The following is a 57,671-nucleotide window of genomic DNA, read 5'->3' on the forward strand; positions in this document are numbered from 1 at the left end:
ATTCCCATCAGTCGCCCCATTCTAAAAATTACTTTCTTCTTAATAACATTGGGGTATAGCCAAGCGGTAAGGCAGCGGATTTTGATTCCGTCATGCCCAGGTTCGAATCCTGGTACCCCAGCCATTTTGCGGAAGTAGTTCAGTGGTAGAACACCACCTTGCCAAGGTGGGGGTCGCGGGTTCGAACCCCGTCTTCCGCTCCACTTATATTGAATGGCGGCATAGCCAAGTGGTAAGGCACAGGTCTGCAACACCTTTATCACCGGTTCAAATCCGGTTGCCGCCTCCATATCTAATAATCGGATTTCCGATTAACTAATTATTAATTTGCCGGTGTGGCGGAATTGGCAGACGCGCACGACTCAAAATCGTGTTCCTTCTGGAGTGCCGGTTCGACCCCGGCCACCGGTATCAAAAGTTAACAAAAACGGTTTCCCAACAATGGGAAGCCGTTTTTTGTGCTTAATTACAATTAAAATTGACGAAACGATACTTTGATTGCTTAAGATAGTTACTTCAAAAGAAGCTACAAATTATTCGCCACTCTTATTAATTATTTCTTATTAAGAACCCTTCTGCCAATCTCAATGTAGAGCACCGCTTTTTAGAACGGCGGAAGAAGAAAAGCAGTTTGTTCAAGAAGACTTTACGAGGTATATTGAATAGCATGAAGGTGATAAACAATATAAAATCCTTTACGGAATCGGAGAATAGAAGGAACGCGAAGAAGAAAGAAGTGTATAGTAATAATTCAAAAATAAATCACGACCACTAAGCTTGCAGAGCAACAAAAAATAATGTGGCTCTTTTTTAATTCGTCCATTACATAATATCCATCGTATAAAAATGATATATCACTAAAAGACTTAAAGGTGAAATTTCAAAAAGCCGCCAGGTGGCAGTTTTGGTTTTCAGATACACACCCAATGAGTTCAACAAACAATTTCAATTACATGAATTATGGTAAAACGAGAAGATATGTTACAGTTTTTACAGAAAAATTAATTTAATGTTTTTGGAAAAAGTTATTGAAAAATTCACAATATTAAGTTAAACTACAATAAATTACACCATTTTACATTTAAAGACATTGCGTTTATCTTGTGTTTTAAATTATATTAAGAAAAACAATTGAATAGTTACGGTTGACTGTAATGGGAGAGAGTGATGAAGTTCGCCGCCGAAGGAGCAAATTCCATAAAAGCCTTGGAATAAATCTCTCAGGTAAAAGGAACCATTGCATGACGTAGCTCTGGAGAGCGCATATTGAATATGCCACCGAAGGGGATCCGCTTTTTTGCGGGACAAGCTTTCAGGTAAAAGGACAGAGAAGGTAGATACATTGCCTTCTTCTGTCCTTTTTTTGTTGCAGAGCCTTCAACCCTACTATACTAGGTCTTACTAAATTGTTTAACTCTATTTCTGTGTTTAATGTTTAAGGTAATTGTTTGTGAGAATTATAGAAACATCAGAATTGTCCCTTGAGTTACAACGGAAAAAGCAGTTACTCAAAGAATCTGCTTGATGGAAGAAACCGATGGGACTGGCCTGTTTCATATATATTATGGGGAGTGAGGGGATTTGTATGGCGGAACAAACATTGGCAAGGGGACTAAAAAATAGGCACGTACAATTAATTGCGATTGGTGGGGCAATCGGAACAGGATTATTTCTCGGAGCGGGGAAATCTATACATTTGGCAGGGCCTTCAATTTTAATAGCCTATATGATTACAGGTGTTATTTGCTTCTTGATCATGCGAGCACTTGGGGAATTACTCTTAAGCAATTTGAATTACCATTCTTTTGTTGATTTTGTAAAAGACTATTTAGGGGATATGGCAGCATTTATCACTGGATGGACCTATTGGTTTTGCTGGGTTTCTATTGCAATGGCCGATTTAACGGCAATTGGCCTTTATACTCAATATTGGTTTCCTTCAGTCCCTCAGTGGATGCCGGGATTGATCGCGCTTGTTGTTTTGCTGATCATGAACCTTACTACTGTTAAGCTTTTTGGAGAGATGGAATTCTGGTTTGCCTTGATTAAAGTTATTGCAATTTTAGCGCTCATCGTTGTTGGTATTTTCATGATTATTAAAGGATTCTCGACTGACGCTGGTGCATCCAGTTTCACGAATCTGTGGAGTCATGGTGGACTATTCCCAAATGGCATGAACGGTTTTATTCTTTCATTCCAGATGGTCGTGTTTGCGTTTGTTGGGATTGAGCTAGTAGGGCTTACTGCAGGTGAAACGGAAAACCCGGAAACAGTTATTCCGAAAGCAATCAATAGTATCCCGATTCGAGTATTGATTTTCTACATTGGGGCACTGATTGTTATTATGAGTATTTATCCATGGAATAGCATCATTCCAACGGAAAGCCCATTTGTTCAAGTGTTCATGGTGGTTGGCATCGGTGCAGCTGCTGCTATTGTCAACTTTGTTGTTTTAACATCCGCTGCTTCAGCATGCAACAGCGCTATTTTCAGTACAAGCCGGATGATGTACTCACTTGCAAAAAATAACAATGCACCGGGTTCATTTACGAAGCTTACTTCCCGTCAAGTACCTTCCAATGCATTGTATTTTTCAAGTATTGTTGTTTTGATTGCAGTTGTATTGAATTATATAATGCCAGAAGGAGTATTTACGCTGATTACAAGTATTTCTACAGTGTGCTTTATCTTTATTTGGGGCATTATGGTCATCAGTCATTTGAAATACCGCAAAACAAGACCGGATCTGGCAAAGGTGAACAAGTTTAAATTGCCGCTTTATCCATTTTCGAATTATGTCATTCTTGCATTTTTAGCATTCGTACTTGTCGTGCTTGCTCTTGCGGAAGATACTCGCATTGCTTTATTTGTGACTCCAGTTTGGTTTATTATGTTGATTGCCATTTATAAGGTGAAGAAAACGGAAGAACCTCAAGCTGCTGAAATGCAAAGTCAAAATGTATCTGATTTGTAAGGTTAATTTTCTCAAAATTTAAAATTATTTTAAAATAAGATGTAAACGCTTTAAAAAAGTATTGACATATCCATTTTATATCAATATTGTTAATGTATAGAAAATTCAATTAAATATTGCGGATGATGGTTGTGGGAGAGTGCAAGATAGCGAGCCACCGAAGGAGCAAGTTCCAAAAAGACCCTTGGAACAAATCTCTCAGGTAGATGGAACCACAACTGGACGCACCTCTGGAGAGCGCGTATCATGCATACGCCACCAACGGGGAAAGCTCCAAAATGGAGTTAAACTCTCAGGTACAAGGACAGAGAAGGGTAGAGAAAACATTGCTACCTTTTTCTGTTCTTTTTTTGTGTTTAAAAAAGGTAGTGTTTGAGACTTTGGACAAATTCGAAAAACATTCAAGGAGGAGTTTAATATGAGTTTACAACAAAATGATTCAACGATTTTTGAAGCGATTAAAAAGGAGCAAGACCGCCAGCATCAAACATTGGAATTAATCGCATCAGAAAACTTTGTGAGTGAAGATGTGTTGGAAGCAATGGGAAGTGTAATGACCAATAAATATGCGGAAGGGTATCCAGGAAAGCGTTATTATGGCGGCTGTGAATTTGTGGATGTAGCAGAACAAGCAGCGATTGATCGCTTAACGGAGTTGTTTGGCGCTAAATATGCAAACGTTCAACCCCATTCGGGTGCACAAGCGAACTTTGCCGTGTTTTTTGCTTTGCTTCAGCCGGGCGATAAAATCATGGGAATGAACCTGTCGCAAGGTGGACATTTAACGCATGGAAGCCCTGTTAGTGTTTCAGGGAAGTGGTTCGAGGTTGTGTCATATGGCGTAAAAGAAGATACGCATTTGATTGATTATGATGAGGTGGAAGAACTTGCGATAAAAGAACAGCCAAAATTGATTATTGCAGGTGCAAGTGCATATCCAAGAACAATCGATTTTGCACGCTTCAGACAAATTGCCGATCGAGTTGGCGCAAAATTCATGGTGGATATGGCGCATATTGCAGGTCTTGTTGCAGCTGGTGTTCATCCATCGCCGGTTCCATATGCTGATGTTGTAACAAGCACTACGCATAAAACGTTGAGAGGGCCTCGCGGCGGCATCATTTTATCAAACGATGAAGAGATTATTAAAGCGATTAATAAGTCGGTGTTTCCAGGAATTCAAGGCGGTCCCCTTATGCACATCATTGCTGCTAAAGCGGTTGCGTTTAATGAAGCTTTACAACCAAGCTTTAAAGATTATGCAAAACAAGTCATCGAAAATGCTAAAACACTAAGTGAAACATTATTGAACGAAGGTGCAGCGCTTGTTTCTGGGGGCACTGACAACCATATTGTTTTGTTGGATGTTCGCCCGTGGAGCTTAACAGGAAAAGAAGCCGAGAAGTTGCTGGAAGAGGCAGGAATTACGACGAACAAAAACACGATTCCATATGACCCTGAAAAGCCATTTGTAACAAGTGGTGTCCGCATGGGAACAGCAGCTTTGACAACTCGTGGCATGAAGCAGGAAGAAATGGTTGAAATCGGGCAAGTGATTGCTGCTGTTCTGAAGAGTAAAGGGGACAAAGCAGTTCTTGAGCAAGCACAAGAAAGAATCAAAGCAATTTGCGAGGCCTTTCCCTTATTCCAACAGTCGGTTACTGTGTGATAAAAAATCTTAATAGATTTAGCATTTCAAAGCGGAAGAATTGCAAATTCGCAAAAAATATAGGCAGGGGGTAGTTCAGTGAGTACGGAAGCAGCATTAAAGCAAACACCTCTTTTTGAAGTATATGAGAAGTACGGTGGGAAAGTAATTGATTTTGGTGGTTGGGCACTGCCGGTACAGTTTTCCGGCATTTTGGAAGAACATGCGGCGGTTCGAACAGAAGCGGGACTTTTTGATGTCTCTCATATGGGAGAAGTGCTCGTGGTAGGCAAAGATGCAGAGAGTTACATCAACTACCTTGTCACAAACGATGTCACAACTCTCGAAGTTAATCAGGCGCAGTATACAGCAATGTGCTATCCGGATGGCGGTACGGTTGATGATTTACTGGTGTACAAATTAGCGAATCAAAAATATTTGCTTGTCATTAATGCAGCGAATATAGAGAAAGATTACGACTGGATGAGGCAGCATGTAAAAGGAGAAGTAACACTCCAAAATATTTCAGATGACACTGCTCAGCTTGCCATTCAAGGTCCAAAGGCAGAGACTATTTTACAAAAGCTAACGGAAACCGACTTATCCGAAATTCGCCCGTTTGAATTCGCTCAACAGGTCACTGTTTCCGGCATTGCAAATATCCTTGTATCGCGTACGGGTTATACGGGAGAAGATGGCTTTGAACTATACTTGGCAGCCGATCAGGTAGCTGCACTTTGGGAAAAGCTGCTGGAAGCTGGCAGTGAAGAAGGTTTAAAACCATGCGGATTAGGTGCACGTGATACACTTCGCCTGGAAGCGCGACTTGCCCTTTATGGCCAAGATATTAGCAGCGAAATAAGTCCGCTCGAAGCAGGAATCGGCTTTGTCGTCAAAACGAAAAAGGAAAGTGATTTTATCGCGAAAGATGTTCTTGCAGCACAGAGAAAAGAAGGGGTAAAGCGAAAATTGGTTGGCATCGAAGTAATAGGACGTGGAATTCCACGCCATGGGTACAAAGTGGTTTCGGAAGGTGGAGATGAAATTGGCTTCGTCACATCCGGCACACAATCACCCACGTTGAAGAAAAGTATAGGGCTTGCTTTAATCTCAACGGAATACGCCGTAGTGGGGACACCGCTAAAAGTGGAAATCCGGAACAAACCAATTGAAGCCATCGTTGTAAAAGCCCCTTTCTATAAAAGAGGCTAATAAAAGAATTTGCATACAGGCGACTGTAAGGGATCACTGTATGCAAACTCTCTTTAAAATTATCTGAATTGTACGACTTTTAAATTTGCAAGGGGAAGGAAGAATGGACAATGACAAAAGCGACAGCGAATTTATTATATAGCAAGGAACATGAGTGGGTATTGCAATTAGACGGAAATCGAGTACGTATTGGCATTTCTGATTTTGCGCAAGAGGCATTGGGGGATATCGTTTTTGTTGAAAACCCCGAAATCGATGCTGAAATTTCAGCTAATGAAGCAGTGGGAACGATTGAATCCGTTAAAGCGGTTTCGGAAATCTTTACACCTTTATCGGGTACGGTTGTCTCCGTCAATGATGTGTTGGAAGATGCTCCGGAGACAATCAATGAAGAGCCATTTGAAGCAGGCTGGTTATTCGAATTGGAAATGTCCAATCCAGAAGAGTTGGAAACATTGATGAACGAAGATCAGTACCAAGCATTTACGAATGAAGGAGAGAATTGATATGTCAAACACTTATAGATATCTTCCTGATACGACACAAGATCAAGAAGAAATGTTGGCTGCTCTGAATATCTCCTCCATCGATGTGCTATTTGAAGATATCCCGGCTGAAATTCGACTTCAAGGCGAATTGGCTATTCCCGATGCTGTTTCAGAACCGCTTTTAATGAAAAAAATGATTCAGCTCTCAGCCAAAAACAAAAATGCCAATCATTATCCGACTTTCTTGGGTGCGGGTACATATGACCACTACATACCTAATGTTGTTGACCATATGCTGCTGCGTTCCGAATTTTATACGGCGTATACTCCCTACCAGCCTGAGATTAGCCAAGGTGAGCTGCAAGCCATTTTTGAATTTCAAACGATGGTCTGCGAATTGACAGGAATGGATGTAGCCAACTCTTCCATGTATGACGGCTTTACATCGCTCGCAGAAGCGGCTTCTCTTGCCGTAGCATCGACAAGACGTTCAAAAGTACTCGTATCGAAAGCGGTCCATCCTGAATCACGCGCTATTTTACAGACAGTAGCAGCCGGTCCGGGATATGCAGTGGAAGAAGTAAATCTCGTCAATGAGGTTACCGATTTAAATCAATTAGGCCAACAAATTGATAAAAACACGGCAGCTGTCATTGTTCAATATCCAAATTTCTTTGGTTCAATTGAAGATTTAGCGGAAGTGAAGAAAATCGCTGCAGAAAATGGCGCTTTATTCATTGTAAGTGCCAACCCGTTGGCATTGGCGCTTTTGCAAACACCTGGCCACTTTGGAGCAGATATTGTGGTAGGCGATATGCAGCCGTTGGGAATCCCGATGTCCTTTGGCGGCCCGCATTGCGGTTATTTTGCAGTTAGCAAAAAATATATGCGCAAAATTCCTGGCCGTATCGTAGGGCAAACAGAAGATGAAAGCGGAAAACGAGGGTTTGTATTAACGCTTCAAGCACGCGAGCAGCATATTCGCCGTGATAAAGCAACGTCCAATATCTGCTCGAATCAGGCATTAAATGCTCTTGCTTCTTCCATTTGTATGTCGGCGCTTGGTAAACAGGGGATTCGCCGTATGGCACAGCTAAACTTCGAGAAAGCAGATTACGCTGCAAAAGCTCTTGAGAAAAAAGGCTTTACCATTATCAACAAAGCACCATTCTTTAACGAATTTGTTGTCGAGCTTCCTTGTCCGGTAAAAGAAGTCAATGCAAAGCTTATCAAAGCGGGTATTATTGGGGGCTTTGATTTAGGAAAGGATTATGGTTTGGAAAATCAAATGCTGCTGGCAGTAACGGAACAGCGCACAAAAGAAGAAATTGACAAATTGATCGAAGTATTGGAGGCAGTTGTAAATGGTTGAATATAATGATCTGATTTTTGAAATTAGTCGTCAGGGCCGTGTTGGTTCGAATCTGCCTGAAAGCGATGTTGGCCATGTTGATTTACAGGATAAACTGCCAAAGCATTTAATTCGCGACGTACCGGCGGAGCTGCCGGAAGTATCGGAGCTGCAGATCGCGCGCCACTACACAGCGCTTTCTAATAAAAACCACGGGATTGATAATGGATTCTATCCGCTTGGTTCTTGTACGATGAAGTACAATCCGAAAATCAATGAAACGGTTGCGCGGCTGGAAGGCTTTAGCCGTATCCATCCCTATCAGCCAGTGGAAACGGTTCAAGGCGCCTTGGAAGTTTTGTATGAATTGCAAGAAGAGCTGGCTGTCATCACAGGAATGGATGCGGTAACGCTTCAACCTTCAGCGGGAGCCCAAGGTGAATGGACAGGATTAATGATGGTGAAGGCGTATCATGCCCAAAAAGGGGAAACAAGAACAAAAGTGCTTGTTCCGGATTCTGCTCATGGAACAAATCCTGCAAGTGCAACAGTTGCCGGCTTTGAAACGATCACCATTCCTTCCAATAAAAACGGGTTGGTTGACCTGGAAGAATTAAAGAAGCACGTCGGAAGCGATACAGCCGCTCTTATGCTGACAAATCCAAATACACTTGGATTGTTTGAAACAGAAATTCTGGAAATCGCAGAAGTTGTTCATGAGGCAGGCGGGTTATTATACTATGATGGAGCTAATGCCAATGCGATTTTAGGAAAAACAACGCCGGGAAGCATGGGCTTTGACATCGTGCATTTGAATCTTCATAAGACGTTTACAGGGCCGCATGGCGGTGGCGGACCGGGAGCTGGTCCGGTTGGAGTGAAAGCAAAACTTATTCCTTACTTGCCGGTGCCGCGCGTTGAAAAAGAGAACGATCAATATGTATTGAATTATAATGAGCCGCTTTCCATTGGTCGCGTGAAAGGATATTATGGCAACTTCGGCATTCTATTGCGTGCATATACTTATATTCGCACGATGGGGAATGTTGGATTGCGTGAAGTATCGGAAAGTGCCGTGCTGCATGCCAATTACCTTCGTAAAAGACTGGAGCCTTACTTTGATGCACCATATTCGCAAGTTTGCAAGCATGAATTTGTATTATCCGGCTCCAGACAGAAAAAGCTGGGTGTAAGAACGTTGGATATGGCAAAACGCCTGCTTGACTTTGGATACCATCCGCCAACAATCTACTTCCCTTTAAATGTAGAGGAATGTTTAATGATTGAGCCGACTGAAACAGAGTCCAAAGAAACATTGGATGCCTTTGCGGATGTCATGATTCAAATCGCCAAAGAAGTAGAGGAAAATCCATCTGTTGTATTGGAGGCCCCACATACTACCGTAATTGGCCGATTGGATGAAGTAAAGGCCGCAAGACAGCCAATCTTGCGTTATGTAAAAGAGGAAGCGGCAGAGAGAGAAAAAGAGTTTGCAAGATCATAAAGTAGAATCTCCTTCGGTGGAGGGGAACTTTCACTATAAACATGGAGGGGTTCGATGATGATTACAATAACAGAGGCAGCGATGAACAAACTAAAAGAAATCATGTTAAGGGAAGGACAATCTCCTCGACTTGATGCAGATGTAGCCGGCGGATGTGGGATGTCTGTGAAGTTATCGCTTGTATTTGATGAGCCACGACTCAACGATACGAATATTGAGTATGAAGGTATTCAATTTAAGATGGATCATTTTACAAAACGCTATTTAAATGAAGAAACGTTAATTGATTATACAAATGCAACCGGCTTTCTCGTTGGAGATAGTTTTGAAGCAAGTGCATGTTCAATTGATCTAGATATCTTGTAATGCATCTTTAGCATCTATTTATATAATAGTGCTATCCCGCCCAATATCTAATTACCGATATTTTCCGAATATCTAAACATGAATAATCCCGTCAGATCAACCGTTTCCCGAAGTATTGGGGAACGGTTTTTTGCTTTTATTTCAGTTGATTTAAGAGAGATGCTCAGCCTTAGGTCCTATGATATTAGTATGTTTTTCTTTTACGCAATATAAATACCAAATTAATAGTATATTAATACAATTCTATTATTCTAATATAGAATCTATTATTTCATCAGGAGGATTACTAAATGATTAAGCGCACACTAATTGGAATCATTTCCACGATTTCGATCGCTGCCCTGTTCATGTTTATTCAAGTTCAGGACAACACGGTTCAAGGAAAGACGAAAGAAAATGAAAAACTTCAGTTTAACGAGAATGGAAAGTATAAGATTGTTCAATTTAATGACACGCAAGACGACGAAGAAATTGACCCAAGAACCATTGAACTAATGAATGCGGTGCTGGATGAGCAGCAACCCGATTTGGTAATTGTCAATGGAGATGTAATTAATGGGGATATGGAAACAGCGGAAGAAGTAAAACAGGCAATGGACAACGTCATTCAACCAATGGAAGAGAGAGGAATTCATTGGGCCGTGACATTCGGAAACCACGATGAAGACCATACAGAAAAAACAGGAATTGACGAAGAGGATATGCTTAATTACTACATGTCTTTCGAGCATAATGTCAATAAGGCGGATTCAAAAGATATTACGGGAACTGGGAATGCCAATGTGGCCATAAAAAATTCCAAGGGCAATGCACCAGCCTTTAATGTTTGGCTCTTTGACAGCGGACGATATGCACCAGAGGAGATTGCCGGCCAGGATTTCGAAGGCTATCATACATGGGACTGGATTAAACAAGATCAGATTCAATGGTACACTGAAACTTCCGAGAAGCTGGAACAAACAGCAGGTTACAAGGTCCCTTCTCTAGCATTTATGCACATCCCGCTTCCAGAGTTTGAGTACATGTGGTATGGAAGCCCTTATGGCGGGACAGAAGAGAGCCATCAACTAGCAGTAGAACGACATAACATTACAGGAGAAAGAAATGAGTGCATCTGTACTGGACCATTCAACAGTGGGCTATTTTCAGCAATGCTTGATCGCGGCGATGTAAAAGGCGTCTTCTCCGGCCACGACCATATTAATACGTTTGTTGGAAATTATTATGGCATCATGCTTGGTTACGCAGGAAGTACCGGATTTGGCACGTATGGATTGGGCGGCGAAGAAGACCACAAACTTCGCGGTGCACGCGTGTTCCATCTGGATGAAAATGCAGAAGGCGTTGTAGTAGATACAGAAATGGTATTTGCGAAAGATTACGGAATACAGTAACATTGGAATCTAATCTACTGCATAACTGATGATCAACCGTTTCCCGCAATAGTGGGGAACGGTTTTTTGCGTTCATTTAAGTTGATAGCTCTATAGGCTGAAGTCCACAAACGCTTGGTTAGCCAGTCTTTCTGATACTCCTCATCCTATTTGACCATTTCTTGCTATAGGTATAAGGGCCAGTTATTATTTACAAATAGTTTATTTAGCTATAACTAAATTTTAATATCCAAAAGTTATCGTTGTATTATTAACCAATTAAGGAGATTGATAGAATGGTAAAGATGAAGAAATTTATTCCTGGAGTGCTGTTGTCCTTTTCACTTTTGGGTACAACGGTTTCGGCTGCTCCGCCCGAGCATGCCAATTACAAGGAAAGATATATCCCGGTTCAATTATTGGGGATGAATGATTTTCACGGGCAGATTGATGTATACGGGAAAGTAGCAGGAAAGCCAGTTGGCGGAGCTGAATATTTGGCCGCTTATTTAGAAAAATATGAAGAAGAAGCGAAACAAAATAAAACGGAAACATTAATGGTTCACGTTGGCGATGCAATTGGGGCAAGTGCACCGACTTCGGCCTTATTGCAGGATGAACCGACCATTCAACTGTTTAATGAGCTGGGCGTGGATGTAGCAACAGTGGGAAATCATGAATTCGATGAAGGCGTTGAAGAATTGATGCGTTTAATTGATGGTGGTGTACACGAAGCTACAGGTTATTTCGAGGGAGCCAATTTCCCATTTGTTGCAGCGAACGTGATGGATGAAAAGACTGGAGAGCCGATTCTTCCTCCATATATGATCAAAAAAGTGAACGGAATGCCGATTGGGTTTATTGGCGTGGTAACTAAGGAAACTCCAAATATTGTTGTACCTAGTGCCGTTGAAGGCCTTGAGTTTACAGATGAGGTGGAAGCAATTGATAAAGCGGTTGCAGAGCTAAAAGGTCAAGGTGTTGAATCAATCGTTGTCTTGGCTCATAATCCGGTTGTATCCAATCAAGATGGTTCAAATGCATCGGGGGATGTGGTTGAATTTGCAAACAAGGTAAATGATGAAGTGGACGTTATTTATGGCGCCCATAATCATAGTTTTGCCAATGCGGTTGTCGATGATAAGTTAATCGTGCAATCCTACTCCAATGGTACTGCTTTTTCTGATGTTGATTTGCTGATTGATCCAAAAACAAAAGACATCGTCCAAAAAGAGGCTAAGATCGTGACAACATATCATGAAGGCATCGAACCTGATGCAAAAGTGAAAGAAATGGTCGAATCCTATAAGGAAACAGTAGCTCCTTTAGTGAACGAAGTTATTGGACAAACAACTTCTCCTTTAACAAGAAATCAGGACGACAGCGGTGAATCTACGCTTGGCAATTTCACGGCTGATTCTCATCGCGCGGTAATGGGTACGGATTTTGCTTTTATGAATCCAGGCGGAATTCGTGCCGATATCGATGCTGGTGATATCACTTGGGGAGAAGTATACACGACATCACCATTTGGAAATAGTCTTGTTTCGATGGAACTGACAGGGGAACAAATCAAGGAAATTTTGGAACAACAGTGGAAAGGCAGTTATCCTCGCATGCTGCAAATTTCCGGTCTGCAATACACATGGGATCAAAACGCCCCGGTTGGTGAGCGAATTGTGGAAGTGACTGATGAAGAAGGAGCTCCGCTAAATCCTGATCAAACCTATACAGTGGCGGCAAACAATTATTTGGCAACGGGCGGAGACGGCTTCACGGTCTTTAAAGAAGGCGGAAATCCAGTGAATGGTCCACTTGATTATGAAGCGATGGTTTCATATATTAAAACTTTCAAAGAACCAATCCAGGCATCTGCTTTGGATCGAATTAATGTGCAATAACACACTTTTATGATTGGCTAATAAAAAAGCAAGTGGGGAAAAGAGCTCTTTTCCCTCCTTGCTTTTTGTTGTATTTGGAATGTTAGCGATACCCATTCACAAAGTAACCGATAATCTCCAAATCATCTTCCGTTAAGTCACGTTGGAAATACGAGGACATCCCTGATTTGATTTTCTCGAAATCCCCATTATATTTCTCCGTAATTTGTGCACTTGTCTTCAGCAATGAAACAAATTCTGCAAATTCATCCTTTTTCAATGGTGCTGGATGGTGGGACAGGAAATAGATATCCGCATCGTATTGTTCGATTTTCTCCAAAAGTTTACCCATCTTTTCAATGGTATAGTGCCATTTTTCTGCGTACATATTTGCATACAGGCAATCGCCGAGAAACAGCGCTTTTTCCTCGGGAATATAGAGAAGATTGGAATCGGAGGAATGGTCTCCGCCAGCATGTTCAATGATGCAAGTAACCCCACCAAGGTTCAGTTCGATTTTGTTTTCAAAAATGATGGTGGGATCAGCTATAATCACCTCTCGCTTATCGCCAAGCTCCAGCTTGATGGCGTCTGCACAGAATGGAATTTCAATCCCTGCTTCGACACGTTCATCCAATGCTTTGTCTTCCCATGAAAACTGTTGTATTTCCCTAACTCTTTCATAGGTCATGGAATTGGCAATTGAAGGCATATTCATTTCTTCAAGGCCAAATACATGATCCCAATGCCAATGGGTAAGAGCCAGAATATCTCCACTAATACCATGGGAGGCCAATTGCTCTTTAAATAGTTTGGCATGGCTGGAGGAATTCCCGGCATCAATCAGCAGTGTCTGATTTTCTCCTGCGACGGCAGCCAATATGGGGCGGTCGGTCTTTTGTACGGGAGAGAGGTAGAAGAGGCGGTTGGAAAGTTTGTGTAATGTTTGCATGAATTCGTTCCTTTCAATTGTTTGTAGCGTTCATTATAGCCTACTTTACAGAGATGGCAAAATAATTCGGAGAGGATTATTAAGTTCAGATTCACATTTTCATATCGATCTGCTCACTAAGCAACTTATTGAACCGTTTGTATATCAAGATACTTCCATGTGTATGCAACAAAAACAATATATGATGTAAAAAGTTAAATAAACTTTCAATTTTTAGAATATATTGACAATAGTAGAAAATTACATATTATATATAGTATAGAGAATCAAAGATGAACAAACTTAAAGGTTACTCCCTGCCCTTGTCCCCTGAAGGCAAAGCAAATATTTTATCAGTTCTACCATGGTATTATTCGGGTTCTCTGTTGACAATCGAATTTATCCTATGTAAATGGAAAACAAGTACAGGAAGGCAATTCAGGAGAATTAACATTCCCATTCGACTATCTCATTGCAGATATATCCCGGCTAATCACCCTTGATCCTGGAGATATCATCATCATCTTAACAGGGGCACCTGCAAATTCACGCCCGGTACAGCCTGGTGATGTGGTGGCAGTAGAAATGGAAGGATATTGTAGACTCGAAAATAATATAGTTGAAAGTGATGTTGATTTTCAGGATTTTGATGCGCAACCCGAAAATTCGGAATACGGACGTAATACTGCCAATGAAATTATGACAGCAGGCATCAAAATGTAGCAAAAACCAAGATTCCTAATTTTAGTCAGATTATTCATTTAGTCTGACTGAAGCAATTGATAGGAGGTTAATAAAGTGATGATTCCTTCGATTTCTCTTTACGAAATGCTCGAAAGAACGACAAATAAATTTTCAAACCATCCTGCTGTTTCGTTTAATGGAGCTAAAATGACCTATAGTGGTTTATTGGACAATGTGAAACGATGTGCAGCGTCGCTTCAACAAATCGGAATAAAAAAGGGGGACCGCGTTGCACTGATGCTGTCAAATTGCCCGGAGTATGTCATTGCCTACTACGGAATTTTGCGTGCGGGCGGAATTGTTGTTCAAATTAACCCCCGTCTTACATCAAGAGAGCTGGGAATCATTTTGAAAGATTCAGGCAGTAAATTGATTTTTGTCCTTGATTCTGTGGCAGATATTGTTTTCTCGGTATATGACCAATGTCCGCTCGAAACGATTATTAAAGTGAATCCAATTAACCAGACAAGCAGTGAATTTCAACATTACTTACAAACTGATTCCAGCAATCTACAACCTGTACACATAAATCCGGACGATGATCTTGCCATTTTGCAATATACAGGTGGTACAACGGGTGTTTCAAAGGGCGTTATGTTGACACATAGCAATTTAGTAGCAAATGTAAGGCAGCAAGATGAAATGTTCAAGGATTCGCTGGTACACGGTAAAGAAGTAGTGTTGGGAGTATTGCCGCTATTTCACGTATATGCAATGACAGTGGTTATGAATTTAAGCCTATTTCAGGGATCCTGTATTGTATTACTGGAAAACTTCCAGACTGATCAGGTTTTAAATGCCATAAAGGAAGAGAAAGTTACTCGGTTTGCGGGAGTTCCAACCATGTATATTGCGCTCAATAGTCATCCTGAAATTGAAAATTATGGGCTTGACCAAATAAAAGTTTTTCAATCCGGAGGGGCATCTTTGCCTGCGGAAGTGATTCGAAGTTTTGATAACCGGGCTTCTGCATATGTTTTGGAGGCCTATGGTTTGACAGAATCTTCTCCTGCAGCAATCGCATTCCCGCCTAAGCCAAACCGGAAAATTGGTTCCGTTGGGCTGCCATTGCCTTGGACAGAAGTTAAAATCATGGACATTGAAACCGGTACAACAGAATTGCCGGTCGGACATGAAGGCGAACTTATTTTGAAAGGTCCGCAAATCATGAAAGGTTATTGGGGAATGCGGGAGGAAACAGAATATGCTTTGAGAGATGGCTGGCTCTATACCGGGGACATAGCAAAAATGGACCACGATGGTTATATCTATATTGTAGATCGGAAAAAAGACTTGATATTGGCCAGCGGTTTCAATGTTTACCCCCGGGAAATAGAAGAGGTGCTGTTTGAGCATCCAGCCATCCTGGAAGCAGCGGTTGTGGGCGTTAAAGATGACTATCGAGGTGAAAACGTAAAGGCCTATATTTTGCTGAAGGATGGCTTTGATGTCACGGAAAAGGATATCATCGATTTTTGCAAAACAAGCCTGGTTAACTATAAAGTTCCAAGAATTATTGAATTTGTGGATGAATTGCCGAAAACGCAAGTCGGAAAAATTAGCCGTGTTGCTCTGCGAAACCGATAGTGAATCACATGAGAAGATTAATTTAATAAACTAAGAGGCGGATAATGAGGGTTGTGACGAATACAGGCAACCAAATTGGAATGCTGATTAACAATGTTGAAATTAAAAAAAGAGCAAATCTATTAAATTAAAGATCCAGGCCGTTTTCAAGAAGAAGGGGAACCGCTTTTTATATCATAGGAGACATTTTGGGGCAATCCCTCATCAGTATTACACTAATAAATGGCCAATCATTTGTATAAATCTATAGATTAGTAGAAAAAGGGTGAAGTTTGATGAGAGTACAAGGGATAGCCAATGAGGCTGGTGGAAGTTTTATATTGGAAAATGCAGACGATGCCATTTTTACACCTGAAGATATAACGGTAGATCAGCAAATGATTGTTGATATAGCCAGAAACTTCGTTTTGAGAGAATTGATTCCGGCAGAAGAGAAGCTTGAGAAATTGGATTATAATCTAACGAAAAGTCTAATTCAAAAAGCCGGAGAACTTGGATTGCTTGGTGTGGATTTTCCGGAACAATACGGAGGGCTTAATCTAGATAAAGTAACTAGTACTTTTGTGAATGAACAGTTTGGCAGAACCTCTTCGTTTCTTTATTCCATTGGAACACAAACCGGGATTGGTTCGCTGCCAATTGTTTATTTCGGAACACATGAACAAAAAGAAAAGTATTTACCGGATATTGTGGCCGGCGATAAACTCTGTGCTTACTGCCTGACAGAGCCTTCTTCCGGCTCCGATGCACTAGGCGCAAAAACAACTGCTTTCCTGTCCGATGACGGGACGCATTATATTTTAAATGGTTCTAAAGTGTTTATTACAAATGGCGGGATAGCGGATATCTTTATCGTTTATGCCAAAATAGAGGGAAAGCATTTTAGCGCTTTCATTGTGGAACGGAACACGCCGGGCTTTACAGTTGGTCAGGAGGAGAAAAAAATGGGGCTAAAGGCTTCCTCCACTTGTTCGCTTTTCTTTGATAACGTTCGAGTGCCGGCAGAAAATTTGCTTGGGGAAATCGGAAAAGGCCATCAAATAGCGTTCAATATCTTAAACCTCGGACGCCATAAACTACCAACCAACTGTCTGGGAAGCGCCAAGGAAATACTTGCTTTAAGTGCCAAGTATGCAAATGAGCGTCACCAATTTGGTACTGCTATCGCCAGTTTCCCTCTGATTGGCAAAAAGCTGGCGGAAATGAACATTTTGATTTACGCACTGGAAACGATGGTATACCGGTTGGCGGGCCAATTTGATCAAGCGATGAATGACACTGACCATTCAGATAGCCAGCCAACTACTGGATCTGTAGCTGCTTCTATTGCGGAATATGCCATTGAATGTTCCATCGTTAAAGTATTTGGTACAGAAGTCTTGGATCAAATTGTCGATGAAGGTGTGCAAATTCACGGCGGCTATGGATACACACAAGACTATAAAATAGAACGGATGTATCGTGATGCGAGAATCACCCGTATCTTTGAGGGCACAAATGAAATCAATCGTTTGTTGCTGGCGGGAACGCTGATCAAAAAGGGGAATAAGGGACAACTTCCATTGTTTGAAAATATGGAAGTATTTAAAGAGGAAATTGAGCATCAAGCGTTTACTCAGGCTTTGGAACAAGAAACTTATTTGGAAACCATGGCAAAGAGAATCTTCTCGCTGATTGGTGGATTGGCAATCGACCAATACGGTAAGAGCATCGAAAAAGAACAAGAGGTTTTGGCCAATTTAGCGGACTTATTAATTCAAATTTATGCAATCAATGGTGTATTGCTTCGTACAAAGAAACTGGTAAATAATATCGGGGAAGAAAAAGCGATAAATGCAATTAGAATGACTCAGGTATTCGTTCAGGAAAGTTTCGAAAAAATAGAAAGTACCGCCAAGGAAGCGCTAGCCTCTATGGACTTGGAAGAAGAAATCCAACAGCTAATGAAATTGACAGCTCAAATTCCTGTCAATGTTAAAACACTGAAGCGGCAGATTGCTGAACGAGTTTCGCATGCTGAAAAGTATATTGTTTAAATCTAATATGAATTACTTGAATTTTTAAAAATGTTTGATGCCAATCGTGCCCAAGAATTAGGGATTGTAAATAAAATAGTTCCTATTGAAAAGTTGCTTGAGACAGCAAAAGAATGGGCAAGGAAACTTGCAGAAAAACCACCGATTGCCCTGCAAATGTTGAAGCTTGCCGTAAATGCGGGAAGAAATACAGACATCGAGTCGGGGTTGGTAATCGAAGCAACCTGCTTTAACACTGCTTTTTCAACTGAAGATCGGAAAGAGGGATTACAGGCATTCCTGGAAAAGAGGAAACCGGTATTTGAAGGGAAGTAAGTAATTGCTGTTTTAATGGGTATTTCATTTTCCTAATTCATGAAAATCTCCCTCAATAAAAGTGTTGAGGGAGATAAACGTTTTAGGGAATATGAAACTTATGAATGTTTTAAAAAATCAATTTCAATTTCATTTTTTCGCATTTCCCGCTTGAAGAGGTATTCGCCGTTGCGAATGGAGGCAAGGACCTCTGCACGCTCGCGGATGGCTTCATAGGCATCTTGGGCATCCAACACGATAAAGTTGGCTGGTTTACCGGCTTCAATGCCGTACTCGTCGTTCACTCTCATAATGTGGGCACCGTGGTATGTGATGAGATCGAAGGCCTTATTGATTTCATCAATGTGCGTATAATGCGCTAAGTGGATTCCGTTGTCCAAAATGTTCATCATATTTCCGTTACCTAATGGATACCAGTAGTCTGCAATGGAATCTTGTGCAAATGCTACATGGTTTCCGTTGTTCAATAGCTCTTTTACACGCGTTAGACCACGGCGTTTTGGGTAACTGTCGCCGCGTCCCTGTAAATGGGCATTTTCGGTTGGGCACGAAATAAAGTTGATTCTAGATTCTCTAAATAACCCCATCATTTTGTTGGCATAACTGTTTTCTACGGATCCAAAGCTGCAGGTATGGCTTGCAGTGGTATATTGGCCATAGTTTTTTTCCATAACAAGCGCATTTAATACTTCAAGGAAGCGACTATTGGGATCATCGTTTTCGTCGCAGTGAATATCAATCATCACGTTGTATTCGATCGCCATATCCACGATGCGTTTTAATGATTCAACGCCATGTTCGTAGGAAATTTCAAAGTGCGGAATCCCGCCTGCTACGTCAGCACCCATTTCAAGTGCTTGTTTCATCAAATCTTCCGCTCCTTTATATCTGAAGAAGCCTTCTTGAGGAAACGCGACAAGCTGTAATGTTACCATATCTTTCAATTCTTCCCGCAGTTTCAGTAATGCCTTCATCCCGGTTAAATTCGGATCCGTAATGTCTACATGAGAACGAATGAACTGAACCCCTTTACTCACTTCTTTTTGAATTCCTTTTATGGCGCGCTCACGCACCATTTCTTCCGTCAATGATTTCTTATTGTCACTCCAGCGCTGTATTCCTTCAAATAACGTACCTGATACGTTGGCATTTCCTTCGCCCAGCCCTGAAAAAATATAATCCAAATGTAAATGAGGGTCGACATAAGGAGGCAGCACCAAGCGGCCTTGTAAATCAATCACCTCTTCTGCATTTCCTAAATCATTTCCTATTGCTTTAAATTGACCGTTTTCTATCAGCATTTCATGAGAAGCTGGGTCTCCATATATTGTGGCATTTACAAATTTTTTCATCATACATGACTCCCTTGCAACATTTTAACTGAAATCAGTTCTATATCAATCATAAACCTATCTAATGAGAAGATGTACATTTTAAGCTCGGAATTAAAAGAGAATTCAGTCGCTTGGCCGATTGAGTGTACAGATTATCATTTTTATCTTTACGGGTAGAATGTTTATTTTTGTTCGTTCCTTGGGAATATATACAATGTAATGATAAAAAGGAGGCAGGAAAAATGGCTTTAGTTCCAAATGATCCATTTAGACAACTTTCCAATATGAGAAGGGATTTTGAAAACTTTTTCTCTAATTTACCTGCAGCATTTGAAAATGAATATCGAAACTTGGGCGGCGTTCGTGTAGATGTACACGAAACCGAAAATGAAGTCGTTGCCACTTGCGATATCCCTGGCCTTGAAAAAAAGGAAGACATCAACATAACTATTGAAAACAATATGTTGCGAGTAAGCGGAACGATCAATCGAACAAACGAGGCGAAAGAAGAAAACATGCATAGAAAAGAACGTTTTGTCGGCAGCTTCAATCGTTCTGTTTCGCTTCCGACTTCTGTATCCGAGGAAGGCGTTAAAGCTTCCTATAAAAATGGAGTACTGGAAGTAAGAATGCCAAAATTAACCGTTGGCAACAATACGAAAAAGATTGATGTTGATTTTCAATAATTGAATGAAGGGATATTCCGAAAGAAAACATTTTATAGATGAGCTCTAGAGGAATGAACAAGTGGTCTAATGAAAAATTTGAAGGAATGGGAGCTCTAGCACAATCGCAATCGGATTGGATAGGGCTCCCTAATTTGTTGTCTTGAACATCTGATTTTTTAGTTTTTAATTAAATGGAAATTTTTTATAAATAACTTATTGCACACAAAAACGTTGATTTACCAATGTTTTGTGTGTTTTTTTAATATTTAATCGATCGATTTTTAAGCTGTTGAGTTTTTACTTTTGAACATGTCAAAGGAGAATGACGCGTAAACTATTCAAGAAAAATGAGGAAGGAAATTGGCTTATTTTCCTAATTTCGTTTAACAATAACACCGCTTTATAATTTAGGGTGTAAGGATTAAATTTACAGCAGGATGCTTTTGGGATGACAAGAAGAACTTAAATAACTTTTTGGAGGAAAACCATGCAATCCCTTTTATCAAGTGAGGCAAATCGTCAGTCAGTTAAAAAAAGCGATATTTATTTTTCGTTAGTAATGAGGTCGCTATTCTTTTTAGGCTTTGGGTTGATATTTGTCGGTATTTTTACATTGAAGGGGAGCGACCATCCTTTTCAGGAAGCGGAAAAGTGGTGGCCGTTTCAAGTGATTTTTGCTAATCTATTCACTTTTATTATCCTTCGATTCTTTCTTAAAAAAGAAGGGCGACAATACGGGAGTCTCTTCCAATCGGGGGTTGATATAAGTAGAAAAAAGGTCCGCGAATATGGTGTTCTTTTCCTATTGGCGGTCATTGGGGGCGCTGTACCCCTGTATCTCTTTTCATATTTGTTTTTAGGCTCCATCATTCCGCCTGATACACACTTTCAAGCACTTCCAATTGGATTTGCAGCTATCGCTTTAATTCTGTTTCCGTTATCAAATGCTTTAGTTGAGACTCCTACTTATATTGGCTATGCGCTGCCGAGATTACAAGCATCAATTGGGAAAATATACGTACCTATCTTATTGGCAGGATTGGCCTTGGCTCTTCAGCATGTATTCCTTCCCATCGTACTTCAGGCAGATTATATGTTATGGCGACTTTTTTCGTTTATCCCTTTGGCCATTATTTTAGGGCTCTTCTTTACGAAGACAAAGAGACTGCTGCCGATCGTCATCATTCATTTTCTCATGGACCTGCAGCTCATTTTGCAGATGTTTTTGAATTCTTTAAGATAAATAGTGTAGAGTGATGCCTGCTTCAAATAAGAAGCAGGTTTTTTATATCCTTTACATTAAGAGAAGTAAACCCCGAGTTCGATGGTGAATATGGGATTACTTCACCATATCTATAGTGAGGGGAACTGGCAGCGTTTAAAAATGGGTATCACTGAAAGGTGTATCTTGTTTAAAAAATCAGCGGTGTTGGTCTATCAGAATAGGATTGCCATCTGGGTCTTCAATCGTGATGTAACCTGGTCCTTCACTTGCTTCATCAACACCATGGAGTATGTTGATTCCATTTTCTTTAAGAGTTTGTTGAAGCTCTCTTACATCCGTAAAGGAATCAAGATTTTGAGCGTTTTGATCCCATCCCGGATTGAAAGTAAGCATGTTTTTCTCGAACATTCCTTGGAACAACCCAATAACACATTGGCCATTCTTCATAATCAGCCAGTTTTGAGTAATGTCTCCGCCTAAATCTTCAAAGCCTAATTTGGAGTAGAATTCTTTGGATTTGTGAATGTCTTTTACCTTTAAGCTAATAGAAAATGCACCTAGTTTCATTTCTCTTGTCCCCTTTATACAATGGAATGCTTGCCTAACGTCAAGTATATGTGAGCTCGCTGAACTGCACAATAAAAAAGAGGAAAAAAACAACTCCCACATAAATTAAAAAAGGGAGCTGTTTTATATGATTGGAACTTACAAGAAATCTCTTCTCAATTCCTCGGCAGAACGTGGTGAAATATAGCCGGGCGCTACATCAAACACAGTCTTTGCACCAAATTGGTTTTCGTTGTTTAGACGATAAGCTGCTCTTGCGTAGGCAACTAATACGCTTGCTGTAAATTCAGGGTTGCTGTCTAGTTTAAGAGAGAATTCATAGATTTGTTTGTGCCCTGAACCTGTATTGCCGCCACGAATGACAAAACCGCCGTGTGGAGCTTTTGAGTGGTCGCGTTTTAGTTCTTCTTCTGAGATAAAGTTCACTTCTGTATTGTAATCTGCAAAATAGTTTGGCATTGTTTTGATTTCTTGTTCAATTGCTGCTTTGTCGGCCCCTTCTTCTGCTACAATATAGCACACGCGGTTGTGTTTTTCTGCAGTTTCAAGAGTAGGGTTTTCACCGCTGCGTACTTTTTCGATTGCAGATTCAGACGGGATTGTATATTGAACACCATTTTTTACCCCATTGACGCGTCTAACTGCATCTGAGTGACCTTGGCTAAGCCCTTTCCCCCAGAATGTGTAGTTCTCGCCGCTCGGTAAAATGGCATCTGCCATTAAACGATTGATTGAGAATAAGCCTGGATCCCAGCCGACTGAGATAATCGCTGTTTTGTTATTTTTTGTTGCGGCTTCATTGACGGATTCATAAAACTCAGGAATCTTTGCATGTGTGTCAAAACTATCAACCGTGTTGAACATACTAGCGAAGTAAGGTGTTTGTTCAGGTAAATCGGTTGCAGAGCCGCCGCAAAGCAACATAACATCAATTTCATTTTTATAGTCGCTTGCATTTGAAATATGTACTTTTTTTACAGTTGGATCATCGATTGTTAAATCTTCCGGATCTCTTCTTGTGAAAACGGCTACCAATTCCAGGTCATCCGTTTGTTTAATTGCTTCTACTGCTCCTTTACCCAAATTACCATATCCAACAATACCTAGTTTAATTTTAGACATATACCTATCTCCATTTTCATAGTTAAAATTTAGTTAGTTAAGAAATGGCTTAAATCTAAAGCCGATGCTAAAAATTCTGGCATAGCCATTTCTAATTAATAACACTTTTTTATATTATAAGTGTTTTAAATATTTTCTGTAAATAATAAACCATTGAAAATAAAAATAGAAGGCTGATTCCTTTGCCTTTATAAACAAGTGCTGATTCTGTTGTTATAACTTCTAAAAATTTATTTTCAATTGTGAGGTTATTTCTGTTCAAAAGAGCAACTTAAAAGTGAATCTTAACAAACCGTGTCAATTAATGGTCGCCCCTTCCTCGAATAATCCAACAGCCAACGGTTAAGATAATAGTGGCGAATAAATATTTGCTCAATGCCGAAATGGTGAAATTTTGGGTTGAGTAATGTTTATGCTGGCCGAACTTTATTTTTTTATACGAAAGTGGGAGGGATTTTCATGGTAAAAGACTCACATGCGCCGAAGAAGAAAATAAAAAATCAGCCAAAAATGCCGGATGAACAAAGACGATCGAAAGGTTCATCAACGGCACGCCATCAAAATTAAATAGCGGGATTCTTTTCGGGCAGGGTTTCGTACCCTGTCTGTTTTTAGTATCCAAAATCGATTTTTGGCCATAATTCGTTTATAGTTTACTTATAATTTATTTGTTCTTAAGGGACATATACATAAAGGTTGGGATCGCGATGATATTAAGATTCGGCTATGTGTCGACTGCACTTGCTTTGTGGGAGGCTTCTCCATCCAGAACGATGACCTATACAAATTGGCGGAAGCAGGATGAAGCTTCCCGAATGGAGAAACTGCTTTATCTTACAGAGCAAAATTTAAAGAACACCATGCGCATTCTTCATTATAATATTGCGCATGGAATCGAACTATACAGAATGTCTTCATCCCTTGTTCCGCTTGCCACACATCCAGATGTGAAGTGGGACTTTGTTGCGCCTTTTCAAGAACATTTTCAGCAGATGGGGACGTTGGTGCAGCGCAATCATTTACGTGTCAGCTTCCATCCGAGCCAATTTACGTTGTTTACAAGTCCTAAAGACGAGGTTACGGCGAATGCCATTATTGATATGGCCTATCATTATAAAATGCTGGAAGCGATGGGACTGCATCATGACGCTACCATTAATATTCATGTAGGCGGTACATATGGGAATAAGGTGGATGCCGTTTCACGGTTTCATCAAAATTTCACAAAACTGCCGGAACCGATTCGCATGCAAACGACACTTGAAAATGATGATAAAACATATACAGCGGAAGAGACGCTGCAAATTTGCGAGCGGCAGGGTGTGCCATTTGTCTTTGATTACCACCATCACTGGGCGAATCGCGGAAATGATAATTGGCAAGGGCTGTTGCCCCGCATCTTTGCGACTTGGGAGAATACCGGCAAGGTCCCGAAATTTCATTTATCTTCTCCGAAATCCGATCAATTGATCCGTGCTCATGCAGATTATGTGGACATGGAATTTGCACTCCCTTTTATAAAAGCGCTAAAAGAGTTTGGAAAGTCTGCAGATATTATGATTGAGGCTAAAGCAAAGGATCAGGCGGCACTGCAGCTTGTGGAAAGCTTAAGCAAATTGCGCGGGTTCAAACGAGTTAATGGCGCTGCGATTGAACTTTAGAATGAGGATTGCACGTCCTTCTTCACTATAAACCCTTCGAATCCATGGTAAAATAAACGAAAAGCAATACTTAAAAAAATTCAACCTGTCAACTCTAGAGAAAGGAGCCGCCTGCATGGACGTTAAGTTAAATAGCAAAACTATCAAAGAAATGTGCGGTACAGTCTCCTTCAAAAGAGGGGACTCTTTTTATCGTGCAGGGAAAGTGAAGGTGATTGAGGAAAGCCGGGACAGATGTGTTGCAATTGTGAAGGGGGTAGAAGACTTCCATGTCACAATTGAGAAGCATAAGAATGGCAGTATCCTGTCTACATGCAGCTGTCCCACGTTGCCGAATGTGAAACTTCGCTGCCAGCATACAGCTGCTGTATTAATTGCCCTCCTTGAATTGAAAAAACAAAAAATCACTATGGAACCAGCAGCCATTCAGCCGTATGAAGGCCTAATGGCGAATCAATTTATATCCCTGTTTACAGAGAAGGAGCCTGTCAGGAAAAGCGGCCGCGCTAGGCATTTTGAAAAGCGCAAAGTTTTGGAAGCACGCGTTATATTGAAGCCGATTGCCCTTGGAGATGATATTTTATTTGGAATTAAAGCCGAGGTTGCAGAAACTAAGGTACAGAACATTCGAGAGTTCCTGCTAAATCTAGGACTGGGCCTGCCGAGTCAACTAACGCCGACCGTTCAATTTGACCCGGATATTCATTGCTTTGCGAATGAAGTTGATTCTTTATTGCATCATTTAGGCAATATCGTCAAGGATGAAGTAGTTTATTTGGATGCTTTAACTGCACAGAAGGATGTTTTCAACGAATACTTAATCATACCGCCTTCTGCATGGAGAGGGCTTCATCCCCTTATTTCCGAAGCAGCGTTTGTTATGGTGGAACAGGATGATTATTCATATGAAAAATTAGACTTTGGGAACGGACCGACACCGCTCAAAGTTTTTATAGAAGAAGACGAGTCCAATAGTCACTATCAGTTAACGATGCAGGGCTTTGAACAATTTGTCGTGATGGAAGCCTACCACCTTGTGTTAAGCAAAGGGACAATCTACCAACTTGATGGGCAGGATTGCGACCGATTGATCCAGCTTCGGCAAATGCTGGAGTCATCAGGAAAGAATGCGATTCCGATACATACAGATCAATTAGCGTTTTTCCTGGAAAAAGTAGTACCGGGAGTAAAACGGATCGGAGATGTGAAGCTTTCCCGAAGGGTTACTCAGATACTAATAAAAACTTCTCTGGAAGCAAAAATTTACTTGGATCGTTTGAAAAATCGGTTGCTGGCGGGGCTGGAATTCCATTATGAAAATATTATTATTCAACCACTGGAAAATCGCGATTTGCCTATAGGCCAAATGATTACGAGAGATCTGGATAAGGAAGAGGAAATTCTCGCTCTTATGGAGGAAAGCGGCTTTACCATTACCGAAGGCGGCTATTTTATGCAAAATGAAGAGTTGGAGTATGAATTTCTTTATCATGCACTTCCAAAACTTCAAAAGCTTGCCCACATTTACGCAACAACGGCTGTCAGAAACAGAATTGCACGAACAAGCAGCTTCCCGAGAATCAAGGTTAAGGTTCCTGAAGATCGAATGGATTGGCTGGAATTTAAGTTTGAAATGGATGGAATCAATGACAAGCAGATAAAAGAGCTGCTGCAAGCACTTGAAATCAAGCAAAAATACTATCGTTTGCCCAATGGGTCCCTGCTTTCGCTGGAAACAAAGGAAATGGAAGAAATACGGCGATTCTTAAATGCCGTGCCATTCCAGGAGAATGATTTTGAATCTACGTTAAATATGCCGATTATGGATGGTCTGAAATTCCTTGATTTTATGGATGAGAGTGAAGTGTTTCGCCCAGAGGAATCATTCCGTCGGTTTGTTGATGATTTGCTGCACCCTAGGAATCTGGAATATGAAGTTCCTCCAAATTTAAATCACATCCTCAGGGATTATCAAAAGCAAGGTTTTAAATGGATGAAGGCTTTGGCAAACTACGGTTTTGGCGGAATTTTGGCGGATGATATGGGGCTGGGAAAAACATTGCAGAGTATTGCGTTTATCGTTTCCGAGCTAGAGCAGATTGGAGAACACAAACTTCCCGTATTGATCGTTTGCCCATCTTCATTAACTTACAATTGGCTTTATGAACTTGCTGAATTTGCTCCAGAGCTGCAAGTGATTGTAATCGATGGGAAAAAGGCTGATAGAGTGAAATGCCTCCACTCCGTAAACGAGATGGATGTGATCATTACGTCTTATCCGTTATTAAGGAAAGATTTAAATTGGTACGAAAAGCAATCTTTCCACACGGTGTTCTTTGATGAAGCACAATATTTCAAAAATCCATACACTCAGACTGCTCGCGCGGTCAAAAAAATCAAGGCCCAACATCGCTTCGGGCTGACGGGAACGCCCATTGAAAATTCGCTGGAAGAGCTATGGTCCCTTTATCACGTGGTGTTTCCCCAACTATTCCAAGGGCTGGAGGAGTATAGCCATCTTCCAAGAAAAGCCATTGCACGGCGGGTAAAACCGTTCTTGCTTCGTCGCATGAAAGAAGATGTACTGCCTGAATTGCCGCAAAAGCATGAGACATTGGAATTCTCGGAGTTGCTTCCTGAGCAAAAGAAACTTTATACCGCATTTTTGGCGAAGCTGCGGCATGAAACCTTAAAGCACTTGGATAAAGAAACGTTCCAAAAAAATAGGATTCGCATTTTGGCAGGATTGACAAGATTGCGCCAAATTTGCTGTCATCCCGCTCTTTTTGTGGAAGGGTACGAAGGAAGCTCGGCCAAATTCAGTCAGTTGTTGCAATTGCTCGAAGAGGCCCATTTATCAGGGCGTCGAGTGCTGATCTTTTCTCAATTTACCAAAATGCTGGAACTGATTGGCAAGGAACTGACAAGGCAAGGTAAATCCTATTTTTATTTAGATGGACAAACGCCACCTGAAGATCGTGTGTCGTTATGCAGCCGATTTAATGAAGGGGAAAGGGATCTATTTTTAATCTCCTTAAAAGCGGGAGGTACCGGACTGAATTTAACAGGAGCGGATACCGTAATTTTATATGATTTATGGTGGAATCCAGCAGTGGAAGACCAGGCAGCCGACCGGGCGTATCGCATGGGGCAGAAAAATGAGGTTGATGTAATCAAACTTGTTTCAAAAGGCACCATTGAAGAGAAAATGAACCAACTGCAAGAGAAAAAGAAAAATCTCATATCAGAGGTAATTGAATGGGAAGGAAAAGATGCATCAAGTTTAACGGAAGAAGATATAAGGGAGATTTTGATGATTTAAGCAGTCTTCCTTGCAAAGCAGCCGCTGAGGTGGCTGCTTTTTTCGTAAAATTTATTTCTGAAAAAGGGTTTAAGTCTCTAAAAGTAGGGAATAAGTGAGAAGTGGACCTTTTTTAAAGTGAAATACATAATTTACATGCTTGTAATGGCTTATAAATAACGAGAAATTAAACATTCCGTTATAATAGAGAGAGAAAACCAAGGGCACCAGATTAGTGATAATCTGTTATTTACTACCTCATAAGATGAGGCTTGAATAATAAATAGATTAGGGGAAATGAAAATGACAATTCTTCTAGTAGACGATAATCAGGTTAATTTGTTTGTAATTGAAAAAATTCTAAATAACGCAGGTTATAATGATTGCGTCTCCTTAACTTCGGCTCAAGAACTTTTTGACTATCTTCAACTTGATGGACCGAGCAATGTGTTTCACCATGTGGATTTAATTTTGCTTGATATTATGATGCCCCAGATTGATGGACTGGAGGCATGCCGGAGAATCAAGGCGAATGAACGCTTTAAGGACATTCCCATCATTTTTGTTACGGCATTGGACGACAAAAACAAACTGGCGCAAGCGCTCGATTTGGGTGGCACGGATTATATCACAAAGCCAATCGATAAAGTGGAGCTTTTAGCGCGTATTCGGGTTGCGCTGCGTCTGAAAGCGGAGTTGGACTGGCATACACAACATGAAAAGAAGATTCAGTACGAGCTGGATCTTGCTACCCATGTACAAAGAAGCTTATTAAGCTCCCCTTTAAAAGAAAACAATATACAAGTAGAAGTATCTTACCTGCCTTCCTTTAATTTAGCAGGGGATATGTATTATTGGCATAAAATCAATGATCATCGCTATGCCGTCATATTGCTGGATATGATGGGGCATGGAATTTCCGCTTCGTTGCTTTGCATGTTTATTTCATCGGTCTTGCGCGAAGCAATCAAACAGATTGTCGACCCGGTGGAAGTGGTCAAAGAACTGAATCGATACATGGCCCAATTGCATCATGAAAAAGAATCCATGCCTTATTATTTTACGGCGATTTATCTAGTAGTGGATACGGAAGAGAAAACCATCGAATATGTAAACTCCGGACATCCACACGGCTACGCGCTGATTGATGAGGAAAATCTTGTGCCATTGGATCAAGGAAGCACGGCGATTGGATTTTTTGAAGAAATCAAAGTGGAAAAGCAAATCCTTCATTATGAAAAAGATGTTCAAATCATCTTGTTTACAGACGGTTTGCTGGAGGCCATTGCCCCGGATGAATTCGAAGGGGAAGAAATAATGAAAAAGATGGCACAGCAAAAATGGAAAGGTTCCCAAATCATCATTGATGAACTGTTGCCAAAAGAACAGCAGATCAATCAATCGGATGATATGTGCCTGGTCCTTTTACAAACACACATTGAATAGAAAAAACGGATACCTTCAAAAGAGGTATCCGTTTTTTGCGGAGAAAACAACAGACTTCAGGGTATTTTCCGCATTTTGACGCGGAGCTGAGCGAGCCGCCTCCGCTTTTCATGACTATTCAACTTTTTGATAGATGCGTTCGGTGCTGTTAATCTCGATATATTTTGGCATGAGTTCAATGAAACGCAGTGTTTCTTTGTCGCCTAAACCCAGGTAGCCGCCAACCGTCAAGCTTTCATAAAATAATTGATGCACTTGGTTTTGCAGCGCTTGTGTAAAGTAAATCAAGACATTGCGGCAAATAATCACATGAAATTCATTGAAGGACTGGTCAGTGACTAAATTATGCTGGGCAAAGATGATGTTTTTCAAAAGGTCATTATGGAAATAAGCAAATTGCTGATCAGTTTTGTAGTACTGGGAAAAAGCTTCTTTCCCTCCAGCAAGCTGGTAGTTTTTCGTATAAGCTTGCATTTTGTGAAGAGAGAATACGCCGTTTTTGGCTTTTTTCAATACTTCTTCGTTCATATCTGTTGCATAGATGACGGCTTTGTCCATTAAACCTTCTTCTTCCAACAAAATGGCCATGGAAAACACTTCTTCACCGGTTGCACAGCCAGCATGCCAAATCCGAATCTCCGGATAGTCCTTGATTCTTGGAATGATATCAGTTCGGAATGCTTTAAAGAACGAAGGGTTCCGAAACATCTCCGTTACGTTAATCGAAAAATCATTCAAAATTTGTTCCAAGAAACTGCTGTCATGAATAATTAAATTGGTTAATTGCGTAATTGTTGAAATGTTGCTTACTCGCATACGATTATAAATTCTTCGGGTAATGGAAGATCGATTATAGAGCCTGAAGTCATATCCCGATAAACGAAAAACGGCGTTTAGCAATATATCGATCTCCAATTCCGCATGTTCAATGTTCGGTACGATTCTATGTTCTGAATGAGGCATCTTTAACTCATACTCCCCTGCGTAACTAGCCACACACGTAAAACCGAGAATAATTGTTCTAAATCAATAGGTTTGCTTATATAATCGGATGCCCCGGCCTGGATGCATTTCTCGCGGTCCGTTTTCATCGCTTTTGCTGTAATGGCGATAATTGGAAGGTCGGTCATTTTCAAGTCATGGCGGATTCGGGTCATTGCCTCGTATCCGTCCATCACGGGCATCATAATGTCCATCAATACCAAGTCGACGTCTTTATTGGATTGCAGAATATCCAGGCATTCTTGGCCTTGTTTTGCAACCAGTACATTGATGCCGTTATGTTCCAAAATAGTTTTGAGCGAGAAGATATTTCGATTATCATCATCGACAATTAAAATATTTTTCCCTTCAAAAATATCGCATTCTTCAAGCATAGGAATTTTTTCCAACGTTTCGTTAAGTTCGCTATCATTTAAATCTTTTGAAACCGGTTCTTCAGCAGGTGCCGGCAGCTCATCAATTTCTTGAGTGGCAGCAATCTCTTCGTGAAGAGCCCTTGTTAATTCTTGGTTCAATGATTGCAGGCATTCTTCTGACAGGCCATTTGGCAAGCTTGGAAGAACGAGGGTAAATGTACTTCCTTTTCCTTCTTCACTTTCCAAAGTAATCCATCCGCCTAGTAGTTTGGAGAATTCTTTACTGATGGATAAGCCAAGACCTGTACCTCCATATTTCCGAACGGTTGCACCATCGGCTTGCTGGAAGGATTCGAAGATTAGTTGGTGCTTTTCTTTCGGAATGCCGATTCCTGTATCGATTACGGAAACTTGAATCCAATCATTGCTTGATTCTTGCATATCGTTTGTTAATTGTTGTGCTGGCAATTTTGTTATATCCAGCGTAACCGAGCCTTGCTCCGTAAACTTGAATGCATTGGATAAAAGATTTTTCAAAATTTGATTAAAACGTTTCTCATCCGTATAGAAAAGATCATCGACATTATCGGATTTTTTAATATTAAATTCTAATCCCTTATTGTTGGCGATTGGCAAGAATGTTTGCTCCATCAGATGCGGAAGCTCATTCATATTCACCTCGCCAAATAGAATTTCCAACTTTCCGGCTTCAACTTTCGATAAATCCAATATGTCATTAATCAATGACAATAAATCCTGTCCGGAAGAATTAATCACTTTTGCAAACTCGACTTGTTCTTCATTTAAGTTGCTGCTGCCATTTTCGCTAAGCATTTCCGATAAAATTAGAATGCTGTTTAAAGGAGTCCGCAATTCATGGGACATATTGGCAAGAAATTCAGATTTATAATTAGAATTGATCAGCAGCTGCTCAGCAGTTGCTTCAAGCTCTTTCTTGGCCTTTTCCAGTTCTGCTGATTTGGCTTCTGCATCTTTTGTTCGTTCTTCAAGCTGTTCATTGATGATGGTTAATTCTTCTGTTTGCATTTGCAATTCTTCAGATTGGGATTGCAGCTCTTCGGACTGTGTTTGCAGTTCTTCCGATTGAGCTTGAAGTTCTTCCGTCATGGCTCTTGATTCGTTTAATAGACGAACAATTTCCATTCGATCTAAAATACTGTTGATTGTAAGGCCTAGAGATTCCACAATGTTTTCAACCAATTCAATTTCTAAAGGCGAGAAATCGTCCAGGGAAGCCAATTCAATTACAGCAATAACGCCATTTTCAAACTTAACCGGGACAATCAAAATGCTTTTAGGCTGTGTTACCCCTAGTCCCGTTTGAATAAAGCGGTAATTCTCAGGTACGTTGGTTGTGTGGAAAACTTCTCCATCAAGGGCTGCCTGCCCGATTATCCCCTCACCAAGCTTGAATGATTCGCGTCCAATTTCTTGGCCCGAACCTGAAAAGGAAGCTTTTTTTACGTATTCAGTTGATTCTGTATTTCTGGCGGCCACATAAAAAGCACCATAAGCAGAGCCTGTACTTTTAGTAATTTCGGACAAGAACAATTCAGATAATTTATTAATGGAAGAAACCCCTTGAGCTTTTGTTAAAAGAGAAGCAAGGTTCGTCTGCAGCCATTCCCGGTTTTCCATGTTATCTAATAGATCGTTTGTTGCTACTACTAAATCTTTAATTTCATCATTAGTAGTTACCTTTATTCTTTCGCCATAGTCGCCTTCAGAAGCCCCAATTTTTCTGATTGAGTTTGTTACATTTCGCGTTGTATTAATAATGGAAGAAGAAACGGCTGTAGCCATCGTAATGGCAATCAGCGCAATAACGATAAGAAAAACGGATAACAAAGCGCTAACGGTATTGTTTCGGTTATCCAATTCTTCTGTTTTATTGGAAATCGCTTCATTTTCCAATATCCTGAATTCTTCAAATTGCTGTTCCATCAACGCGATATCCGTACGCCCTGGATCGCGCAGGAAATGTTCTTCCAGCGCTTCTTCATCTCCATTTCTTTTCATTTCGATGACAGGGTCGCCCGAATTCAAAATCCAATTATCAATGGTTTTTTTGATAATAGAGAGTTTCTCTTGTTGCTGGGGATTGTGCCTTAATAGTGGGTATAGTGTATGATAATCACTTTCCCAGCTTTGGGATGCTTGATAATATCGTTCTAAATAACGATCATCCCCGGTTATGATATATCCTCGTTTTCCTGCTTGCATTTCCAATAAATATTTTTCTATATTGTTAGATAGCGTAAGGATTTGAGAGTCATAATTTATAATCTGGTTTCGTTCATCTTGTAAATCACGAATTTCATTATTTAAGTAAAGACCTGATAGAATTAGTGCAATGATGATGAATATATATCCAAAGGTAATTTTCGTACGTATGCCAATTTTTAATTTATCCATATTTTCCCAACCTTATCGCATCCTTTGCCAAATGTATTTTCCCGCTATTACTATATCGTAAACCTATTAACTTTAAAAATTAAATGCTTATTTTACTATTTTTCTAGGTTTATATACCTTAAACTGGAAAATCGCAGAAAAACCCCTTACATATGGATTAAAGTGATGGTTGATTGGTAGTTATATTTCCTCTTATTTCACAAAATTTACTACGCTTAAGCATTTTTTGTTTAGTTAATACCTATAAGAGGCATTGGAGGAAGCGATATAATATACTCCTATATAATAGTAGATAATTCAGAGTTGCACTGAGGAGGAAGAAAAGATGAAAATAAGACCCCCACGATTACACGAAGGTGATACAGTCGGTTTGGTGGCACTGTCCGGACCGGTTGGAAGGGAATCACTCCCCGAGAAAATAGCTTTTCTTGAAAGCCTCGGGTTATCAATTAAGATTGGCGGCACGGTAGGGTTAACCGGAAAGTACCTGGCAGGCACGGATGAAGAGCGACTGAACGACTTACATACCATGATTCAAGATCCGGAGGTAAAAGCAATATTCAATGTACGGGGTGGCTACGGGGCAGCGCGTATAGTGGATCGGATCGATTATCAGTCTCTAACGGAAAACCCCAAGATTTTTTGGGGCTTCTCGGATGCTACCGCTCTCCATACAGCCTTTCAGGAATATGCGGAGATTGTGACTTTTCATGGCCCAATGCTCTCCCCGATTGGTGCGAAGGATTTCTCGGACCTTTCGAAAAAAATGTTTCAGCAGCTGTTTACGCCTTTTGAAATTCAAGTTGACGAATCGCTGTCCTCATTGAGAACCATTGTTTCGGGAAGTGCACAAGGGGAATTAACAGGCGGAAACTTGCGTCGATTAGTGGAGTCGCTGGGAACGAAATTCGAATTCGATACACGCAATAAAATCATTCTGCTTGAAGATACAGGCGAAACGGTTGAAAACATCGATAACATGCTAAATCAGCTGCGGCTATCAAGAAAGTTGGAAACAGCGCAAGGCTTTGCCATCGGAAGCTTTACGGATATTTCAGATGGTACATTAGAGGATGTCTATTCTTTGTTTGAAGAGTATTTGAAACCAATCGGCAAACCTGCCGTTGCCGGTTTTATGATTGGGCATTGCGAACCAAATATAGCTATTCCGCTGGGTGTAGAAGCAATATTGGATGCGGACGAAAAACTGTTGCGAATGTTGCCTGGAGTGGAATAAAGGGAAAAAAGGTTGCTGCGTTTCTTTCGGAACGCAGCAACCTTTTGTTGTGGCAATTCGATGATACTTGCATCTTCTTTGCAGTTTACTCTACTGTCACTTCAAGGTTATTCTCGGTTAATAAAGCTGTTTTAAAGTCGCCGCCATTAACTTGGGTGAACATTTTGCCGGCAGTTGCCAGCAATTGGCGGCACTCCGACTCGTCAAGGGATAGGCGTAAATAAAAGATTTGAAGCGCTTCTTTGGTTTCTTCGGTAATGGCAGTTCGAACAGAGTCTACAAAGGGGCTGCCAAAAGCCCCTTTTTTATCGCCAGAAAACAAAATTTTATTCAATGAGTTATAGCGGCCATTGATTCCTTCATAACCTGTTTCCTCATCGCCTAAAGAGATTTGAATATCTCCTTCAATTTTCTCGGCATCATAAATGCCAATCGGAATTTCGTATTGCAGGGAGAAAAAATTATTAAGGTCTACGCCTGAATTGAAGGGAATTAAATAATTTTGTTTGGCAATACGGCGCATCAAGCTTTCCGCGGAGTGCCGGTAGCGGTTTGGATCGGCGCCAAAGGACTTCCAAACTTTTCGCCATTCCGCAATTCCTGGGCGTTCGGTAACAGGATTTTCACTTAACTCCAGATAAAGGTTTTCCTGATAAAGTTGTGTGCGGCCTTTTATCATTTGAGGAGATTCTGACACGACAATTTTGGTATAATGGATAATGCCGATTTTTAATTGGCTGTTTTGTTGAAGAAGTGCTGAATGAAGTGAAATGTTCAAAATCTAGCCTCCTATAATATAGTTATGGGTGTCATGCTGTTATAATAAATAATTTTATCAAATTAAGGAGTTGAGTGCGAAAATGATGATTGAACAATTGCAGTCTGAACTAATCGAATATGCGAAGTCAATTGGAGTAGATAAAATCGGTTTTACGCATGCCTCTCCTTTTCATGAAATGAAAAACCGGTTAAAACGCCAGCAGGAACTCCGTTTTCAATCAGGTTTTGAAGAATCGGATATTGAAAAAAGAACAGAGCCTTCGCTGCTTTTACATGGCGCAGAAAGCATCATTGCCATTGCCTTGGCCTATCCATCCAAAATGGAGGATGCCCCTGTTGGAAAGAAAGGGGCAAGGCGCGGCATTTTCGCCAGGGCCTCATGGGGAGTTGACTATCATGTGGCAGTGCGTGAACGGCTGACTTTAATAGAAGAGTGGCTAAAGGAGCGAGTTCCCGATGTTCAACTAAAATCGATGGTGGATACCGGAGAACTGGTAGACCGTGCCGTCGCCGAACGGGCGGGAATCGGGTGGAGCGGGAAAAACTGCTCCATCATCACACCTGAATTTGGTTCGTATGTTTATTTAGGTGAGATGATCACGAATATTCCATTCAAGCCGGATACCCCGATTGAGGATGAATGCGGTGACTGCAGACTGTGTTTGGATGTTTGTCCAACGGGAGCGCTTGTTGAGGGAGGAAGGTTGAATGCACAACGCTGCGTCGCCTTCTTAACGCAAACAAAGGACTTTTTGCCGGATGAATTCCGCAAAGAGCTGGGCAATCGAATCTATGGATGCGACACGTGCCAAACGGTTTGCCCTAAAAATAAAGGGAAAGCCAATTGGATTCATGAAGAATTCAAGCCGGATCCCGAATTGGCAAAGCCGTTGCTTGTGCCGCTGCTGAAAGTGTCAAATAAAGAATTCAAGGCAAAATTTGGCTATATGTCGGGCTCATGGAGGGGCAAAAAGCCGATTCAGCGAAACGCGATTATTGCCTTGGCCCATTTTAAGGAACAAGCCGCCATTCCGGATCTAATCGAAGTGATGAACAAGGATGAACGTCCAGTGATGCGCGGCACGGCAGCATGGGCCATTGGTAAAATTGGCGGCCCGAATGCTGAAGAAGCCTTGCGGAAAGCTCTTGAATTGGAACAAGATGCAAAAGTGCTTCTCGAAATTGAAAAAGGTCTTACATTGTTAACTGTTTCAAGTGAAATTAAAGAATAAAGGGAAGTGTACGTTTTGCCATTGAATATTGTTTTATATCAACCTGAAATCCCAGCCAATACGGGAAACATCGCTCGTACATGCGCAGGAACAAATACATCGTTACACTTGATTCGCCCGCTCGGCTTTTCAACAGATGACAAAATGTTGAAACGTGCGGGTCTGGATTATTGGCATTCAGTGAATATCGTCTATCACGACAGCTTGGAGGATTTCCTCGAGTACGCCAAAAATGGGGAGCTGTTCTTGATTGAAACGTACAGCGACGAGCCTTATTCGACTCATGACTTTAGTGATCGAGAGAAAGATATCTATTTTATGTTCGGGAAAGAAACGACTGGCTTACCCAAGGATTTCGCTTATGAACGCCGCGATAAATGCTTGCGCATTCCGCAAAGCGATAATATACGTTCATTGAATTTATCGAACACGGCAGCAATCATTATTTACGAAGCATTGCGCCAACAGAATTTCCCTGGATTGAAGTAATGGTGGGTAGGGGGATGTTGATGTAGGTTAGTTATTGGACAAGCAACATGCTTTTTGAGAAAGAGTTGTCTAATGGAGCACAGTTATGGGACAGGCAACATGCCTTTTGATGAAAAGCTGTCCAATTAAACTCGCTGATGCCACAACTTTATCTCTTTTAGTAAAACTTGTCCCCAAACCACAAACACAATCACCCGCGAGTACCATTTAATCCATCAAAAAAAGCAACTCCCAAAGCCGTTTACCAACGGAAGCAGGAGTTGCTTTTAATTTAATTATTCCCCGTCAAAAGTGAAAATGATGCGAATGCCGGATGGGTCTACAGTTGAGAAGGCTTGTGTGCCGCCGTATTTTGGTGCACCCTCAAATTGTTCCACTTTTGCGCCAAACTTGTTTAAGTTGGCTTTAATTTGTTCTGCTTGAGATTCATTGTCCAATACGACTGTAAAGGATTTTAAGCCGACGCCATTTTCTGGTACCGGTGTCCCGCCCAGGCTTTCCCAAGTATTCAATCCGATGTGGTGATGGTATTTGCCAGTTGAGATAAATAATGCCTGGCTGCCATAACGTGTTACGACTTCATAGCCCAATGCTTCCGTGTAAAACTTTTCTGTTTCCGCAAGGTTGGCTACAGATAAATGGATATGGCCCATTACTGTTCCTTTTGGCAATCCATTCCATGTACCGTCAGCGTCAGCCAGCACGGATTGAACGTTCACTTGTTCTGTTGTCATATATACATAACCTTTGTCGTCCCAGATCCAACCCTCTTCAGGACGGTCAGTGTATACTTCAATCCCGTTTCCATCTGGGTCGTTTAAGTAAAATGCTTCGCTCACATGGTGATCTCCGGCACCAACACGAACATTTTGCTGAATAATATTTTGAATGAAATTACCTAAATCCTTGCGTTTTGGAAGTAAAATTGCGAAATGATACAATCCTGTTTGGCCACGGCGTAAACCTTGCGCATTAGGTACTTCTTCCAACGAAAGCAAACTTGTCGCTCCATCGAAAGTAAGGGCAGCCGTATTTTCCGTTTGCTCCAACACGGAGAATCCGATGACAGATTTATAAAATTCAATGGATTGTTGTAGATTCGATACTTTTATCTGAACATGAGAAACATACATATTTGGTTTTTTATGAAAGTGTGTAGGCATAGTATTGCCTCCTTTAGTTATTTTAAATAATCAACTTACTTTATGTAACTAAGTATATTTTTAAAAGCAAATATTGTCAAGCGGTTTATTATTGGGATACCCTTTCTTTACATATTCATACATAAAAAAGACCGGAATTGCATCCGGCCTTTTGTCTTGATTATTTTTCCGATGTATAATCGCCTTCATAACCAGCAGTAAACATCGCGATCAAGAACGCTGCTGTAACACCAAGAATTAATACTAAACCCATGGAAGTATCCTCCTTCGCGTAGTGAATCTCTTAAATAAGTATAGCTTAATTAGAAAAACTTTACTATATCAATTTCTAAATATAGGCAGATTCATTTCTATATATTAGGGAATAATGATAAAAAAAGGAGGTTGATATTATGGGGAAAGATAAAAATATCATGAGTGGAACAATGGCCAATAATATGGAAGACTTAACCTTTTTGGGAAAGCAAATGGAACGGATGCGTGACGGTTCACAGCTTGAAGAAGATGATCGTTTCCCGGATCCTATTCAATTTGATGAACAAGATCATGATAAAGAGGAAAAGCGCAAATAATTGAAAGAGCTGACGCCGGCAAGGGTCAGCATACATAATATGCAATTGAGCAATTTTGGAAATTAAGGTTGTTATGTTTAGTATCTTTTATTTATTTCGTCGTATAATGAAAGAATAAAAGATAGGAGTGAGACAATTGACAGTAAAGATTCCATCAAAAACCTTGGCAAATGGAGTGAAAATGCCTTATTTAGGCCTTGGTGTCTATAAAATGACGGAACGAGAAGAAGCAATTCAAGCAATGGTAAAGGCGATTGAAACAGGTTATCGCGCCATTGACACGGCTGCGCTTTATCACAATGAAGAAGAAGTGGGAGAAGCGATTCGCAGCTCGAATGTGTCTCGGGAAGAGATATTTGTCACAACAAAAGTGTGGAACTCCGATCAAGGATATGACGAGACGCTGCGTGCTTTTGAGACTTCTTTAAAAAAGCTTGGACTGGAATACCTGGATTTATATTTAACACACTGGCCGGTAGAAGAGAAATTTGTGGACACGTATCGTGCCATTGAGCGTTTATATGAAGAAAAGTTAATCCGTGTACCGGGTGTATCGAATCACCACGCACATCATCTTGAAAAATTGTTTGCCAAGGCAAATGTAAAACCAATGGTAAACCAAGTTGAATTGCATCCCTATCTTTCACAAGAAGAATTGCGTGCATTCTGTGCGGAAAACGAAATTGCCGTAACAGCCTGGTCGCCATTAGGCCGCGGTGTTGTCCTCGAGAATGAATCCATCAAAGCAATTGCGAAAGAGGCTGGAAAGACAGCTGCTCAGGTTGTACTGCGCTGGCACTATCAGCATGATATACTTACGATTCCAAAATCCGTGACGCCTAGCCGCATTGAAGAAAACAGCCAAATTTTCGATTTTGAGCTTTCGGCAGAACAGATGACACGCCTCGATCAGGTAAATAAAAATCAACGATTTGGCCAAAATCCTGACAACTTCAGCTTTGACTTTTAATCAATAAATACCAGGTACAGATCTGTACCTGGTATTTTTCACTTATTGCTTGTCAGAAACAAGGATTCTTTTGTTTAAAAAAGGATGCTCGAATTCCAAGCTGATTGCATGGAGTTCATAGTCGCCTGAAGATGTTTTTCTGGCGTCATACATTGTGTCGCCCACGATGGGATGGCCGATATGAGCCATATGAACACGGATTTGATGGGTACGTCCGGTTTCGAGCACGAGATGGACAAGGCATGTTCCCTTAAAACGTTTAACTACTTCAAAATGGGTAACGGCATGCTGCCCGTATTTAGAGACAACACGGCGAGTCGCATGATGGCGATCTCTTCCAATCGCCGCATTGATTGTTCCGCTGTCCTGGTGGATATTGCCCTGAACCTCGGCTTCATATGTCCGAATGATGGATTTTTCTTCAATCATGCGGTCGAATATTGACTTGGCGATCGGGTGCTTTGCTACTAATAACAATCCTTTTGTTCCGCGGTCTAACCGATGAACATGCTCTGCGTATTGGCCGCCGTTTGCAAGAATATGGGCCATCACATGATTCATGCAAGTGCCATCGTCCCGTTCATCATTCGGATGGGTCGCCATTCCTTTGGGCTTGGAAACGATCAGGCAGTGTTCATCTTCATATCGAATCGAAAGTTCACAGCTTGAGGCAGGTTTATAGTTAGAAGCTGGAATTTCATGGTGAAAGGTTAACCTAGTGCCTACACGTAAAGGGTCTTTCCACATCGCCGGTGTCCCATCTTGTAAAGTAATGGCTTTGGCCATTCGCAGCTCATGCACCGTCTTTTTCCCAAGACGCCATTTCACACGCAATAACTCTTCTATCGTCAATCCTTCTTGAATGATTTCGTAGTGGAACATATTTTACCTCCGTTTATAACTTGTTTTTTCGCTCCTGCTGTAAATATAAAAATAATCGTGTCCATGCAAGAACACGATTATTTCTTTAACCACTTATTATTTAACTTGCCCCAAGAAATCATAAATGACATCTGTATCTTGAGAATAATCGCCAACAATTCGATTTACTTCTTTTCCATCGTTAAAATAGATTAAAGTTGGTGTCGCTTCTATGTTGTAGTCAGTCCATCCTTGCTCATACTCCAGAATGTTTAACTGATCTACCTGTACACCGACTTCATCTGCAATCGGCATAAGGGCAGGAGTCATTTTTTGGCAGTGGGGACATTCAGGACTGAACATATAGGCTACAACTGGTTCGCCTGTAGCAATTTTTTCCTCCAGCGCTTCTGGCAAGATAATGTTTTGATAGTTTTCATCATCCAGCAAATCAATTGTAGATTGTCTTAAATCGTCTGTACCATAAGGGTTATTCGCCAGTTTATCTTCATTTGACATATTGGTAAGAATGATAATGCCCACGAAAAGTACAACCACAATTGCACCGATAATTCCTAATTTTTTCATTATTTTTCCTCCTTTAAAACTTTCAACATATAGAAACTAGTTATAGCAATCAATAGAAAAGCAGTTCCAGCCAAAAATGGAATGGTGATAAATCCTAGCCAGTTAATATATTGGCCTGTGCATGGAACTCGTCCACAGGCAGGGGCAGATTCAGAAAGGAAGTCCAGTTTTTGAATTCCGTAGTGATAAAGTGAAATGCTTCCGCCAATAATTGAAAAGACCGCAGTTGTTACGGCGATGCGCGCGTTTTTTTGTATGTATGCTACCGTAGTGATTATAAGAATTGGGTACATCAGGATCCTTTGATACCAGCATAGTTCACAGGGCTCGTAGCCGCGAACTTCTGAAAAATATAGGGAACCAAGTGTTGCTATCAATGATACGAGCCATAGAAATAGCAAACTATTCTCTAGTTTTTTATTCATTTTGCATCTCCTAAAAAATCGATTTTAACTGCCATTATGATTATAGATTGTCCATAGGTAGAAGTAAATTATTCTGAATTGGAAATATTTTATTCTGATATTATCTTCATTATACAAGCAAAGTCATAATAGGTCAGTGCGATATTTAACTCCCCTTTCAATTAGAACTTTTCATTCAAAAGTATGAGACAGAGAACAATGCGGAAAAGCGGTGTTCAATGATATGATAAATGTAAGAAATAGCATGTAAATTAAGTTTGAGGTGACGCAAGGTTGGCAGTAAACGATCATTCCAACATTACCATTTTAAAAGAAATCGCTGAGTTATTAAATGAAGAAACAGACTTGATTCCGATGCTGAAAGGTGCATTGTGCAAGTTTTTATCCGGCACAAACTTTGAAACCGGATGGATTTTCTTTATAGATGAAAGAGGGAAAATCGAGTTGGTGGCTCATGAAAATTTGCCTGATGCATTGACGTTCAACAACTGCCAACATTTGGAAAAAGGTGGCTGCTGGTGTGTATCACGTTATCGCAACAATCAATTGAAAAAGGCATCCAATATTATTGAGTGCCAGCGCATTGAGGCTGCCATCCAGTCGAAAACCGGCGATCATGCAAATATAACGCATCACGCAACAGTGCCGCTTCAATCAGGAGATGAACGATTTGGCCTGTTGAATGTTGCTTCACCGAATACAGTGAAATTTTCGGAAGAAGAACTGGAATTGCTGGAATCCGTTGCGTTTCAGATGGGGTCAGCCATCAAACGCATCAATCTAACAAAGCAAGAGCAAAAACTTGCGCTGGTTCAAGAAAGGAATCGACTTGCCCGCGATTTGCATGACTCGGTGAACCAATTGTTGTTTTCCGTGACGTTGACATCCCGTGCAGGAATCGAAATGACCGACAATCAAAATGTAAAGGAAACGTTCAAGGAAATTCAACAGCTCACACAATCTGCTTTAACCGAAATGCGTGCACTAATCTGGCAACTTCGTCCACAAGGATTGGAAAGCGGATTACTGGAAGCAATCAAAGCTTATGCAGAAATGTTGAATACTCAATTGACCGTCAATGTTTCGGGCGTCATTCAGTTTCCATCTCGGGTGGAAGAAACATTATTCCGGATTTCGCAGGAAGCTCTGAATAATATAAGAAAACACGCAGGTGTTCAGGAAGCGATTATTTATATGACGGTTACGCAGACCGATATTTTACTTGTTATAAAAGATGAGGGAAGAGGGTTTGTCATCGATCCTGAAAAAAGCCTTCCTTCCATGGGATTGCAATCGATTCAAGATCGTGCATCGGCTTTGGGAGGTACGGCAGATTGGGTGAGCGAAATCGGAAAAGGGACGGAGCTTTTGATTCGTTTGCCATATTAGGGGGGAAGAATAAATGATTCGAGTCTTGATAGCGGATGACCACCATGTGGTTCGCCGTGGGTTGCTTTTCTTTTTGAAAACCCAAAAAGATATCGAGGTAGTCGGAGAAGCAAAAAATGGGGTGGAAGCTGTTGAGCTGTCGGCTGCTTTAAAGCCTGATATTGTCTTGATGGACTTGGTTATGCCTGAAATGGATGGAATCCAGGCAACTAAGCAGATTAAAACGAAATGGCCGGACATTCATATTTTAATGTTAACCAGCTTTTCGGACAAAGACCATGTGCTGCCGGCCATTCAAGCCGGAGCTGCAGGTTATCAATTAAAAGATATTGAGCCGGATGAACTGGTTAACTCGATTCGGCAAATTATTAAAGGAGAGCATATCCTCCATCCTGCTGCTACCACTCAATTGGAAGAAACACTCCGGGAAGAAGAGAATTTGCCGCATGTCAAAAATCCGCTGACTCCTAGAGAAAGGGATGTATTGGCGGAACTGACAAAAGGAAAAAGCAACCGTGAAATTGCTTCCTCTTTATTTGTGACTGAGAAAACGGTAAAAACGCATATTTCCAACATCTTCGCGAAATTGGAAGTACAGGACCGCACCCAGGCTGCTTTATATGCAGTGAAGCATGGTCTAACTGAAGGCAGCGGGGAGGAAAATAAGTAAAGGACGCTTGAAAATACAAGCGTCTTTTTATGTTGCATGTCCGCATTTTGAGAGGGGATGGGGGTGTCCAGCTTCGAACGCCAGTCCGTTCTGAGCGTTCTCCGCTTTTCTATTAAAAATGATAATCTTCCTCGGTGGCTGTTGAACTTTCGTGCGGTTCGATATGGACGAGGACCATGCAATACTGGTTAAAACGTTTCACGGTCGATTCAATTTTCTCGGTAATTTCATGACTTTGCCGTACATCCAAATGGGGGTTCACCGTTACTGTGACGTCGACAAAACTGACATTTCCATGAGTGCGCCCTTTAAAGTCGACCAGTTCGATGACGCCATCCACATTTTTTATAAGAACCGATAACGTTTCCGCTTCTTCAATATCAAAACTATCCGTTAACGTTTGAACAGCTTCCCAAAAGATTTCAATCCCTGTTTTTATAATAATCACCCCTACTACCAAGGCGGTAATCGTATCAATAATGGGAAAGCCAAGAATCGCTCCAAATATACCGATTGCTGTTCCGATGCTGACGAGGGCGTCAGAACGATTGTCATAGGCGGCGGCTTTGACAGCCGAGCTTTGTATTTTTTTGGAAAGCGCTAAATTATAGCGGTAGACGCCATACATGACAACAGCACTGCCCACTGCAACAAGGGCAGTTAAAAGCGATGGCGCCTCCCTGACCGGATTCCAGATGTTTTGAATGGAACTGATCAGAACTTGCAGCCCGACAATCATCATGATGAACGAAGCGATTAAAGATGCAACCGTTTCTGCCCGAAGGTGGCCGTAAAGGTGATTGGAATCCGGTGGTCTTTGAGAAATTCTTAACCCAATCAACACCGCAATGGAGGCGATGATATCTGTTGTATTGTTTAGTCCATCTGCTTTTAATGCTTCTGAGTTACCAATGTATCCAATCGTTAATTTAATTGAACTGAGAATCAGGTATGTACCAATGGAGAGCCAAGCGCCTTTTTCCCCTGCTCGTAAATTTGTATATAGTTCCACAATGTTTCCTCCTGGCAAAACTTTCGGGCATGACAAAACAGGAGGTGTCTCGTATATTTGAGACTCCTCCTGTTTTTGCATCGTTTTAAAAAATGCCACAAAAAGCATTATTTTATTGATTTGTTTCCAAATCATTTTCTTCATCTGTTTTTTCTGGCTCAGGTAATTTTGTTACTTCAATGTAAAGGATATGGTGGCCGTCCAATTCCTTGATTTTGAACTCGTAGCCTTCATAATCGAAGCTATCGCCCTCAACCGCATCGAAACGCTGTGTTAGGAACCAACCGCCAATCGTATCGACATCTTCATCGCTAATTTCGATACCTAACATATCGTTTACTTCTTCCACCAACATTTTCGCGTCTAAAATATAATGATCAGCACTGATTTCCTGTACTTCCGGAATTTCATCTTCATCAAACTCGTCTTGTATATCACCGACAATTTCCTCGATAATATCTTCGATTGTCACAAGACCTGAAGTTCCGCCGTATTCATCCATCAAGATGGCCATATGAATTCGTTCTCTTTGTATTTTAAGCAATAAGTCACTGATTGGAACCGTTTCAAACACGCGAATGATTGGCTGCATATAATCAAGCACGGGCTTGTTGCCGTTTGCAGGATCTTTAATATATGCCGTTAGTAAATGTTTAAGGTTCACTAAACCAATGACGTGGTCTTTATCTCCATCAATAACCGGGTATCTTGTATATTGTTCAACACCCATTACTTCGAATACTTCTTTTACAGTTAAATCGTTTTCAATACCTACTATTTCAGTTCGAGGAACCATAATTTCCTTCGCTGTCCGATCGGAGAATTCAAAAATACTATTTACATACTCGTATTCAGAATGATTGATTTCTCCACCTTTATAACTATCGGTTAAAATCAAGCGAAGTTCTTCTTCAGAGTGCGCCACTTCCGATTCCGAAACCATGCGGTATCCAAACAGTCCGGATAAACCGCGGGCAGAACCATTTAAAACTTTAATGAAAGGATACATAATTTTATAAAACACAATTAATGGTCCTGATAAACTTAAAGTTATTGCTTCTGATTTCTGAATGGCAGCCGTTTTTGGTGTTAATTCTCCTACTACAACATGTAAATATGTGACTAGCATAAAAGAAATAAGAAAAGAAAGGAATGTAGTTATCTTTTCTGGAAGACTAAATAAATCGAATAATGGGTGCAGCAACATTTCAAAAGTCGGCTCACCCAACCATCCCAAACCAAGTGCTGTGATGGTAATCCCCAACTGGCAGGCTGATAAATACTCATCCAGATTCGAAATAACTCTCTTTGCTTTCATTGCTTTTTTGTTGCCTTCCGCAACCAACTGGTCAATACGTGTTGTTCTTACCTTTACGATTGCAAACTCAGTTGCAACGAAAAAGGCTGTAGCAGCAATTAATAAGAAAAACGCTGCCAACTTAATGGTTAGCTCTACTATGTCTACGTCCAAATACATTCTTTGTTCCTAGCCCAAATGAGGGGTGCGAACAAAGAGTACACCTCCTATTATAAAAATAATTCAATATGCTAATGATAAAATATTTGAAGCAAAATTACAAATAGTCAATACAATTTAATCCCCCAAATATTTACCCCATGTTAAGGATTGTAAAGATTCTTTGTATACATTGACTTACAAATAATAGGGTGCTAACCTTTAACGTAATTATAAATATAAGAAAAAAAGATGGGATTACGACAACAAAACCTTGCCGCCAGCAAAAAATGGACTAATCCCACCTTTGGTGAACTTTTCTTAAATTTATAGCTCAACGCGCATAAGTTTCTAAAGAGGCACAGATCTTGATGTCTGTGTCTCTTTTGTATTGGCTGATTTAATCAGTCATAGACATGGAACAACATGTATTCATGAATCACTTTTTCAACGTTCAACAATTCTTCGTCTGTTGGTTTTGCCCCAATCCATTGAATTTCCCCATCTTTTTTATACTCCGCTTTATATGGCTGTTGTTTGTAATAAAAAGATACTATCCACCCCGGCAAAACACGATTTTCAAATATCGGTTTAAACTGAAAATGCTGAATCATTGGAAATCCCCCCTTGAAACTTTTTGCTTATTTTTATCGTACTAAATGTTATGAAGCATGGCTATGATTATCTTTCATCTTTGTGCTTTGGTATAATTGGGAAATAGTTAGAATGAAATGAGAGGGTCGACATGGACAATGCACTTATTACAATCATCTTTATGGCAATAGTCGGTGCAGCAATCGGAGGATTTACCAATTATTTGGCAATCAAAATGTTATTTAGGCCATATAATGAAATTACTATCAAGAAATGGCGCTTGCCGTTTACACCAGGCTTAATTCCGAAACGGCGTCAAGAGTTGTCCCGGCAAATCGGAATCACGGTAAAAAATTACTTACTCACACCGGATGTATTTCGAAAAAAACTATTTAATAATGAAATTCAAACAAGCGTACTAGAATTTACTCAAAAGAAAGTGGAAGAAACAATTTTCACGAATGAGTTGACAATTCATGATTGGCTAAAATTAGGCGGCTTCGAACAGTTGCCTGCCAACATTGAACATAAGATTGATGCTATGGTTGAAACGCAATTTGAATTAATGAAAAACACCTTGTCATCCAAATCATTGGAAGATCTTCTTCCAGCGGATATACATCAATCCATTGATCGGAAAATTCCTGAAATGGCTGCATATATCCTGGAAAAGGGAGAAGATTATTTCCTTTCGGCTCAAGGAGAAATCACCCTCAAAAACATGCTTGATGACTTTTTGAGCTCAAAAGGTTCATTTGGCGGAATGCTTCAAATGTTAATGGGTGATTCAACATCCATCGTGTCGAAAATTCAAAGAGAGCTGGTTCATTTCTTAAAGTCACCAGGAACGAAAAATCTTTTGGTTAACATTTTCTCTCAAGAGTGGGATAAAATAAAGCAGCAGACGGTCATGAATTTTTTAGCGGATGTTGACTTTGATTCAATCTTGAAGAATATTCAGCAATATACCAAAAAAGAGCTGGATATTTATGAGCGGCTTAACAAGCCATTTGGCTATTACTGGCCACAAGGCAGAGACTATGTAAAACATGATTTGCTGCCTAAAATAGTGGATAAAGGCTTCCAACAAGCAGAAATCAAGCTGGAAGAAGTCTTGAATCGATTAAATTTGGAAGAAGTTGTTCGAGAGCAGGTAGACTCTTTCCCATTGGAGAAATTGGAGGAACTTGTGATCGGAATAGCTTCGAAAGAATTAAAAATGATCACGGTTCTTGGAGCAGTGCTTGGTGGAGCAATCGGGGTTATTCAAGGATTGATTGTCTATCTATTCAATTAAAAACGAGAGTGGGAATTTATTTGTATAACATTTACAATGATATTAATAAGTTGGAAGCGGCATTGCGCCAAACGGAAGAATTCAAAATTTTGAAAGAAACGGTCGAAGCGGTGCGCGGGGATGAAGAAGCCAAAAAATTATTTACCAACTTCCGTGATATTCAAATGAAATTGCAGCAAAAACAAATGAACGGCGAAGAATTGCTGGAAGATGAATTGTTATATGCCCAAAAAGCAGCTCAGCTTGCACAATCAAGCCCGAAAATTTTGGCAATGCTCGAAGCTGAAATGGCATTAAGCAAAGTGATCGAAGAAGTGAATCGTATTTTGGTTAAACCAATTCAGTCTTTATACGATGGTTTGTAAGAAACGGCCACAGAACCAGGAACATCCTAATGTTGTTAAACTGACAATTAGGGTGTTTTTTTCATTAAAATTTAAAATTGCCGTTTTGTATTCTGTGCAGCACACATGCTATAATTAACGTTTGTAATTCCTATTATAATTCGCTTTGGCGCAATATCTCCTTGGATTCTTGAAATTGAAAGGGAAGAGAGAGTTAATCATGAAAAAGATTGCAGTAAATAAACAGTTCAAAGAAGATTGGAATCGTGTGTTGAATCATATTGCCAATTTATTTTACGAAGATTCCAAAATTGTCGTTACCGCTGACGATGCAGATCTATCTTTTTACTTTGACTATACAATAAATGCCGATTATTCAATCCATACAGAAAGTCGCCTGGAAGTAGATGGACAAATCTTTACAAGCCATTATTCCATCCAATATGAAACGGAAGGAACAGAAAGAGAGCAGGCGATACGCATAAAACGTGCGCTGTCCCATGTAATGCTGGACGTCCTTGAACAATATACGGGAATGACGCAGCAATGGGGTATTTTAACTGGCGTACGCCCAACAAAGCTTTATCATAATTATCGCAAGCAAGGGTTGAATGACGAAGAGATTTTCGAAGTGCTGAAAACGGATTTCCGAATTTCGGACTCGAAAATTTCTTTAATGCGTGAAATCGTAAAAAGACAGCTTCAAACCATACCGGATCTGGATGACATCGGCAAAGAGATTTCCATTTATATCGGCGTTCCATTTTGTCCAACCAAGTGTGCTTATTGTACATTCCCGGCTTATGCCATTCAAAGCAACCGCAAAGCAGGTCGCGTTGAATCGTTTATCGATGGATTGCATATCGAAATCCGCGAAATGGGCAAATGGTTAAAAGAAAATAATATGAACATTACTTCCGTATATTGGGGCGGAGGTACGCCTACTTCGATTGAAGCGGATGAAATGGATGCTTTATATAAAACGATGTTTGAATCTTTCCCGAACCCGGAAAATATCCGTGAGATTACGGTGGAAGCGGGACGGCCTGATACCATTACGCCGGAGAAAATCGAAGTGTTGAAAAAGTGGGGCATTGACCGTATTTCTGTTAATCCGCAAAGTTACACGGACGAAACGCTTAAAGCAATAGGACGCCATCACACTGTACAGGAAACAATTGATAAATTTTGGTTATCAAGAAATTCCGGAATGAATAATATAAATATGGACTTAATTATTGGACTGCCAAATGAGGGAATTGAAGAATTCCAGCATTCATTGGATGAAAGCGAGAAAATGCAGCCGGAATCTTTAACTGTACATACACTATCGTTCAAACGGGCTTCCGAGATGACGCACAATAAAGAAAAATATAAAGTAGCCGATCGTGAAACGGTGACGAAAATGATGGAGATGGCAAGCGAATGGACAGCCAAAAATGGTTATGTTCCATATTACCTATATCGTCAAAAAAACATTTTGGGCAATTTGGAAAATGTAGGTTATTCCAAGCCGGGAGAAGAGAGTATTTATAATATTCTTATAATGGAAGAAGTTCAAACCATTTTAGGAATTGGCTGCGGGGCATCAACCAAGTTTGTCAATCCTGAAACAGGTAAAATCACGCAATTCCACAACCCGAAAGACCCAGCTGCCTACATTATGACTTTTGAAGACGCAATTGAGAAAAAAATTGAAATGCTGAATGATTTGTATCTAAGCGATTCTAAAACAGCTGTTCAAGAATAAGGCTAAAAGGCAAAAATATTGAATAAACAATATTTTTGCCTTTATTATATTACTGGCGCATTTGATTGGAACTATCTATTAAAAATATCCTGAAAATAACTGAAAATTCATTTTCCTCTCGTTTTTTAAGTAACAAATATTGTAAGTGTGATAAATTTCATGTATAACTGAATAATAAAGGTGTGAGAAAAGTTACAGGAACAGTTGGGGAGTGATGAGTTGCAAGAACTAAAAGAATTGAACATTACCATGAATGCTCTTTTTAATAAAGAAAGGTATGAGGAGTTTTTAAACTTATTTGAACCTACTGTGAATCTTGCCTTGCAAAAACGAAATTATAACATACTCATAGACTTGTATTTAACTCGCAGTAAAATATATTACTATCAAGGAGATCTTCAATCCTGCATCGGGGATTTGAAAAAAATAGCCGAGTGGATCTCTGAATTTGGGCAAGATCATCAAAAGATTAGTTATTTTAACATCTATGCAACGGTATACGGTGAACTCGATATTCGAGATAAATATTTGGAATTTTTAATAAAAGCAAAAGACTTGGCCACTGAATTGGACGACCATGATTCATTATGCAAAATTTATAATAACCTCGGGGATTATTATTTGGATGAAAACCACCCGCAAAAAGCAGTTTCCTATCTTCTAAAAGGTTTTGAGCTATACCAGCACCATTACAAATATCAAGAAGAAGAGCTTCATTCCATTATGCTCCCTCTGCGATTAAATTTATCCAAGGCTTATACAGTGCTGGGAGAATTTCAGAAAGCAGAAGAGCTTTTTGATTCTCTATTTTCCACTATAGAAGGAGTAAAAATGATGAAAACACCCATATATGTTTTTCAATATAAGGGGTTGTGGTATAAAGCGCAAAAACGATATGCAGAAGCGTGCGACATGCTGGAAATAGCAAAGGGGTATGCTGCCAAAAACAATGATTTAATTTTGCTGGAAGAAGTTAATAGAACTTTAGTGGAAATTATGTCGGAACAAAATGATAAAGACCGTCTAATTGAAGTGCAAAAAGACTATATTGATATTTTGCTAAAAATCAAAGAAATCAACTTGAATCAAAATTTAATGCAAATTGAAATGACCCATAACCGAAAACAGTATGAATCCATCTCAACGAAAGATCCTTTGACGAATAGCTACAATCGGCGATATTTTGAAAAAAACCTTAAAAACTGGTTAATCGAAGCGAAGAAAACTTCACAGCTAATTGGCTTGATTGTTTTCGATGTGGATTATTTTAAACAAGTAAACGATCGTTACGGGCATCTTGTTGGAGACGATGTATTAAAATTGATCGCCCAAAAGGCGGATGAATATTTATCGTTATACCCAAGTATTTTCGCTCGTTTTGGGGGAGATGAATTTGTTGCCGTTGTAAAAGTTTCTGAAAGAGAAGAATTGGTTGAAATTGTGGATTGTTTATATGAATTGATTTCCTCAACAACGTTGGAGATTCATAGTGAAAACATCCGGATTCATATTAGTCTTGGTGTAAGTTCAAACGAACATGGATTGATTACCGATCATAAAAAGTTATTCAAGTTGGCGGACGATGCTTTGTATGAAGCAAAACGGAATGGCCGTAATCGATATACGGTAAAACTATAACTTTGTTTAGCCAGAGTTGTATAATAAAAGCGCTTTCTTTTGCTTAGACCAAGCTTCCAAGGGTAAAGTGTCTATATAGCTTACACCTAGAAGAAAGAAGGCAGATGTGAAAATGCGCAAAATCATGATTATGATGCTTTTGTTGCTTCTTGTTGGCTGCACAGCTCCAGAAGATTCATCTTCCCGGGAGCCCAACGATGAAGAAACTAGCAATCTAACAGAATCAAATGAAACAGAAAAAGAAAGAGCTGAAGTAGAGGAAACGATGGGAACTGGGGGACCATCTCCTTCAGGTGAATTATTGAGAGTGCACTTTATTGATGTTGGACAAGGAGATTCGATTTTGATTGAGTCGCCAAACAAACATTATATGTTGATAGATGGTGGGACGAAAAGCGCCGGGAAAGAAGTAGTGGAATATTTGCGCGACCAGGAAATTCGCAAATTGGATTATGTTGTTGCCACCCACCCGGATGCCGATCATATTGGCGGGCTAATTCCTGTTTTAAATTCCATCTCCATTAAAAAATTTATCGACTCCGGAAAGGTTCATACCTCCGAAACATATGAAGAGATGTTAACACTCATCCAATCAAAAAACATCCCTTTTGAAGTAGCACATAGAAATGACAATTTTTTGCTCGATGATAATATAAAGATTTCTGTACTCCATGCAGATGAAGAGGCAATCGATAATAATGAAGCTTCCATTGTTTTGAAAGTGGTTTATGATGAGGTATCGTTTTTATTAACTGCAGATGCCGGCGTCGAGGTTGAAAAAAAGATGATGGAGTCAATGGATGTTAGGGCAACCATTTTAAAGGCGGGTCATCATGGATCCAATACGAGCAGCTCGTTGCCATTTGTTCAAGCTGTGAAACCGGAAGCAACCATCTTGAGCTACGGACAAGATAACACTTATGGACACCCCCACTATGAAGTGATTCAAAACTTGCAGCATGTAGGCAGCAAGATGTATGGAACGGCAGAGTCAGGTACCATTGTAGTCGCGACAGATGGCAAGCAATATGAAGTCTTGGCGAATGAATGGACAGGCATAGGAGGGAGAAGTTCCATTGCTCCGCCGGAAAGAAAAGCCTCAAAGGTCAAATCCAAGCGGGAAAGCAGTATCATAATTGAAAGTGTCGAGTTGGAAGACGAGGTCGTTGCGATTACAAATAATGGGGAACAGGCCATCTCAATGAATGGCTGGCAGCTTCTTTCCGTAGAAGGAAATCAGCTGTTTAATTTCCCGGATATTTCGATAGCGGCCGGTGACACGCTTTATATTACAAGCGGGCCCCATGCAAAAGAAGGAAAAGACTATATAAAATGGACAGGGCGTCAAGTTTGGTTAAATGATGGAGATACGGCGCAGCTGATTAATCCGAAGGGGGAAGTTGTAAATGAACACTAAGGAATATACTTTGGATCGTTTCGAAGGAGATTATGCCATTTTTCTAAAACGCCCCGAAGAAACGGAACAATTAGCCATTCATCGCAGAGAGATGAATGGAAAAGTGCAGGAAGGCGATATTGTAGATATTCAAGATAACGGAATGGGCTATCACATTACCGTTCTGAAGGATACGACGGCAAAAAAGAAAGAACATGTGAAAAATCTATTAAATGAGCTGAAATCCAAAAATAATTGAAAAACTCAAGCTCCTTACAAACCAATTGTAAGGGGCTTTTATTTTCCTTTAATCTCTTATCCTAAGTATTCTGAAAATATGATAAGATAGAGGATAAGTTAATCAAATTATGGTAAATGGGAGAATTGAACATGGCAATTGATACGATTATTTTTGACCTTGATGATACCCTGCTTTGGGATAAACAAAGTATTCAAACAGCATTTGATAAGACTTGCGAGTATGCTGCCACTAAATATGAAATCAATCCAGTCAAGCTGGAGGAAGCGGTACGAAATGAAGCCCGAAAGTTATATGAAGGCTATGAAACTTACGACTATACTGTATTGATTGGCATTAATCCTTTTGAAGGGCTTTGGGGAACTTTTGATGACCCAACGGAATCCTTCCAGAAGATGAAGAGCATTGTTCCTAACTATCGTAAGGATGCGTGGACTGCCGGGTTAAAAACATTGGGAATTGAGGATGCGGCATTAGGCGAAGAATTAGGGGAGCGGTTTGTGGAAGAGCGCAAAAAATCGCCATATGTCTACGATGATACATATGCAGTGCTGGACGCGTTAAAGGGGAACTACAAGCTGATTTTATTAACGAACGGTGCGCCGAGTCTGCAAAGGTTAAAATTAGAAATCACACCGGAAATTCCGGCATATTTTAATCATGTGATTATTTCCGGAGACTTCGGCAAAGGAAAGCCGGATGCCTCTTTATTCCGATATATGATGGATCAAGCAGGTTTCACGGCTGAACAAGGCATTATGGTGGGGGACAACTTGAATACAGACATTAAAGGCTCTGCCGCTGTGGGGATGAAAAATGTGTGGATTAACCGCGAAGGAAAAAAGAATGATTCAGAAATCACCCCAACATACGAAGTAACTTCATTGACGGAGTTTTTAGATTTAGTGAAGAATTTATAAGAAGAATAAAATGTTTAGTGAGGAGGCAAAGGGTTTAGCTTTTTGCCTATTTTTTTATTGTAAATTCAACTAGGAGTTTGTGCAGTTAGGAGTTATGGGATAAGAGAGGGGGATTTTGGGAGGAAGTTGTCCCATAATTTGTAGCATTGGATAAAAGGGAGGCGCGAAGAGAGCTAGTGGCCCCACCACTAAGTTTAAATATAAAATTAAACCCCAATTAAAAAGGATACCGACTCCATTCAGTCGATATCCCCTGGTTAAACTTTTAATTTAGTAGCGATTGCCTCAGCTTTTCTTGATGTCTAGCTGCGAACGCCAGCTCCTCGACAACTTCGGCGCTGCCAATAAGGGCAAAGAGCGCCCTTTTTGACCGCCGGTTGTTGAGGCTCACAGGATGTGAGTCATGTCGGCGATGCAACCCGAAGTTGCGTTTTCGACGACGCGGAGCTAAACTGGCGTCCTCCGCATTTTTTATTAAAGCGTGATCGCTTTTACTTCATCAATATTTTCAAGTTGGGCAACATAGCTTAAGTCTTCTTGTGTTACCACGTTGTCAATTGTCAGCATCATTACCGCTGTTCCGCCAACTTGGTCGCGGCCTACTTGCATCGTTGCGATATTGATTTCTTTTTCGGCAAGTTTAGTTGCCACGCGGCCGATTGCACCTGGTTTGTCGGTGTTTTTAATGTACAGCAGGTGTCCTTGAGGCACTACGTCTACCACATAGTTTTCCACTTTTACAATGCGTGCGCCCAAGCCATTGAGTAAAGTACCTGCGATTGTGTGCACTTCATTTTCTGTTTTCACTTCAACCGTGATTAAGTTCGTGAACCCTTTGGCAGTTGTTGTTTTATGTTCATTAATTTTAATGCCGATGCGTTCAGATAAATAACGAGCGTTCACATCATTGACATGGTCGCCGTGATTTTTTTGCAGCAGTCCTTTTAGCGTATTAGATGTTAATGGGCGGACATCGTAGTTTGCGACTTCACCGGCATAAGAAACGTTAATTTCCTTGATTGGCTCAGTTGTAACTTGAGATAGGAATGAACCTAATTTCTCTGCCAATCCAAAGAACGGTTCGACTTGAGCAAGTAGTTCTTTTGGAATAGATGGCATGTTCACCGGATTTGTAACAGTACCTGTTTTAAAGAATTTGATAATATCGTTAGAAACGTCAACCGCCACAGATTCTTGCGCTTCAATTGTAGATGCACCCAGGTGAGGAGTAGCAATTACTTGCGGCAAAGTTAATAATTTATGATTTGTTGCCGGTTCTTCAACGAATACGTCAAGTGCCGCTCCCGCCACTTTTCCTTCTACAATCGCATCATATAGGTCGTCTTCATCGATGATTCCGCCGCGTGCACAGTTAATGATTCGCACGCCTTCTTTCATAATGGCGAATTTTTCTTTATTAATTAAGTTGCGTGTTTCCGGCAATAATGGCGTATGTACTGAGATAAAGTCGGCTGCTTTCACAACTTCGTCGACTGTACCTTTTGTCACGCCCAGTTCCTGTGCACGCTCTTCTGTTAAGAATGGGTCATAAGCAATGACATTCATGCGTTGGCCTTTCGCGCGGTAAGCAACTTCCGTTCCGATGCGACCGAATCCAACAACACCCAAAGTTTTGTTTTTAAGTTCAACGCCTACATAAGATTTTCGATCCCATACGCCGTTTTTCAATGCGTTATAAGCTTGGGGAATATGGCGTGCAAGTGATGTCATCATCGCAATTGTATGTTCTGCCGCAGAGTTTGTGTTTCCATCCGGCGCATTGACAACAATAATACCGTGTTCCGTAGCAGCAGCTAAATCGATATTGTCGACACCAACACCCGCACGGCCAATCAATTTTAAATTTTTGGCAGCTGCGATAATTTCGCGTGTTACTTTTGTTTGGCTTCGAACCAACAGCACATGAACGTCCTCAATTTTAGCAATAAGTTGTTCTGGTGTGAGTCCAGTGTTAATCACCACATTCAGGTTTAAATCTGTTTCTTGTCGAAGCGGGAAAATCCCGTCTTCGCTCAGTGGATCGGCGATAAATACATTGATTACGTTTGTTTGAATTTTTGTTACCATGTTCATTACTCTCCTTTGATTTTTTAATATTTCGAAAATTGAGCAGAGACGTGTTGCAAAAATCTTTAACTAAAACTAAATATAAAAAGCCTTTCACTCCCTGCATATAATGCAAGGGGCGAAAGGCTAAATTAACATCCTACGCGGTACCACCCTAATTCGTTGTGGAAAAATTCCAACAACCTCCAAGTAAATGCGTAACGTGCAACATCCGGATAAGCATACTATAAATTTCCGCCTATCTATTCAGGAGTGGAACTGCAATCATTGAAAACGCTGATTTTCACCAACCATCAGCTCTCTAAAGATTTCTAGCGATCGAGCATGTCTCCATCAAAATATTTTTGCGTTGATTTAATTGTTAACATCATAATCCTTCTTCATTTGATTGTCAACAAAATTTCTGAAAAAATAAAAAACATTCCATGAAAACGCTTAATTTCAGCGTTAAAAAGCGAACGATTTATACGTTGAGCATAATAATCATTCGGGATAGAAAAATTGTTTCTCCAATGAAGCAGCCAGTAGCTGCCTGGACTTTCAAAAAAATTGTTCGATAAAAAGGGTTTATTTAAGAAAAGTTGAATACATACCATATATACGGTGGGGGTGAAAAAGATGGCATACGAAACGATAAAAATAGAAATTGCCGATCGAAGAGCTACTTTATCATTTAACAGACCGACTGTAGCCAATTCGATGAACTTATTGATGATGCAGGAATTAGCAGATTGTCTGGAGTTTTTAAAGGATAATCCAGAAGTACAAATACTGGTCATTAAAGGGGAAGGAAACATCTTTTCGGCAGGCGGAGACATTAAAATGATGATTACTTCAGGAGATCCAAAAACGTTTGAAATCATCATGAGTTATATTACCCGCATTTCATTGGCTCTTTATCAATTGCCGATGGTTACCATCGCGCAAATAAAAGGAGCTGCAGCTGGTATTGGCTTTAGCCTTGCGCTTGGCTGTGACGTCATTGTGGTGGAAGAAAATAGTAAACTGGCGATG

The 57,671-nt window shown here is 40.4% G+C and carries 46 protein-coding genes, 4 tRNA genes, 2 pseudogenes, 2 riboswitches and 1 other annotated feature (1 of these 55 running past the window's edge); of the genes and pseudogenes, 37 read left to right on the forward strand and 15 right to left on the reverse strand.

What is annotated here, in order from left to right; all coding sequences use genetic code 11:
- Positions 1-49 precede the first annotated feature (49 nt).
- From D1B33_RS09115 to D1B33_RS09175, 13 genes are all read left to right on the forward strand, one after another.
- A tRNA-Gln gene (locus D1B33_RS09115) sits at positions 50-124 on the forward strand.
- A 4-nt stretch (positions 125-128) separates the two neighbouring features.
- A tRNA-Gly gene (locus tag D1B33_RS09120) sits at positions 129-203 on the forward strand.
- A gap of 12 nt (positions 204-215) precedes the next feature.
- Positions 216-289: transfer RNA gene (locus tag D1B33_RS09125), tRNA-Cys, on the forward strand.
- Between the two features lie 40 nt (positions 290-329).
- Positions 330-411 (forward strand) — tRNA-Leu (locus D1B33_RS09130).
- Between the two features lie 734 nt (positions 412-1,145).
- A riboswitch (glycine riboswitch) is annotated at positions 1,146-1,247 on the forward strand.
- Positions 1,248-1,585: 338 nt separating this feature from the next.
- Positions 1,586-2,974, forward strand: coding sequence for an amino acid permease (locus tag D1B33_RS09135; protein ID WP_118876088.1), 1,389 nt, complete (start codon positions 1,586-1,588; stop codon positions 2,972-2,974).
- 220 nt (positions 2,975-3,194) lie between these two features.
- Positions 3,195-3,292, forward strand: a riboswitch (glycine riboswitch).
- Between the two features lie 100 nt (positions 3,293-3,392).
- A complete protein-coding gene (gene glyA / locus D1B33_RS09140) occupies positions 3,393-4,643 on the forward strand; it encodes a serine hydroxymethyltransferase (protein ID WP_118876089.1) in 1,251 nt (416 codons plus the stop codon).
- Between the two features lie 78 nt (positions 4,644-4,721).
- Positions 4,722-5,834: a glycine cleavage system aminomethyltransferase GcvT gene (gene gcvT / locus D1B33_RS09145; RefSeq protein WP_118876090.1), complete on the forward strand. Its 1,113-nt coding sequence runs from the start codon at positions 4,722-4,724 to the stop codon at positions 5,832-5,834.
- Between the two features lie 110 nt (positions 5,835-5,944).
- Positions 5,945-6,340 carry a glycine cleavage system protein GcvH gene (gene gcvH, locus D1B33_RS09150; RefSeq protein WP_118876091.1) on the forward strand — a complete coding sequence of 132 codons (396 nt, stop codon included), beginning with the start codon at positions 5,945-5,947 and terminating at the stop codon, positions 6,338-6,340.
- A gap of 1 nt (position 6,341) precedes the next feature.
- A complete protein-coding gene (gene gcvPA, locus D1B33_RS09155; RefSeq protein WP_118876092.1) occupies positions 6,342-7,694 on the forward strand; it encodes an aminomethyl-transferring glycine dehydrogenase subunit GcvPA in 1,353 nt (450 codons plus the stop codon).
- Positions 7,687-9,177 carry an aminomethyl-transferring glycine dehydrogenase subunit GcvPB gene (gcvPB, locus tag D1B33_RS09160; protein ID WP_118876093.1) on the forward strand — a complete coding sequence of 497 codons (1,491 nt, stop codon included), beginning with the start codon at positions 7,687-7,689 and terminating at the stop codon, positions 9,175-9,177. Before gcvPA ends, gcvPB begins: the two co-directional genes overlap by 8 nt.
- Positions 9,178-9,231: 54 nt before the next feature.
- Entirely contained in the window at positions 9,232-9,543 is a 312-nt protein-coding gene (locus D1B33_RS09165) for an iron-sulfur cluster biosynthesis family protein (protein ID WP_118876094.1), read from the forward strand.
- Between the two features lie 290 nt (positions 9,544-9,833).
- The gene (locus tag D1B33_RS09170) at positions 9,834-10,937 is read left to right on the forward strand and encodes a metallophosphoesterase family protein (protein WP_118876095.1); all 1,104 of its coding nucleotides are present in this window, start codon (positions 9,834-9,836) and stop codon (positions 10,935-10,937) included.
- Between the two features lie 284 nt (positions 10,938-11,221).
- Positions 11,222-12,817: a bifunctional metallophosphatase/5'-nucleotidase gene (locus D1B33_RS09175; RefSeq protein WP_118876366.1), complete on the forward strand. Its 1,596-nt coding sequence runs from the start codon at positions 11,222-11,224 to the stop codon at positions 12,815-12,817.
- 82 nt (positions 12,818-12,899) lie between these two features.
- Here the strand turns inward: D1B33_RS09175 and D1B33_RS09180 are convergent, their stop codons facing one another.
- Positions 12,900-13,748: an MBL fold metallo-hydrolase gene (locus tag D1B33_RS09180; protein WP_118876096.1), complete on the reverse strand. Its 849-nt coding sequence runs from the start codon at positions 13,746-13,748 to the stop codon at positions 12,900-12,902.
- Positions 13,749-14,144: 396 nt separating this feature from the next.
- Between D1B33_RS09180 and D1B33_RS18765 the strand changes: the two are divergent.
- The 4 genes and pseudogenes from D1B33_RS18765 to D1B33_RS09200 all read left to right on the forward strand — a co-directional run.
- Positions 14,145-14,450 (forward strand): annotated as a pseudogene (locus D1B33_RS18765) (fumarylacetoacetate hydrolase family protein); the annotation flags it as partial.
- Positions 14,451-14,528: 78 nt separating this feature from the next.
- Positions 14,529-16,058: a long-chain-fatty-acid--CoA ligase gene (locus tag D1B33_RS09190; RefSeq protein ID WP_118876367.1), complete on the forward strand. Its 1,530-nt coding sequence runs from the start codon at positions 14,529-14,531 to the stop codon at positions 16,056-16,058.
- Between the two features lie 275 nt (positions 16,059-16,333).
- Positions 16,334-18,094 (forward strand): acyl-CoA dehydrogenase family protein, encoded by a 1,761-nt coding sequence (locus D1B33_RS09195; RefSeq protein ID WP_118876097.1) that lies wholly within the window; start codon positions 16,334-16,336, stop codon positions 18,092-18,094.
- A 9-nt stretch (positions 18,095-18,103) separates the two neighbouring features.
- A pseudogene (locus tag D1B33_RS09200) lies at positions 18,104-18,409 on the forward strand (enoyl-CoA hydratase/isomerase family protein); the annotation flags it as partial.
- Between the two features lie 98 nt (positions 18,410-18,507).
- On the opposite strand, the gene D1B33_RS09205 reads toward D1B33_RS09200, so the two are convergent.
- Positions 18,508-19,764: an amidohydrolase family protein gene (locus D1B33_RS09205; protein WP_118876099.1), complete on the reverse strand. Its 1,257-nt coding sequence runs from the start codon at positions 19,762-19,764 to the stop codon at positions 18,508-18,510.
- A 221-nt stretch (positions 19,765-19,985) separates the two neighbouring features.
- Here D1B33_RS09205 and D1B33_RS09210 point away from each other — a divergent pair, with 221 nt between their 5' ends.
- Together D1B33_RS09210 and D1B33_RS09215 are read left to right on the forward strand one after the other, a co-directional pair.
- Positions 19,986-20,429, forward strand: coding sequence for an Hsp20/alpha crystallin family protein (locus tag D1B33_RS09210; RefSeq protein ID WP_118876100.1), 444 nt, complete (start codon positions 19,986-19,988; stop codon positions 20,427-20,429).
- A gap of 469 nt (positions 20,430-20,898) precedes the next feature.
- Positions 20,899-21,654 (forward strand): CPBP family glutamic-type intramembrane protease, encoded by a 756-nt coding sequence (locus tag D1B33_RS09215; RefSeq protein ID WP_118876101.1) that lies wholly within the window; start codon positions 20,899-20,901, stop codon positions 21,652-21,654.
- Positions 21,655-21,831: 177 nt separating this feature from the next.
- On the opposite strand, the gene D1B33_RS09220 is transcribed toward D1B33_RS09215, so the two are convergent.
- The gene (locus D1B33_RS09220) at positions 21,832-22,203 is read right to left on the reverse strand and encodes a VOC family protein (RefSeq protein WP_118876102.1); all 372 of its coding nucleotides are present in this window, start codon (positions 22,201-22,203) and stop codon (positions 21,832-21,834) included.
- Positions 22,204-22,341: 138 nt separating this feature from the next.
- The gene (locus tag D1B33_RS09225; protein WP_118876103.1) at positions 22,342-23,325 is read right to left on the reverse strand and encodes a diaminopimelate dehydrogenase; all 984 of its coding nucleotides are present in this window, start codon (positions 23,323-23,325) and stop codon (positions 22,342-22,344) included.
- 707 nt (positions 23,326-24,032) lie between these two features.
- Between D1B33_RS09225 and uvsE the strand changes: the two genes are divergently transcribed.
- From uvsE to D1B33_RS09240, 3 genes are all read left to right on the forward strand, one after another.
- Entirely contained in the window at positions 24,033-24,986 is a 954-nt protein-coding gene (uvsE, locus tag D1B33_RS09230; protein ID WP_118876104.1) for a UV DNA damage repair endonuclease UvsE, read from the forward strand.
- A 115-nt stretch (positions 24,987-25,101) separates the two neighbouring features.
- The gene (locus D1B33_RS09235) at positions 25,102-28,308 is read left to right on the forward strand and encodes a DEAD/DEAH box helicase (protein WP_118876105.1); all 3,207 of its coding nucleotides are present in this window, start codon (positions 25,102-25,104) and stop codon (positions 28,306-28,308) included.
- 282 nt (positions 28,309-28,590) lie between these two features.
- Positions 28,591-29,733: a SpoIIE family protein phosphatase gene (locus D1B33_RS09240; protein WP_118876106.1), complete on the forward strand. Its 1,143-nt coding sequence runs from the start codon at positions 28,591-28,593 to the stop codon at positions 29,731-29,733.
- Between the two features lie 114 nt (positions 29,734-29,847).
- Here D1B33_RS09240 and D1B33_RS09245 read toward each other — a convergent pair whose 3' ends face one another.
- Together D1B33_RS09245 and D1B33_RS09250 are read right to left on the reverse strand one after the other, a co-directional pair.
- On the reverse strand, positions 29,848-30,696 hold the full coding sequence (locus D1B33_RS09245; protein WP_118876107.1) for a CheR family methyltransferase: 849 nt from the start codon (positions 30,694-30,696) through the stop codon (positions 29,848-29,850).
- A 2-nt stretch (positions 30,697-30,698) separates the two neighbouring features.
- Entirely contained in the window at positions 30,699-33,527 is a 2,829-nt protein-coding gene (locus D1B33_RS09250; RefSeq protein WP_118876108.1) for an ATP-binding protein, read from the reverse strand.
- 325 nt (positions 33,528-33,852) lie between these two features.
- On the opposite strand from D1B33_RS09250, the gene D1B33_RS09255 reads away from it, so the two are divergent.
- Positions 33,853-34,764, forward strand: a complete 912-nt coding sequence (locus tag D1B33_RS09255; RefSeq protein WP_118876109.1) for a S66 peptidase family protein — start codon at positions 33,853-33,855, stop codon at positions 34,762-34,764.
- Between the two features lie 85 nt (positions 34,765-34,849).
- On the opposite strand, the gene D1B33_RS09260 is transcribed toward D1B33_RS09255, so the two are convergent.
- Complete coding sequence (locus D1B33_RS09260) at positions 34,850-35,542, reverse strand: B3/B4 domain-containing protein (RefSeq protein WP_118876110.1); 693 nt, start codon at positions 35,540-35,542, stop codon at positions 34,850-34,852.
- Between the two features lie 82 nt (positions 35,543-35,624).
- Here D1B33_RS09260 and queG point away from each other — a divergent pair, with 82 nt between their 5' ends.
- Both queG and trmL read left to right on the forward strand, forming a co-directional pair.
- On the forward strand, positions 35,625-36,776 hold the full coding sequence (gene queG / locus D1B33_RS09265) for a tRNA epoxyqueuosine(34) reductase QueG (RefSeq protein ID WP_118876111.1): 1,152 nt from the start codon (positions 35,625-35,627) through the stop codon (positions 36,774-36,776).
- A 15-nt stretch (positions 36,777-36,791) separates the two neighbouring features.
- Positions 36,792-37,265 carry a tRNA (uridine(34)/cytosine(34)/5-carboxymethylaminomethyluridine(34)-2'-O)-methyltransferase TrmL gene (trmL, locus tag D1B33_RS09270; RefSeq protein WP_118876112.1) on the forward strand — a complete coding sequence of 158 codons (474 nt, stop codon included), beginning with the start codon at positions 36,792-36,794 and terminating at the stop codon, positions 37,263-37,265.
- 275 nt (positions 37,266-37,540) lie between these two features.
- On the opposite strand, the gene D1B33_RS09275 is transcribed toward trmL, so the two are convergent.
- The gene (locus D1B33_RS09275) at positions 37,541-38,428 is read right to left on the reverse strand and encodes a VOC family protein (protein ID WP_118876113.1); all 888 of its coding nucleotides are present in this window, start codon (positions 38,426-38,428) and stop codon (positions 37,541-37,543) included.
- Positions 38,429-38,820: 392 nt separating this feature from the next.
- On the opposite strand from D1B33_RS09275, the gene D1B33_RS09280 reads away from it, so the two are divergent.
- On the forward strand, positions 38,821-39,000 hold the full coding sequence (locus tag D1B33_RS09280; RefSeq protein WP_118876114.1) for a hypothetical protein: 180 nt from the start codon (positions 38,821-38,823) through the stop codon (positions 38,998-39,000).
- Between the two features lie 181 nt (positions 39,001-39,181).
- Positions 39,182-39,970 (forward strand): aldo/keto reductase, encoded by a 789-nt coding sequence (locus D1B33_RS09285; protein WP_118876368.1) that lies wholly within the window; start codon positions 39,182-39,184, stop codon positions 39,968-39,970.
- Between the two features lie 42 nt (positions 39,971-40,012).
- On the opposite strand, the gene D1B33_RS09290 is transcribed toward D1B33_RS09285, so the two are convergent.
- The 3 genes from D1B33_RS09290 to D1B33_RS09300 form a co-directional block, all read right to left on the reverse strand.
- Positions 40,013-40,852 carry an RluA family pseudouridine synthase gene (locus D1B33_RS09290; RefSeq protein WP_118876115.1) on the reverse strand — a complete coding sequence of 280 codons (840 nt, stop codon included), beginning with the start codon at positions 40,850-40,852 and terminating at the stop codon, positions 40,013-40,015.
- A gap of 96 nt (positions 40,853-40,948) precedes the next feature.
- Positions 40,949-41,419, reverse strand: coding sequence for a thioredoxin family protein (locus D1B33_RS09295; RefSeq protein ID WP_118876116.1), 471 nt, complete (start codon positions 41,417-41,419; stop codon positions 40,949-40,951).
- Complete coding sequence (locus D1B33_RS09300) at positions 41,419-41,844, reverse strand: disulfide oxidoreductase (RefSeq protein WP_118876117.1); 426 nt, start codon at positions 41,842-41,844, stop codon at positions 41,419-41,421. Before D1B33_RS09300 ends, D1B33_RS09295 begins: the two co-directional genes overlap by 1 nt.
- Before the next feature lie 273 nt (positions 41,845-42,117).
- Between D1B33_RS09300 and D1B33_RS09305 the strand changes: the two genes are divergently transcribed.
- Complete coding sequence (locus tag D1B33_RS09305) at positions 42,118-43,233, forward strand: GAF domain-containing sensor histidine kinase (RefSeq protein WP_118876118.1); 1,116 nt, start codon at positions 42,118-42,120, stop codon at positions 43,231-43,233.
- 13 nt (positions 43,234-43,246) lie between these two features.
- Positions 43,247-43,903, forward strand: coding sequence for a response regulator (locus D1B33_RS09310; RefSeq protein ID WP_118876119.1), 657 nt, complete (start codon positions 43,247-43,249; stop codon positions 43,901-43,903).
- 112 nt (positions 43,904-44,015) lie between these two features.
- On the opposite strand, the gene D1B33_RS09315 is transcribed toward D1B33_RS09310, so the two are convergent.
- The 3 genes from D1B33_RS09315 to D1B33_RS09325 all read right to left on the reverse strand — a co-directional run bounded on the left by D1B33_RS09315 (position 44,016) and on the right by D1B33_RS09325 (position 46,985).
- Positions 44,016-44,915: a cation diffusion facilitator family transporter gene (locus D1B33_RS09315; RefSeq protein ID WP_118876369.1), complete on the reverse strand. Its 900-nt coding sequence runs from the start codon at positions 44,913-44,915 to the stop codon at positions 44,016-44,018.
- Positions 44,916-45,027: 112 nt separating this feature from the next.
- On the reverse strand, positions 45,028-46,392 hold the full coding sequence (locus tag D1B33_RS09320) for a hemolysin family protein (protein WP_199677389.1): 1,365 nt from the start codon (positions 46,390-46,392) through the stop codon (positions 45,028-45,030).
- 383 nt (positions 46,393-46,775) lie between these two features.
- Complete coding sequence (locus D1B33_RS09325) at positions 46,776-46,985, reverse strand: DUF5342 family protein (RefSeq protein ID WP_118876120.1); 210 nt, start codon at positions 46,983-46,985, stop codon at positions 46,776-46,778.
- 131 nt (positions 46,986-47,116) lie between these two features.
- Between D1B33_RS09325 and D1B33_RS09330 the strand changes: the two genes are divergently transcribed.
- From D1B33_RS09330 to D1B33_RS09360, 7 genes are all read left to right on the forward strand, one after another.
- Entirely contained in the window at positions 47,117-48,262 is a 1,146-nt protein-coding gene (locus tag D1B33_RS09330; protein ID WP_118876121.1) for a DUF445 domain-containing protein, read from the forward strand.
- 20 nt (positions 48,263-48,282) lie between these two features.
- The gene (locus D1B33_RS09335; protein ID WP_118876122.1) at positions 48,283-48,627 is read left to right on the forward strand and encodes a YlbF/YmcA family competence regulator; all 345 of its coding nucleotides are present in this window, start codon (positions 48,283-48,285) and stop codon (positions 48,625-48,627) included.
- Positions 48,628-48,826: 199 nt separating this feature from the next.
- On the forward strand, positions 48,827-50,356 hold the full coding sequence (locus D1B33_RS09340) for a coproporphyrinogen III oxidase (RefSeq protein WP_118876123.1): 1,530 nt from the start codon (positions 48,827-48,829) through the stop codon (positions 50,354-50,356).
- Between the two features lie 219 nt (positions 50,357-50,575).
- Complete coding sequence (locus D1B33_RS09345; RefSeq protein WP_118876124.1) at positions 50,576-51,994, forward strand: tetratricopeptide repeat-containing diguanylate cyclase; 1,419 nt, start codon at positions 50,576-50,578, stop codon at positions 51,992-51,994.
- A 112-nt stretch (positions 51,995-52,106) separates the two neighbouring features.
- Complete coding sequence (locus D1B33_RS09350; RefSeq protein WP_233549455.1) at positions 52,107-53,411, forward strand: MBL fold metallo-hydrolase; 1,305 nt, start codon at positions 52,107-52,109, stop codon at positions 53,409-53,411.
- Positions 53,401-53,649, forward strand: a complete 249-nt coding sequence (locus D1B33_RS09355; RefSeq protein ID WP_118876125.1) for a DUF3006 domain-containing protein — start codon at positions 53,401-53,403, stop codon at positions 53,647-53,649. Before D1B33_RS09350 ends, D1B33_RS09355 begins: the two co-directional genes overlap by 11 nt.
- Before the next feature lie 131 nt (positions 53,650-53,780).
- Positions 53,781-54,569 carry an HAD family hydrolase gene (locus D1B33_RS09360; RefSeq protein WP_118876126.1) on the forward strand — a complete coding sequence of 263 codons (789 nt, stop codon included), beginning with the start codon at positions 53,781-53,783 and terminating at the stop codon, positions 54,567-54,569.
- Between the two features lie 474 nt (positions 54,570-55,043).
- On the opposite strand, the gene serA is transcribed toward D1B33_RS09360, so the two are convergent.
- Positions 55,044-56,657, reverse strand: coding sequence for a phosphoglycerate dehydrogenase (gene serA / locus D1B33_RS09365; RefSeq protein ID WP_118876127.1), 1,614 nt, complete (start codon positions 56,655-56,657; stop codon positions 55,044-55,046).
- Between the two features lie 111 nt (positions 56,658-56,768).
- Positions 56,769-57,003: a binding site (T-box leader), on the reverse strand.
- Positions 57,004-57,275: 272 nt separating this feature from the next.
- On the opposite strand from serA, the gene D1B33_RS09370 reads away from it, so the two are divergent.
- Positions 57,276-57,671 carry the 5' portion of an enoyl-CoA hydratase gene (locus D1B33_RS09370; protein WP_118876128.1) on the forward strand. Its footprint extends 387 nt past the window's final position, so the window shows 396 of its 783 coding nt (coding positions 1-396); its start codon is at positions 57,276-57,278; the stop codon falls past the right edge of the window.

The sequence above is a fragment of the Ureibacillus yapensis genome, from assembly GCF_003515775.1.
Classification (GTDB): domain Bacteria; phylum Bacillota; class Bacilli; order Bacillales_A; family Planococcaceae; genus Ureibacillus; species Ureibacillus yapensis.

Excerpts from the sequence above, each read along its gene's own strand:
- D1B33_RS09190 (WP_118876367.1), top strand. The coding sequence starts at position 14,529 with ATGATTCCTTCGATTTCTCTTTACGAAATGCTCGAAAGAACGACAAAT.
- D1B33_RS09290 (WP_118876115.1), bottom strand. The coding sequence starts at position 40,852 with ATGTTCCACTACGAAATCATTCAAGAAGGATTGACGATAGAAGAGTTA.
- D1B33_RS09285 (WP_118876368.1), top strand. The coding sequence starts at position 39,182 with ATGCCTTATTTAGGCCTTGGTGTCTATAAAATGACGGAACGAGAAGAA.
- D1B33_RS09170 (WP_118876095.1), top strand. The coding sequence starts at position 9,834 with ATGATTAAGCGCACACTAATTGGAATCATTTCCACGATTTCGATCGCT.
- D1B33_RS09240 (WP_118876106.1), top strand. The coding sequence starts at position 28,591 with ATGACAATTCTTCTAGTAGACGATAATCAGGTTAATTTGTTTGTAATT.
- D1B33_RS09180 (WP_118876096.1), bottom strand. The coding sequence starts at position 13,748 with ATGCAAACATTACACAAACTTTCCAACCGCCTCTTCTACCTCTCTCCC.
- D1B33_RS09255 (WP_118876109.1), top strand. The coding sequence starts at position 33,853 with ATGAAAATAAGACCCCCACGATTACACGAAGGTGATACAGTCGGTTTG.
- D1B33_RS09280 (WP_118876114.1), top strand. The coding sequence starts at position 38,821 with ATGGGGAAAGATAAAAATATCATGAGTGGAACAATGGCCAATAATATG.
- D1B33_RS09225 (WP_118876103.1), bottom strand. The coding sequence starts at position 23,325 with ATGTCTAAAATTAAACTAGGTATTGTTGGATATGGTAATTTGGGTAAA.
- D1B33_RS09360 (WP_118876126.1), top strand. The coding sequence starts at position 53,781 with ATGGCAATTGATACGATTATTTTTGACCTTGATGATACCCTGCTTTGG.
- D1B33_RS09205 (WP_118876099.1), bottom strand. The coding sequence starts at position 19,764 with ATGATGAAAAAATTTGTAAATGCCACAATATATGGAGACCCAGCTTCT.
- uvsE (WP_118876104.1), top strand. The coding sequence starts at position 24,033 with ATGATATTAAGATTCGGCTATGTGTCGACTGCACTTGCTTTGTGGGAG.
- serA (WP_118876127.1), bottom strand. The coding sequence starts at position 56,657 with ATGGTAACAAAAATTCAAACAAACGTAATCAATGTATTTATCGCCGAT.
- D1B33_RS09250 (WP_118876108.1), bottom strand. The coding sequence starts at position 33,527 with ATGGATAAATTAAAAATTGGCATACGTACGAAAATTACCTTTGGATAT.
- gcvH (WP_118876091.1), top strand. The coding sequence starts at position 5,945 with ATGACAAAAGCGACAGCGAATTTATTATATAGCAAGGAACATGAGTGG.
- D1B33_RS09165 (WP_118876094.1), top strand. The coding sequence starts at position 9,232 with ATGATGATTACAATAACAGAGGCAGCGATGAACAAACTAAAAGAAATC.
- D1B33_RS09175 (WP_118876366.1), top strand. The coding sequence starts at position 11,222 with ATGAAGAAATTTATTCCTGGAGTGCTGTTGTCCTTTTCACTTTTGGGT.
- gcvPA (WP_118876092.1), top strand. The coding sequence starts at position 6,342 with ATGTCAAACACTTATAGATATCTTCCTGATACGACACAAGATCAAGAA.
- D1B33_RS09300 (WP_118876117.1), bottom strand. The coding sequence starts at position 41,844 with ATGAATAAAAAACTAGAGAATAGTTTGCTATTTCTATGGCTCGTATCA.
- D1B33_RS09235 (WP_118876105.1), top strand. The coding sequence starts at position 25,102 with ATGGACGTTAAGTTAAATAGCAAAACTATCAAAGAAATGTGCGGTACA.
- D1B33_RS09275 (WP_118876113.1), bottom strand. The coding sequence starts at position 38,428 with ATGCCTACACACTTTCATAAAAAACCAAATATGTATGTTTCTCATGTT.
- D1B33_RS09195 (WP_118876097.1), top strand. The coding sequence starts at position 16,334 with ATGAGAGTACAAGGGATAGCCAATGAGGCTGGTGGAAGTTTTATATTG.
- D1B33_RS09210 (WP_118876100.1), top strand. The coding sequence starts at position 19,986 with ATGGCTTTAGTTCCAAATGATCCATTTAGACAACTTTCCAATATGAGA.
- D1B33_RS09330 (WP_118876121.1), top strand. The coding sequence starts at position 47,117 with ATGGACAATGCACTTATTACAATCATCTTTATGGCAATAGTCGGTGCA.
- D1B33_RS09340 (WP_118876123.1), top strand. The coding sequence starts at position 48,827 with ATGAAAAAGATTGCAGTAAATAAACAGTTCAAAGAAGATTGGAATCGT.
- D1B33_RS09325 (WP_118876120.1), bottom strand. The coding sequence starts at position 46,985 with ATGATTCAGCATTTTCAGTTTAAACCGATATTTGAAAATCGTGTTTTG.
- D1B33_RS09310 (WP_118876119.1), top strand. The coding sequence starts at position 43,247 with ATGATTCGAGTCTTGATAGCGGATGACCACCATGTGGTTCGCCGTGGG.
- glyA (WP_118876089.1), top strand. The coding sequence starts at position 3,393 with ATGAGTTTACAACAAAATGATTCAACGATTTTTGAAGCGATTAAAAAG.
- D1B33_RS09215 (WP_118876101.1), top strand. The coding sequence starts at position 20,899 with ATGCAATCCCTTTTATCAAGTGAGGCAAATCGTCAGTCAGTTAAAAAA.
- queG (WP_118876111.1), top strand. The coding sequence starts at position 35,625 with ATGATGATTGAACAATTGCAGTCTGAACTAATCGAATATGCGAAGTCA.
- D1B33_RS09220 (WP_118876102.1), bottom strand. The coding sequence starts at position 22,203 with ATGAAACTAGGTGCATTTTCTATTAGCTTAAAGGTAAAAGACATTCAC.
- D1B33_RS09135 (WP_118876088.1), top strand. The coding sequence starts at position 1,586 with ATGGCGGAACAAACATTGGCAAGGGGACTAAAAAATAGGCACGTACAA.
- D1B33_RS09355 (WP_118876125.1), top strand. The coding sequence starts at position 53,401 with ATGAACACTAAGGAATATACTTTGGATCGTTTCGAAGGAGATTATGCC.
- D1B33_RS09295 (WP_118876116.1), bottom strand. The coding sequence starts at position 41,419 with ATGAAAAAATTAGGAATTATCGGTGCAATTGTGGTTGTACTTTTCGTG.
- D1B33_RS09245 (WP_118876107.1), bottom strand. The coding sequence starts at position 30,696 with ATGCCTCATTCAGAACATAGAATCGTACCGAACATTGAACATGCGGAA.
- D1B33_RS09320 (WP_199677389.1), bottom strand. The coding sequence starts at position 46,392 with ATGTATTTGGACGTAGACATAGTAGAGCTAACCATTAAGTTGGCAGCG.
- gcvPB (WP_118876093.1), top strand. The coding sequence starts at position 7,687 with ATGGTTGAATATAATGATCTGATTTTTGAAATTAGTCGTCAGGGCCGT.
- D1B33_RS09350 (WP_233549455.1), top strand. The coding sequence starts at position 52,107 with ATGCGCAAAATCATGATTATGATGCTTTTGTTGCTTCTTGTTGGCTGC.